Annotated in this window: 54 protein-coding genes (2 of these 54 running past the window's edge); all 54 read right to left on the bottom strand. The window is 38.9% G+C overall.

The annotated features are described in order from the left end of the window. Nucleotides 1–463: the 5' end (the start) of an ABC transporter permease gene (locus CVD27_RS08510; protein WP_101647465.1), read on the bottom strand. It extends 584 nt beyond the left edge of the window; only the first 463 of its 1,047 coding nucleotides appear in the window; the start codon lies at nucleotides 461–463; its stop codon lies off the left edge, out of view. Then, a complete protein-coding gene (locus tag CVD27_RS08505) occupies nucleotides 456–1,991 on the bottom strand; it encodes an ABC transporter ATP-binding protein (protein WP_101647464.1) in 1,536 nt (511 codons plus the stop codon). The genes CVD27_RS08510 and CVD27_RS08505 overlap by 8 nt, the downstream gene beginning before the upstream one ends. A 199-nt stretch (nucleotides 1,992–2,190) precedes the next feature. Continuing rightward, nucleotides 2,191–3,270: a BMP family lipoprotein gene (locus CVD27_RS08500; RefSeq protein ID WP_101647463.1), complete on the bottom strand. Its 1,080-nt coding sequence runs from the start codon at nucleotides 3,268–3,270 to the stop codon at nucleotides 2,191–2,193. A gap of 101 nt (nucleotides 3,271–3,371) precedes the next feature. Continuing rightward, entirely contained in the window at nucleotides 3,372–4,097 is a 726-nt protein-coding gene (locus tag CVD27_RS08495; protein WP_101647462.1) for a GntR family transcriptional regulator, read from the bottom strand. Between the two features lie 362 nt (nucleotides 4,098–4,459). Then, complete coding sequence (locus CVD27_RS08490; protein WP_101647461.1) at nucleotides 4,460–6,823, bottom strand: DNA translocase FtsK; 2,364 nt, start codon at nucleotides 6,821–6,823, stop codon at nucleotides 4,460–4,462. Nucleotides 6,824–6,960: 137 nt separating this feature from the next. Beyond that, nucleotides 6,961–7,197 (bottom strand): YlzJ-like family protein, encoded by a 237-nt coding sequence (locus tag CVD27_RS08485; protein WP_101647460.1) that lies wholly within the window; start codon nucleotides 7,195–7,197, stop codon nucleotides 6,961–6,963. Next, a complete protein-coding gene (locus CVD27_RS08480) occupies nucleotides 7,194–7,946 on the bottom strand; it encodes a ClpP family protease (RefSeq protein WP_101647459.1) in 753 nt (250 codons plus the stop codon). Before CVD27_RS08480 ends, CVD27_RS08485 begins: the two co-directional genes overlap by 4 nt. Nucleotides 7,947–8,053: 107 nt before the next feature. Next, nucleotides 8,054–9,721 (bottom strand): ribonuclease J, encoded by a 1,668-nt coding sequence (locus tag CVD27_RS08475; RefSeq protein WP_101647458.1) that lies wholly within the window; start codon nucleotides 9,719–9,721, stop codon nucleotides 8,054–8,056. 245 nt (nucleotides 9,722–9,966) lie between these two features. Beyond that, complete coding sequence (gene dapA / locus CVD27_RS08470) at nucleotides 9,967–10,839, bottom strand: 4-hydroxy-tetrahydrodipicolinate synthase (protein ID WP_101647457.1); 873 nt, start codon at nucleotides 10,837–10,839, stop codon at nucleotides 9,967–9,969. A gap of 87 nt (nucleotides 10,840–10,926) precedes the next feature. After that, nucleotides 10,927–12,162 carry an aspartate kinase gene (gene dapG, locus CVD27_RS08465; protein WP_101647456.1) on the bottom strand — a complete coding sequence of 412 codons (1,236 nt, stop codon included), beginning with the start codon at nucleotides 12,160–12,162 and terminating at the stop codon, nucleotides 10,927–10,929. 31 nt (nucleotides 12,163–12,193) lie between these two features. Continuing rightward, nucleotides 12,194–13,243: an aspartate-semialdehyde dehydrogenase gene (asd, locus tag CVD27_RS08460; protein WP_101647455.1), complete on the bottom strand. Its 1,050-nt coding sequence runs from the start codon at nucleotides 13,241–13,243 to the stop codon at nucleotides 12,194–12,196. Nucleotides 13,244–13,392: 149 nt separating this feature from the next. Beyond that, nucleotides 13,393–13,992: a dipicolinate synthase subunit B gene (gene dpaB, locus CVD27_RS08455; RefSeq protein ID WP_101647454.1), complete on the bottom strand. Its 600-nt coding sequence runs from the start codon at nucleotides 13,990–13,992 to the stop codon at nucleotides 13,393–13,395. Continuing rightward, complete coding sequence (dpaA, locus tag CVD27_RS08450) at nucleotides 13,989–14,891, bottom strand: dipicolinic acid synthetase subunit A (protein ID WP_101647453.1); 903 nt, start codon at nucleotides 14,889–14,891, stop codon at nucleotides 13,989–13,991. Before dpaA ends, dpaB begins: the two co-directional genes overlap by 4 nt. Nucleotides 14,892–15,046: 155 nt before the next feature. Next, nucleotides 15,047–15,295, bottom strand: coding sequence for a YlmC/YmxH family sporulation protein (locus tag CVD27_RS08445; protein ID WP_101647452.1), 249 nt, complete (start codon nucleotides 15,293–15,295; stop codon nucleotides 15,047–15,049). A 103-nt stretch (nucleotides 15,296–15,398) separates the two neighbouring features. Then, a complete protein-coding gene (locus tag CVD27_RS08440; RefSeq protein WP_101647451.1) occupies nucleotides 15,399–16,637 on the bottom strand; it encodes a M16 family metallopeptidase in 1,239 nt (412 codons plus the stop codon). A 227-nt stretch (nucleotides 16,638–16,864) separates the two neighbouring features. Further along, nucleotides 16,865–17,812, bottom strand: a complete 948-nt coding sequence (locus CVD27_RS08435; protein WP_101647450.1) for a polysaccharide deacetylase family protein — start codon at nucleotides 17,810–17,812, stop codon at nucleotides 16,865–16,867. A gap of 146 nt (nucleotides 17,813–17,958) precedes the next feature. Beyond that, nucleotides 17,959–20,076 carry a polyribonucleotide nucleotidyltransferase gene (pnp, locus tag CVD27_RS08430; RefSeq protein WP_101647449.1) on the bottom strand — a complete coding sequence of 706 codons (2,118 nt, stop codon included), beginning with the start codon at nucleotides 20,074–20,076 and terminating at the stop codon, nucleotides 17,959–17,961. Nucleotides 20,077–20,292: 216 nt separating this feature from the next. Then, entirely contained in the window at nucleotides 20,293–20,562 is a 270-nt protein-coding gene (rpsO, locus tag CVD27_RS08425; RefSeq protein ID WP_024026799.1) for a 30S ribosomal protein S15, read from the bottom strand. 170 nt (nucleotides 20,563–20,732) lie between these two features. Then, nucleotides 20,733–21,686 carry a bifunctional riboflavin kinase/FAD synthetase gene (gene ribF, locus CVD27_RS08420; protein ID WP_101647448.1) on the bottom strand — a complete coding sequence of 318 codons (954 nt, stop codon included), beginning with the start codon at nucleotides 21,684–21,686 and terminating at the stop codon, nucleotides 20,733–20,735. Nucleotides 21,687–21,719: 33 nt separating this feature from the next. Further along, nucleotides 21,720–22,637 carry a tRNA pseudouridine(55) synthase TruB gene (gene truB, locus CVD27_RS08415; protein WP_101647447.1) on the bottom strand — a complete coding sequence of 306 codons (918 nt, stop codon included), beginning with the start codon at nucleotides 22,635–22,637 and terminating at the stop codon, nucleotides 21,720–21,722. Nucleotides 22,638–22,888: 251 nt separating this feature from the next. Beyond that, nucleotides 22,889–23,263 (bottom strand): 30S ribosome-binding factor RbfA, encoded by a 375-nt coding sequence (rbfA, locus tag CVD27_RS08410; RefSeq protein ID WP_101647446.1) that lies wholly within the window; start codon nucleotides 23,261–23,263, stop codon nucleotides 22,889–22,891. Between the two features lie 17 nt (nucleotides 23,264–23,280). Next, nucleotides 23,281–23,559, bottom strand: a complete 279-nt coding sequence (locus tag CVD27_RS08405) for a DUF503 domain-containing protein (RefSeq protein ID WP_180960201.1) — start codon at nucleotides 23,557–23,559, stop codon at nucleotides 23,281–23,283. Next, nucleotides 23,559–25,862, bottom strand: coding sequence for a translation initiation factor IF-2 (gene infB / locus CVD27_RS08400; protein ID WP_101647444.1), 2,304 nt, complete (start codon nucleotides 25,860–25,862; stop codon nucleotides 23,559–23,561). The genes CVD27_RS08405 and infB overlap by 1 nt, the downstream gene beginning before the upstream one ends. Before the next feature lie 20 nt (nucleotides 25,863–25,882). Further along, the gene (locus CVD27_RS08395; RefSeq protein ID WP_101647443.1) at nucleotides 25,883–26,185 is read right to left on the bottom strand and encodes a YlxQ family RNA-binding protein; all 303 of its coding nucleotides are present in this window, start codon (nucleotides 26,183–26,185) and stop codon (nucleotides 25,883–25,885) included. Nucleotides 26,186–26,193: 8 nt separating this feature from the next. After that, nucleotides 26,194–26,466 (bottom strand): RNase P modulator RnpM, encoded by a 273-nt coding sequence (gene rnpM / locus CVD27_RS08390; RefSeq protein ID WP_101647442.1) that lies wholly within the window; start codon nucleotides 26,464–26,466, stop codon nucleotides 26,194–26,196. 15 nt (nucleotides 26,467–26,481) lie between these two features. Beyond that, nucleotides 26,482–27,606: a transcription termination factor NusA gene (nusA, locus tag CVD27_RS08385; RefSeq protein WP_101647441.1), complete on the bottom strand. Its 1,125-nt coding sequence runs from the start codon at nucleotides 27,604–27,606 to the stop codon at nucleotides 26,482–26,484. A 43-nt stretch (nucleotides 27,607–27,649) separates the two neighbouring features. Then, the gene (gene rimP / locus CVD27_RS08380) at nucleotides 27,650–28,120 is read right to left on the bottom strand and encodes a ribosome maturation factor RimP (RefSeq protein ID WP_101647440.1); all 471 of its coding nucleotides are present in this window, start codon (nucleotides 28,118–28,120) and stop codon (nucleotides 27,650–27,652) included. A gap of 239 nt (nucleotides 28,121–28,359) precedes the next feature. Continuing rightward, nucleotides 28,360–32,685, bottom strand: a complete 4,326-nt coding sequence (locus CVD27_RS08375) for a PolC-type DNA polymerase III (protein WP_101647439.1) — start codon at nucleotides 32,683–32,685, stop codon at nucleotides 28,360–28,362. A gap of 159 nt (nucleotides 32,686–32,844) precedes the next feature. Further along, nucleotides 32,845–34,104, bottom strand: a complete 1,260-nt coding sequence (rseP, locus tag CVD27_RS08370) for an RIP metalloprotease RseP (RefSeq protein ID WP_101647438.1) — start codon at nucleotides 34,102–34,104, stop codon at nucleotides 32,845–32,847. A 41-nt stretch (nucleotides 34,105–34,145) separates the two neighbouring features. Then, nucleotides 34,146–35,288: a 1-deoxy-D-xylulose-5-phosphate reductoisomerase gene (gene dxr / locus CVD27_RS08365; protein ID WP_101647437.1), complete on the bottom strand. Its 1,143-nt coding sequence runs from the start codon at nucleotides 35,286–35,288 to the stop codon at nucleotides 34,146–34,148. Nucleotides 35,289–35,381: 93 nt separating this feature from the next. After that, nucleotides 35,382–36,176: a phosphatidate cytidylyltransferase gene (locus tag CVD27_RS08360; RefSeq protein WP_101647436.1), complete on the bottom strand. Its 795-nt coding sequence runs from the start codon at nucleotides 36,174–36,176 to the stop codon at nucleotides 35,382–35,384. A gap of 40 nt (nucleotides 36,177–36,216) precedes the next feature. Further along, entirely contained in the window at nucleotides 36,217–36,999 is a 783-nt protein-coding gene (locus CVD27_RS08355; protein ID WP_101647435.1) for an isoprenyl transferase, read from the bottom strand. A gap of 276 nt (nucleotides 37,000–37,275) precedes the next feature. Further along, the gene (gene frr, locus CVD27_RS08350) at nucleotides 37,276–37,833 is read right to left on the bottom strand and encodes a ribosome recycling factor (protein WP_101647434.1); all 558 of its coding nucleotides are present in this window, start codon (nucleotides 37,831–37,833) and stop codon (nucleotides 37,276–37,278) included. Then, complete coding sequence (gene pyrH / locus CVD27_RS08345) at nucleotides 37,833–38,558, bottom strand: UMP kinase (RefSeq protein ID WP_101647433.1); 726 nt, start codon at nucleotides 38,556–38,558, stop codon at nucleotides 37,833–37,835. Before pyrH ends, frr begins: the two co-directional genes overlap by 1 nt. A 251-nt stretch (nucleotides 38,559–38,809) precedes the next feature. Further along, nucleotides 38,810–39,694, bottom strand: a complete 885-nt coding sequence (gene tsf, locus CVD27_RS08340; RefSeq protein ID WP_101647432.1) for a translation elongation factor Ts — start codon at nucleotides 39,692–39,694, stop codon at nucleotides 38,810–38,812. A 125-nt stretch (nucleotides 39,695–39,819) separates the two neighbouring features. Then, nucleotides 39,820–40,524: a 30S ribosomal protein S2 gene (rpsB, locus tag CVD27_RS08335; protein ID WP_098528709.1), complete on the bottom strand. Its 705-nt coding sequence runs from the start codon at nucleotides 40,522–40,524 to the stop codon at nucleotides 39,820–39,822. A 272-nt stretch (nucleotides 40,525–40,796) separates the two neighbouring features. Beyond that, nucleotides 40,797–41,576 (bottom strand): GTP-sensing pleiotropic transcriptional regulator CodY, encoded by a 780-nt coding sequence (gene codY / locus CVD27_RS08330; RefSeq protein ID WP_101647431.1) that lies wholly within the window; start codon nucleotides 41,574–41,576, stop codon nucleotides 40,797–40,799. Nucleotides 41,577–41,686: 110 nt separating this feature from the next. After that, nucleotides 41,687–43,090, bottom strand: a complete 1,404-nt coding sequence (gene hslU / locus CVD27_RS08325) for an HslU--HslV peptidase ATPase subunit (protein ID WP_101647430.1) — start codon at nucleotides 43,088–43,090, stop codon at nucleotides 41,687–41,689. An 18-nt stretch (nucleotides 43,091–43,108) separates the two neighbouring features. Next, nucleotides 43,109–43,651, bottom strand: coding sequence for an ATP-dependent protease subunit HslV (gene hslV / locus CVD27_RS08320; protein ID WP_101647429.1), 543 nt, complete (start codon nucleotides 43,649–43,651; stop codon nucleotides 43,109–43,111). Between the two features lie 261 nt (nucleotides 43,652–43,912). Then, nucleotides 43,913–45,220: an FADH(2)-oxidizing methylenetetrahydrofolate--tRNA-(uracil(54)-C(5))-methyltransferase TrmFO gene (gene trmFO / locus CVD27_RS08315; protein WP_101647428.1), complete on the bottom strand. Its 1,308-nt coding sequence runs from the start codon at nucleotides 45,218–45,220 to the stop codon at nucleotides 43,913–43,915. A gap of 198 nt (nucleotides 45,221–45,418) precedes the next feature. Then, nucleotides 45,419–47,500 carry a type I DNA topoisomerase gene (gene topA / locus CVD27_RS08310; RefSeq protein ID WP_101647427.1) on the bottom strand — a complete coding sequence of 694 codons (2,082 nt, stop codon included), beginning with the start codon at nucleotides 47,498–47,500 and terminating at the stop codon, nucleotides 45,419–45,421. Nucleotides 47,501–47,837: 337 nt separating this feature from the next. Further along, nucleotides 47,838–48,737: a DNA-processing protein DprA gene (gene dprA / locus CVD27_RS08305; protein WP_101647426.1), complete on the bottom strand. Its 900-nt coding sequence runs from the start codon at nucleotides 48,735–48,737 to the stop codon at nucleotides 47,838–47,840. 82 nt (nucleotides 48,738–48,819) lie between these two features. Beyond that, entirely contained in the window at nucleotides 48,820–49,722 is a 903-nt protein-coding gene (gene sucD, locus CVD27_RS08300; protein WP_101647425.1) for a succinate--CoA ligase subunit alpha, read from the bottom strand. Nucleotides 49,723–49,744: 22 nt separating this feature from the next. After that, nucleotides 49,745–50,905, bottom strand: coding sequence for an ADP-forming succinate--CoA ligase subunit beta (gene sucC, locus CVD27_RS08295; RefSeq protein WP_101647424.1), 1,161 nt, complete (start codon nucleotides 50,903–50,905; stop codon nucleotides 49,745–49,747). A gap of 212 nt (nucleotides 50,906–51,117) precedes the next feature. Then, nucleotides 51,118–51,897: a ribonuclease HII gene (locus tag CVD27_RS08290; protein ID WP_101647423.1), complete on the bottom strand. Its 780-nt coding sequence runs from the start codon at nucleotides 51,895–51,897 to the stop codon at nucleotides 51,118–51,120. Nucleotides 51,898–52,025: 128 nt separating this feature from the next. Beyond that, nucleotides 52,026–52,901 carry a ribosome biogenesis GTPase YlqF gene (gene ylqF / locus CVD27_RS08285; RefSeq protein ID WP_101647422.1) on the bottom strand — a complete coding sequence of 292 codons (876 nt, stop codon included), beginning with the start codon at nucleotides 52,899–52,901 and terminating at the stop codon, nucleotides 52,026–52,028. Nucleotides 52,902–52,928: 27 nt separating this feature from the next. After that, nucleotides 52,929–53,492 carry a signal peptidase I gene (lepB, locus tag CVD27_RS08280; RefSeq protein WP_101647421.1) on the bottom strand — a complete coding sequence of 188 codons (564 nt, stop codon included), beginning with the start codon at nucleotides 53,490–53,492 and terminating at the stop codon, nucleotides 52,929–52,931. Between the two features lie 277 nt (nucleotides 53,493–53,769). Then, nucleotides 53,770–54,114 (bottom strand): 50S ribosomal protein L19, encoded by a 345-nt coding sequence (gene rplS, locus CVD27_RS08275; RefSeq protein ID WP_101647420.1) that lies wholly within the window; start codon nucleotides 54,112–54,114, stop codon nucleotides 53,770–53,772. 147 nt (nucleotides 54,115–54,261) lie between these two features. After that, nucleotides 54,262–55,005, bottom strand: coding sequence for a tRNA (guanosine(37)-N1)-methyltransferase TrmD (trmD, locus tag CVD27_RS08270; protein ID WP_101647419.1), 744 nt, complete (start codon nucleotides 55,003–55,005; stop codon nucleotides 54,262–54,264). Continuing rightward, nucleotides 55,002–55,520, bottom strand: coding sequence for a ribosome maturation factor RimM (gene rimM / locus CVD27_RS08265; protein ID WP_101647418.1), 519 nt, complete (start codon nucleotides 55,518–55,520; stop codon nucleotides 55,002–55,004). The genes trmD and rimM overlap by 4 nt, the downstream gene beginning before the upstream one ends. Nucleotides 55,521–55,534: 14 nt before the next feature. Beyond that, nucleotides 55,535–55,921, bottom strand: a complete 387-nt coding sequence (locus CVD27_RS08260; protein ID WP_101647417.1) for a YlqD family protein — start codon at nucleotides 55,919–55,921, stop codon at nucleotides 55,535–55,537. An 83-nt stretch (nucleotides 55,922–56,004) separates the two neighbouring features. Beyond that, on the bottom strand, nucleotides 56,005–56,235 hold the full coding sequence (locus CVD27_RS08255; RefSeq protein WP_101647416.1) for a KH domain-containing protein: 231 nt from the start codon (nucleotides 56,233–56,235) through the stop codon (nucleotides 56,005–56,007). 11 nt (nucleotides 56,236–56,246) lie between these two features. Then, entirely contained in the window at nucleotides 56,247–56,519 is a 273-nt protein-coding gene (gene rpsP, locus CVD27_RS08250) for a 30S ribosomal protein S16 (RefSeq protein WP_101647415.1), read from the bottom strand. A gap of 109 nt (nucleotides 56,520–56,628) precedes the next feature. After that, on the bottom strand, nucleotides 56,629–57,671 hold the 3' portion of the coding sequence (gene ffh, locus CVD27_RS08245) for a signal recognition particle protein (RefSeq protein WP_101647414.1). 307 nt of this gene lie beyond the right edge of the window; the window shows 1,043 of its 1,350 coding nt (coding positions 308–1,350); its start codon lies beyond the right edge, outside the window — the gene reads right to left on this strand; its stop codon occupies nucleotides 56,629–56,631.

The following is a 57,671-nucleotide window of genomic DNA, read 5'->3' as shown; positions in this document are numbered from 1 at the left end:
TAATGTAATTCGTAACGTGCAAGGCGACGTAGTTCATCATAATGGTTACGATAACTTCATGTACTCGAAAGCGTGCTTTTAAGAAACCTGGGATAAATGCCCATAAAGCACCTGCTGCCATCGCCGCTAAAATGGCAAGCGGTAAATGAATAATTTTAGGAAGATCAAAGGCTACCCCAACCCAAACCGCTGCGAGCCAGCCGACTAAGAATTGTCCTTCAACACCAATATTAAATAAACCTACTCGAAAAGCAAAAGCCACGGCTAAACCGGCTAGAATATAAGGTGTAAACTGTCTGACTACTTCCCCAACATAATAAGATTCCCCAAAAGCCCCGTTCCATAGTGCCGTGAAGGCCGCCACGGCATCGTAACCACTGACTACCATAATAATGGTTCCGACAATAATCCCTAATAAAACGGCAATAATGGGTGTTAAAATATTATTAAAACGTTTAAGCATTCGAGTGTTCACCTGCTTCCTTTCTATTTGACCCAGCCATCAACAAGCCAAGCTCCTGTTCTGATGTTTCTTTTGGATTGACAATGGCAACGATTTTCCCCTCATAGATAACAGCAATACGGTCACTCACGTTTAATATTTCATCCAGTTCGAAGGAAACGAGCAAAACTGCTTTCCCATTGTCGCGCTGCTCAATAAGACGCTTATGAATAAATTCAATAGCGCCAACGTCCAGACCACGCGTAGGTTGTGCTGCAATCAGCAGATCCGGATTCCGATCAACTTCACGTCCAATAATTGCCTTTTGCTGGTTTCCTCCAGAAAGTGCACGAGCCAATGTATATTCGCTAGGTGTCCGAACATCATACTCGCTAATTAACGTTCGAGCTTTTTTATAGATTTCTTTGAAATTTAAAACCCCGCTTTTTGAGTACGGTTTTTTATTATAAGTTTGTAAAACCATGTTCTCGCCAATAGGGAAGTTTAAGACCAAGCCATGCTTATGACGGTCTTGTGGAATATGCCCCACACCGGATTCCGTAATTTTTCTCGGCGTTTGGTTGATTATATCTTTGCCGTTTAATTTAATGCTGCCGCTTTCTGCCTTCCGTAATCCTGTGATGGCCTCAATAAGTTCGGTTTGTCCATTTCCATCAATACCAGCGATACCAACAATCTCACCAGCATTCACTGAAAGATTAAGATCATTTACAATATTGATTCCACGGGGATCTTTTACAACTAAATTTTGAACCTCTAGTACACCCTGCCCAGGTTTTGCTTCAGCCTTTTCTGTTTTAAAGACTACTTCACGTCCCACCATTAAGCTCGCAAGTTCATTCGGATTCGTTTCACTTACATTCACCGTTCCAATCCCTTTACCCTTACGAATAACCGTACAACGATCGGCTACCTCCATAATCTCTTTTAATTTGTGGGTAATGAGAATTATAGATTTACCTTCTTTTATAAGCGTTTTCATAATTTGCATAAGCTCTTTAATTTCTTGGGGTGTCAGCACGGCAGATGGCTCGTCAAAAATGACAATTTCAGCTCCACGATATAATGTTTTTAAAATTTCTACCCTTTGCTGCATTCCCACGGAAATATCAGAAATTTTTGCTTGAGGGTCAACAGCTAACCCGTACCGTTCAGAAATTTCACGAACCTCTTTTTCTGCTTTTTTAAGATCGATTCGACCGCCAGTTGTAATCTCCCGGCCAAGAATAATATTTTCCGTAACTGTAAATGTATCGACAAGCATAAAATGCTGGTGAACCATTCCGATTCCTAAATCATTAGCAATATTAGGGTTTGTTATTTTAACAGGTTTCCCTTTGACCCTTATTTCGCCTTTTTCCGGCTGATATAGTCCAAAAAGGACATTCATTAAGGTGGATTTGCCTGCACCATTTTCACCAAGTAATGCATGAATTTCGCCCTTCTTTAATTGAAGGGTAATGTTGTCATTCGCAACGAAACCGCCAAATTCTTTACGAATGTTGAGCATTTCAATTACAAAATTCATCTTTCTCACTCCCTGCGATAAGATAAAAGGAAATTTTGACCAATAGTAGTAAGAGGTCAGACCTTTCAGATTTTTAAAAAAACAGGGATTATCTCCCCACTAAAATCTTAAATGAAAGGTAGAAAAGGTTTTCTACACTTCAGTTAGGATTTCATTAAGAAGGAATAAGCAGGAGTGATGCCCCGCTTATTCCTTTATATTATTTTGCACTAAAAGTTTTTAATTCAGCACGTGTGCCAGGAACTTTTATAGCACCAGATTTAATTTTGTCAGTCCAGTCTTTTACAGCCGTTTCAATGGCAGCTTTATTTGGAGCTTTGCTGTTAATAGGCGCTAAACCAACACCGTCTTCTGCAAGTCCGTATAATGCAACTTTTCCACCAGGGAAGTTCCCATCTTTTGCTTTTGTTGAAACGTCGATAACTGCATTGTCAACTCGTTTAAGAGCGGAAGTTAAGACAATATCAGGACCCATGTTTGCTTGGTCACTGTCAACTCCGATTGCCCAGATTTCACGAGAAGGATCTTTTTTCTTAAGGTCATTAGCCTCTTTAAATAAACCAACACCTGTACCGCCAGCAGCGTGAAAAACTACATCTGCCCCGGAAGAGTACATTTTCGAAGCAATGGACTGTCCAAGTTCTGCTTTGTCAAATGCACCAGCGTATTGAATGTCAACAGTCGCTTCTGGTTTTGCCGCCTTCACACCAGCTACAAATCCTGCTTCAAAACGTTCAATAACAGCTCCTTCGACACCACCAATAAATCCAATTTTATTGGATTTTGTTGTCATAGCAGCTGCAACACCCGCAAGGAATGAAGCTTCTTGTTCTTTGAATAGGATACTAGCAACATTTGGCTGATCTACTTCAGAATCAACAATAGCGAAGTGATGATCTTTTTGTTGCTTTGCAATTTCTTCAACAGCACCTTGCATTAAGAAGCCGATTCCGAAAACTAAATCAAAATCTTGACGTGCAAGAGTGTTTAAGTTGGTAGCATAGTCGGCATCAGATTTGGATTGAACGTAATCATATCCGCCTTTACCTTTTTCTAGGCCATTATCTTTACCAAATTTTTGAAGACCTTCCCAAGCAGATTGGTTAAATGATTTGTCATCAACACCGCCAACGTCAGTAACCATTGCTACAGAGAATGCTTTCTCTTTGTCTCCACCTTTAGATGTATCTTTGTTGTTATCGCTTTTTCCACATGCACCTAAAAGTGTCCCAGCAGCAAGAACTAGAGATAGCGTCATTCCAATGTTACGCTTTTTCAAGGTATTGTACCCCCTAAGAATGTTTGTTTTTATTTCTGTTTGATTAGGTAGAAATGTTTTGAAAGTTTACGTGTTTACGTTTACATGTATTAAAAAAAATATTAAAATCTTTTTCTTAATACATGAAAACTAAATTTATCCGCTTTGAAGTAGTTTACCGAAAACAAGACAGGCTCATCCATTTCATCAAAGTGCATCTGTTTCAAAACTAACAGAGCAGTTTCAGGTTCACATTCTAAAATTGGGGAAATTTTTTCATGATAGCCTATTGGCTCAATATGAGCCACAGCGTATGTAATTTTGCGATTTGCCTCTTCTTCTAGAATTTGAAAAATGGATTCTTCCTCATGGGAAAATGTCTCAGGCAAAATGCTTTCAGGAACCTTATCAATACAATAAACAACAGGTTCTCCGTTTGCGGTTCTAACTCTCTCCATCACGAAAATCTCCTCACTAGTAGAACATGAGAAACGTCGAACATCCTCTTCGGTAGGTCCTTGGGTTGATGAACTTAAAAAAATAGTTCCTGGTTTCATTCCAGCTTGTTTAATCATGTCAGTGACACTATTTAGATGTTCAATCCCAGAAGTAAACATAGGTCTTGCGTTAACAAAGGTACCAACACCATGGCGCCTGATAATAACGTTTTCCTCTTCAAGAATACGAAGTGCTTCCCTAAGAGTCGCTCTGCTTACCCCCAGTTGTTTAGCAAGATCGAATTCTGATGGCAGCTTTTCTTTTTCTTTATATACCCCATTTTCAATATCCTGCTTCAACCGATCGATTACTTGTAAATATAAGTGCCGGTTATCTGACTTTATTGACATGCTGCTTCCTCCAGCCTTTTTCCTAAGACATCAGACATCTGATATCATTCCTACTAATCGGATTTATATTAACATTTTTTCTTGGATAAATAAATAGGAATATAAAAATTAGTCGAAAAAAGGAGATAAATATGCTGACATTTAGGATGCCGCTTACAATATACCCAAAAATCGACTTAAGTTATGTCGAAAAACGCTGAAAAATGAAAAAAGTATGATTAATTATAATCATTTCCACCTACTACTATAGTATCAATTTTTCTTAAAAATAGTCTAAAAAAAAGAGCCAAGCGGCTCTTTTTTAGTGTTTTAAGATGTCTCTCTTTAAGTTTGGGTCTTTATGTCCCTGTGAGTTTAGAGGTTTATGAACTCTGCTCCTCTTTTGGTTTTGCCTGCAATACGGATCGAGGTTTACTTCCTTCATATGGACCCACCACACCTCGAGCCTCCATTTCATCGATAAGGCGGGCAGCCCTTGTATAGCCAATTCTAAACCTCCGTTGAAGCATCGACACAGAAGCCGTTTGCATTTCAATAATTAACTCTACTGCCTCGTCATACAAATCATCATCAACGGCGCCAGTAACCTCTGGAATATCATCTGGTATCATTTCTTCTTGGTATTGTGCCTTTTGTTGAGAAATGACAAATTCCACTGTATCCTCTACCTCTTGGTCTGAAAGAAATGCCCCTTGCACCCGAACAGGTTTTGAAGCACCAACAGGCAGGAATAACATATCCCCTCTTCCGAGCAGTTTTTCTGCACCGCCCATATCAAGGATGGTCCTAGAATCGGTTGCGCTTGAAACGGCAAAAGCAATTCGTGATGGAATATTCGCTTTAATAACTCCCGTAATGACATCTACGGATGGGCGTTGTGTGGCGATAATTAAGTGAATACCGGCTGCACGGGCCATTTGAGCTAATCGTGTAATGGAATCTTCCACGTCTGAAGATGCAACCATCATTAAATCAGCCAACTCATCAACAATGACGACAATAAACGGTAACAATGGCTGCTTATCATTTTCCTCGAGATTATGTTTTCTGACATAATCATTGTATCCTTCAATATTACGTGTACCAGTATGGGAAAACAATTCGTACCGTCTTTCCATCTCGCTCACTACTTTTTTCAATGCCTGCGATGCTTTTTTTGCATCTGTAACTACTGGTGCAAGTAAATGCGGAATGCCGTTATAGACATTTAATTCTACCATTTTAGGGTCAATCATCATTAATTTAACTTCATGCGGCTTTGCTCTCATCAAAAGGCTTGTGATAATTCCATTAATACAAACACTCTTTCCGCTTCCAGTAGCTCCTGCAACAAGCAAATGGGGCATTTTATTTAATTCGGCAAGTACCGCTTCCCCTGTTATATCCCTGCCAAGTCCTATTAATAGTTTTGCATCAGGCTTATCATTTTGGGTAGTTTCTAGTACCTCTCTTAAAGAAACCATTGCTACCTCCGAATTTGGCACCTCAATTCCTATCGCGGATTTCCCAGGAATAGGAGCTTCAATCCGAATCCCTTTAGCAGCAAGTGCCAAGGCTATGTCATCACTCAAGCTGACAATTTTACTAACTTTAACGCCCACATCTGGATGAACCTCGTATTTTGTCACAGCTGGTCCTAAATGAACTTGGGTAACACGGGCTTTTACACCAAAGGATTGGAATGTACGTTCAAGTTTAGCGGCATTGGCGTGAATTAATTCATATTCACCACTTTGATCTGTTTTCCTTGGTGCTTTTAATAACCGGAGCGGTGGTAATTCGTAAGACACATTTTCCACTGCGGCTTCAGTAAACGAAATTGGCGGAGTATTGTCATCATCCTCGTCTTCTGTTTTACTCTTTTGCTGTTTCCCTTTGGCTTCTTCTGGTTCAGGCTGAGGACTAACGGGCTCTTCTCCATAAGCCCGGTCCGCAAAACTAGAGATAATTGGCTCAGGAATAATGGTTTCTTCCTGTTCCTGAACCTGGTTGTTGATCACAGGGGCCGGTTCACTTCGACTTCGACGGTTTTCTTTTTCTTTTTGCTTCTCGGCAATACGCTCATTCCGGCGGTCTGTTTGTTTTTGTTTCCATTCAGACATATCTAACTTAAATGCTTCCCATTGTCCTTTTGAAAAATCAATCAAAGTAATGATGATTTTACCAATAAAATCACCAAAAGATTTACCAGTGAGTAAGATAATTCCTATAATAATAAAAATAAATGCAATAATTTTTGTACCTGTCTCTGCAAATAGATAGTGAAATACAGCAAATAAAATGGCTCCGAGGATTCCTCCGCCCAGGTCAGTGGTGCTGGTCTCCCCTCTAAGTTCCATCATAAATAACTCCCATGTATTACTAATAACACTTGGGTCTTTAAATTTTCCATCGTTTGTCAGTAAATGAAAAAGTGTGACATGACTTAATAAAAGGATGGCTGCTACAATAAAATAGGTGCCAACTAACTTTATATGAAAAATAAAAGGAATACTGCGTTTCCACATTAAATAAACACTCAATATAACTAGGCCTAAAAGGCCAAGCATATACCATTCTCCCATCCAAAAACGAAAGAATAGAACGGTGGCTTTTCCAACTGCTCCTAACTTAGCAATCGAAATGATGGCTAAAGCTAAAATAGCTAAAGCAGTTAATTCATATTGAACGGTTTTTTTTAAATGATTGTCTCTCTTTTTTGGTTGTCTTCTCTTTTTTTTGGCCATCTAATCACCTTGTACTATATTTTAGTCCCCTAAATTTAACCAAACTCTTAAAACTAAGTCTCCATTTATGTATAAAAATGAGCAGCCCAATGCTGGCTGCTCTTTTTCTCCTTTTATAATTATACCATATTCTACTATTACAATGCCGATAATCCGCTAAGGTTAGCGAAAGAAATTTTTGCTCCTGGACATAACTGGTCATTCATATAATGCTGTGGGTCGGTGCTTAAAATACGAACCACTTGAACATGTTCAGAGTCTGTTGGTTCTACTAGCATTTGAACCCCCTGATAAGTAATCATCTTTTGTTTACTCTCAGCTTCCATTTCGGTTGGAAAAATGAGTTCATTTGGCATCATCGTATAAAGAATCATTGAATCATTCCCTCGTTTTTACTCTTTTGAAGTTCAATCATTTCGTTTAATTTTTTCATTGCTGGCCCAAGGCCGCCAACTTCATCAATTAATCCAGATTTAACAGCATCCACACCAATCACATTTGTACCGATATCCCTTGTCAGGTTTCCTTTCGCAAACATTAGATCTTTAAAGTTTTCTTCTGTAATTTTCGAATGCTTTGTTACGAAATTTACTACCCGTTCCTGCATCTTATCCAAGTATTCAAAGGTCGCAGGAACTCCAATCACCAGTCCTGTCAGGCGGATAGGATGAATCGTCATGGTAGCTGTTTCGGCAATAAATGAATAATCACAGGATACAGCAATTGGCACGCCGATGGAGTGTCCTCCGCCAAGGACAATCGAAACGGTTGGTTTTGAGATAGAGGCTATCATTTCTGAAATAGCTAATCCTGCTTCGACATCTCCGCCAACCGTATTCAGAATTATGAGGACCCCTTCGATTTTTGGGTTTTGTTCAATTGCCACAAGCTGTGGCAGTAAATGCTCATATTTGGTTGTCTTATTTTGAGGAGGCAAAGCCATATGTCCTTCAATCTGGCCAATTATGGTTAAACAATGAATACTAGAATCAGTTGAAAGCTGAGGAACATTCGTTTGTCCCAGCTGTTGAATTTTTTCTATTAATGGAGAAGTTTTTTCCTCTTTTTGAGGCTCTTGTCCTTCTTGTTTACCGGTATCATTGTTGAGGTAATCGTTATTCATCCTACTACTCCCTTCAAGCACGTTATATTTTTAGTATTTACCTATGATAAAATTTCATGCTCAAATTATAAAAAGGCACCGGTTCATTAAACCAGTGCCTTTTTGTGTTAGACTTCCATGATAATCGGGAGGATCATTGGGCGTCTTTTTGTTTTTTCATATAAAAATCGATTTAATTCATCTCTTATTTCCTGTTTTAAACTTGCCCATTCAAACGTACTTTTTGCTGTATTTCTTTCCACAATGTCATGTACTAATTTTGTAGAATCATCCATTAACTTTTCTGACTCCCGTACATATACAAAGCCCCTTGAAATAATTTCAGGTCCAGCGGCAATCTTCTTTTCTTGCTTTGTCAATGTGACAACAACAATCAGAATGCCGTCTTGAGATAATAGCTTACGGTCACGTAAAACAATATTACCTACATCACCTACACCAATCCCATCAATCAAAACGTTACCCGATGGAACTTTACCTGCAATTCCAAAACTGTCTTCTTTCCATTCAACAACATCTCCGCGGTCAGGAATTAAAATCTGTTGATCCATTAGACCACATTCCAATGCTACTTTCCGATGTGCCTTCAACATTCGAAATTCACCGTGTACAGGGATAAAGAACTTCGGTTTCATTAGATTAATCATGAACTTCAATTCTTCTTGGCTCCCGTGACTTGATACATGAAGCGTACGTTTGCCTGAAATCACATGTGCCCCAGCTCTAAACAGCATATCAATCGTTTTAAATAAGAAGACCTCACTACCTTTTAATGGAGAGGCAGCAATTAAAACAGTATCACCCTTCTGGATATTTAACAGTTTATGTGATTGCTTGGCCATCTTCTGCAATGCCTCAATCGGTTCACCTTGACTCCCTGTCATTAATACAACAATTTCCCGATCCTGGTAGTTTTTAATTTCACTAACTGGGATAATTACATCTTCATCTACTTCCAAATATCCCAAATCAAGGGCTATATGGAAAATTCGCTCGAGGCTCTTCCCAACAACGGCAACTTTACGTCCATTCTCAGTTGCGGCATTAAAAATATGCTGAATCCGATTTATATCTGATGCAAAACAAGCGGCAATAATCCGCCCAGGCGCATTATAAAAGGCATTTGACATTTCCCGTTCAACGATTGCTTCTGAAGTCGAATAACCAGGGATTTCAGCTTCAGTACTATCAGATAAAAGACACAATACTCCTTGATCTCCAATAGAAGCCATCTTCCCAACTTCTGGTTTATATAACTTGGCTGCACCTTGGTCAAACTTAAAATCTCCAGTATAAACAATAATCCCCTCAGAGGTATGAATACAAACCCCAACTGAGTCCGGAATGCTATGATTCGTTCTGAAAAAACTAGCTTGTACGCTTTCTAATTCCACGATTGTGTCCGAGTTCACCTCTATAAAATTAGCTGAGCCATCAAACTCTTGCTCTTTTAATTTTGCATTAGCAAGAGCAAGGGTAAGTTTCGTACCATACACAGGGGCATCAACATGACGAAGCACATAAGAAAGAGCACCAATATGATCTTCATGACCATGTGTTAAAAAAATCGCCTTTACCCGTTCCTTATTATCCCGTAAGTATGTTAAATCAGGTATAACCATATCGATACCAAGCATTTCTTCCTCGGGGAACATTAAGCCAGCATCAATAATAAATATGTCCTTGTCCACCTCAACAAGATACATATTTTTTCCGATTTCTCCTATACCACCAAGTGCAATAAACTTAATGGAAGTATTCTTTTTCTTTATCAATTTCCGTTTCCTCCTATGCTGACAATGAATAGATACTGCATATAAAGCCAAGTGAAGCTACCGGTATTGAACACAAAACAAGATACGGTTCTCCACTTTTCTATCGCCGACCCAAGATCAGTTATGATTATTATACTTGATACCTGAAAACCTTTACAACCAATAATCATTATTTTAGGAAACATAGCAGCTTAAAAAGTAAAAAAGAGCCAACCGAACAGAACATTCGATTAGCTCTTGATCATTTATAGGCTTTTGAGTAGAGATGTAAGAGTAGACCTTTCTTGTTCTGTTAAACCAACAAGCGGAAGTCTAACGGGACCGACATCCAACCCTTTTATTTGTAATGCAGTTTTAACAGGTGCTGGACTAGGAGCAGCAAAAAGACCTTGCATGAGTGGAAGCAAATGTTGATGTAGTTTTGCCGCTTTTGCATTTTCCCCATCAAAAAATGCTTTTACCATTTCCTGCAATTCATTTCCTATCACATGAGATGCTACGGAAATAACCCCAGCACCACCAATTGATAGAACCGGGATCGTTAAACTGTCATCTCCACTGTAAAGGGCAAAATCTTCTGGCGTATTGGCAATAATGTGTGTCATTGCATTTAAATCGCCGCTTGCTTCTTTTACAGCCACAATATTAGGGATTTTTGAGAGTCGTACCACTGTTTGAGGCTGGATATTGACGGATGACCTCCCCGGAATATTATAAACCATCATGGGAAGTGTTGTTGCTTCCGCAATTGCCTTAAAGTGCTGGTACAACCCTTCTTGGTTCGGCTTATTATAATAAGGGCCTACTGCCATAATGGCATCAACACCGAGCTGCTCCGCCTTTTTTGTTAATTCAATCGAGGCATACGTATTATTACTACCCGTACCAGCAATTACTGGAACACGCTTTTTTACAGCCTTTACAACATGATCAAATAGAGCCAGCTTTTCTTCTTTGGAAAGCGTAGGTGATTCTCCGGTTGTTCCTGCAATTACAAGGGAATCAGTGCCATTTTCAATCAAATAATTAACCAATTGAGTGGTTTTTCCAAAGTCAATATGCCCTTTTTTATCTAAAGGGGTTACCATCGCTGTTGACACTCGCCCGAAATGAACCATTTTTGTACTCCTTTCAATACAAACGGAACCTATCCGTTGTATCGCATCATTCCATTTCAAAACTTTGTTTTTCTCGGATTCGCATTCTTAGAGATTATACTCCACTGTTTCTTCTTCTAATTGAAAGGCATCGTGCAAGGAATTTACGGATTTGACTAAGTCTTCCTGTTTAACCAGTACCCAAATAGTTGTATGGCTGTCTGCTGATTGTAAAATACGAATTCCATGATTTGATAACGCTGTGACAATTTTAAAGGTTATTCCTGGTACACCGGCGATTCCTGCACCAACAACTGAGACTTTCGCACAATGGCGCTCTACCACAGGTTCATGACCTAATTCTTCTAAAACCTTTAATGCACGATCGGTCATTTCATCTGTAACTGTGTAAACCACACCGTTTGGAGAAATATTGATAAAGTCAACGCTGATTTTTTCATTTGCCATTGCTTTAAACACTTCTGCCTGCAGGTTATATTGATCCTTTTTAGCAAAGACCTTTATTTGTGTTACATTTGATACATGTGCAATCCCTGTTACTGTCCGTTCTTTAATGTCGCTTCCCCGATTTTCTTTATTTATAGAAGTGACCAGTGTCCCAAGTGAATCAGAATAGGTGGAACGAATTCTAATCGGCACTTTTGCCTGCATGGCAATTTCAACCGCTCTAGGATGAATCACCTTTGCCCCTTGATAAGCTAAGTTACATACTTCTGTATAGGTTACAACAGAAAGAGGCCGGGCATTTTCTGCAATCCGCGGGTCGGCTGTCATAATGCCTTCTACGTCAGTAAAGATATCAATCCATTCAGCGTTCAAGGCCGCACCTAATGCTGAAGCAGATGTGTCGCTGCCTCCACGTCCAATGGTAGTAACATCCCCATTTTTGGCCGCACCTTGGAATCCTGCTACAACGACAACATCACTCGTCTCTAATTCCCTTAGAATTCTTTCGCATTTCATTTCATTAATTTTAGCGTTTGTATGGTCATTATTGGTACGGAAGCCTGCTTGTGCTCCTGTTAAGGCTGTGGCATTAATTCCGCTCTCTAATAGCATATTTGTAAAGACAATGCTCGAGATAACCTCTCCACAAGATAGAAGAAGATCATGTTCCCGCTTTGAAATTTTGCTAAGATTGCCGCCAATTAATGATAGTAGTGTATCTGTTGCATATGGGTCTCCTTTTCTACCCATTGCTGAAACGACGACAACTACTTTGTAGCCTTCACTTAATGCTTTTTCAATATGACGTTGAGCATGCTTTCTGCTTTCTTCATCTTTAACAGATGTTCCGCCAAATTTTTGAACAATAATTTTCATTTAACACCAAACCCTGCCTTTATGATGTAGCTTATTTAACTAGACCTAATTCTACTAACTTTTCAGCGATTTGTACTGAATTCCAGGCAGCTCCTTTAAGTAAGTTATCTGAAACAACCCACATATGGAAGCCGCGGTCTTCATCAATATCTTTTCTAATACGTCCTACAAAAACATCATTTTTTCCTACACAATTTGCAGGCATAGGATAAACTTGGTTAGCTGGATCATCTTGTAAGACCACTCCTGGAGCATCCTTTAATAATGCTTTGATTTCCTCTGCACTCACTCCATCAGTTTCCACTTCAAAGTAAACAGATTCTGAGTGACCAACAGCCACAGGTAGTCTTACACAAGTTGCTGAAACCTGTAAATCCGGAAGATGCATGATTTTCTTCGTTTCATTAATCATTTTCATTTCTTCAAATGTATACCCGTTATCTTGAAATTTATCAATTTGTGGAATTGCATTAAATGCAATTTGATAATGATTTTTGTCAGCTTTTACCGGTAAGATTTTTGGTTCAACTGTCTCTCCGGCTAAAATGGATTTTGTTTGCTCCATTAATTCCTCCACAGCAATAGCACCTGCACCAGAAACTGCTTGATAAGTAGAAACAATAACTTTCTTCAAGCCGAATTTTTTACGGATTGGCTCTAGTGCAACTACCATTTGAATGGTAGAGCAGTTCGGGTTAGCAATGATACCATTGTGCTCATGCAAATCTGCTTCATTAACTTCAGGTACAACTAATGGCTTATCGGCATCCATTCTAAATGCACTAGTGTTGTCCACGACGATAGCACCGCGTTTAACGGCCTCTGGAGCAAGCTCTTTAGATACATTTCCGCCTGCACTAAATAAAGCGATGTCGACTCCTTCAAAGCTTTCAGGTTTTGCTTCTTGAATAGTTATTTCTTGACCATTTACTTCAACTACTTTACCAGCCGAGCGTGCTGATGATAGTAGGGTAAGTTTGCTAATTGGAAAGTTTTCTTTCAATAATGTTTGGATCATTTGCTGTCCAACTGCTCCTGTTGCTCCTACTACTGCGACGTGAAATCCTTTTTGCTGACTCATCTTCTAGTTCCCCTTTCAATCCTGCACTGAATCATTAGTGGTTATTTCTATTATTCACATCAGAAGGGGCTGCCCCCTCTGATGAAAGATTAATTTATTTTAACATATTCTTATTAAGAAATAACCTTTTTTAATGAAAGTGGGGAAATTTAGTCAGAATCTCTATATCTCTCCACTAACACAGGCTGGATTTGTATACCTTCAAGGGCAGCTTCTATGGTTTGTGATAGCAATGTCATTCTGGCAACCATTGAATTAGGCTTTTTGACTGGATCGTCTTGACCATATGGAATAAAGAATATATTTTTTGTCGCCATTAACCGCATTAGATTGACCCCGTTTAATCCAAGAGCATCGTTCGTTGAAATCCCAAGGACAACTGGTTTTAAATTTCTAAGCGTGGCTTTAGCAGCCATTAATACAGGGCTATCATTCATAGCATTCGCAAACTTACTCATTGAAACACCTGTTAAAGGAGCAATGACCATGCAATCGAGAGGGATTTTTGGACCTAATGGTTCTGCTTTTACAATCGAATCAATAACCTTATTTCCTGTTAAGTCTTCTATTCTCTGAACCCAATCTTCCCCCTTGCCAAAACGAGTATTTGTATTTTGAACGGTCGAGGTTACCACGGGCATTACCTCTGCACCGGCTTGAACTAATTTTTCTATCTCCGGGAATACAGCATCATACGTACAGTGTGAGCCCGTTAGACCAAAGCCAATTCTTTTACCTTTTAAACTCATTTAACTTTCCCCTTTCGCTTTCTTAAATCCTCCTGAAGCAGCTGGGCTAAAACATTGGCAAGAATTTGACCTGCCGTTTTTGGTGCAACAATTCCTGGTAATCCGGGAGCCAGGAGTGCTTTTATCCCACGTTTCTCAGCATATCTGAAATCTGTCCCTCCAGGTTTTGATGCTAAATCAATAATGAGAGTATGGGCAGGCAGCTTAGAAATCACCATTGCCGTTACTATTAAATGTGGTGCTGTATTAATTAATATATCGGTATCTTTTACTTCATTGACAAGATTACTTAGGTGGAATGGGGTAAGACCCATTTCTGTAATCCTTGCTAAATGCTCGCTTTTTCTTGCTCCAACCTTAACCTTTGCGCCAAGTGCAGCAAAGGTTCTTGCTACACTCATACCAACCCTTCCTAACCCTAATACGGCTACGTTTGAACCATGAATCGTAAAATCTGTATGCTGGATGGCCATCATAATCGTTCCTTCGACAGTTGGGATTGAATTATAGATGGCGACATCATCCCTTTCAAATAATTGAATGAGGGTTCGTTTTGCCTCTTTTGTTATTCCATTTAAATAGGAGTTACTAATGCCTGAAAAGATGGAACAATGTTCAGGAGTTTTGCTTAGGATTTCACCCGTTAAAATAACCTTTTCGTTCGAAAAGATGGTTTCTACCTGTCCTTCTAGATTTGTACCCGGCACAGGTAAGATCAGAGCATCCATATTTGAAAAATCCACTTCGTCCAGCTTTTCTTTGACCGCACCGGTGAAGGCGTGATCAAGCTGTTCAAAGCCAATAAGCGATAATCTCGCATCTAATTCAGTTAACCTACGGATGATTTCCAGCTGTCTGGCATCACCGCCAATTACGGCTATCTGCATCCCTGTCAGCATGAAAACATTCACCTTCTTTTTTTTATAAATCCAACTAGGAATTCCTTTTACTGTTATCACTTCAACATCTTATGTAAGATTACATGATTCGGTGAGTTTTCCATGAAAGGAAATAAAAAAAGCCCAAGCAAATGTCTTTTTGCTTGGGCCTCCCCTTAATCCCTGTTCTCTTCTGGGACATCAATAATAATCATATCTGATCCTATTTTTTTTATATGCTGCCATGGCACCCTGATTTCCTCCCCTTGTTTTCTAAAACCAAACCATTTTAGTGAAGGAATGAGAAGTGCCTGGATTTGACCAGTGTGTTCATTAATTTCTAAATCTGTTTGTCCAAGTACCCCTAAACGCTCTGCCTTTTTAACATCGACAATTTCTTTGCCGCTTAACTCACTTAATCTCATTTCACTACACCTCCACAAGCAGCCCTTTGTATTAGTGTATAAAGGAAGGACAAATTTTAGAATAAGAAAAAGAGGTATCCAATGAATGGAATACCTCTTACGATCAAGCTAATTTATTAGGAAATTCACCAGTTGGGCTTATTAAAGTTACAGAGTATTTATCAGTAAATATGGATCTTGCCATTTCATCCACACTCTTTTTAGTAACTGAATCAATCTGCTCAATGATTTCATCAAGAGAGCGATGTCGTTTTAATAGCAGTTCGTTTTTACCATTCCGGCTCATTCGGCTATTGGTACTTTCTAAACTTAACATTAAACTGCCCTTCAGTTGTTCTTTACTATTCGTCAGTTCCTTTTCAGTGATTCCATTTTGTTTCAGTTTTTCCAGTGTCTCTTGAATAGTCTCAAATAAAAGATCAAGCTGTTTAGCACCCGTTCCTCCATACACGGTTAAAATTCCACTATCCAAATAAGAAGAATGATAGGAAAATACAGAGTAGGCTAAACCTCGTTGTTCACGTACTTCTTGGAACAACCTCGAGCTCATGCTTCCGCCTAAAATATTATTGAGGGTAACTAAACTATAAATATCCTCGTGGCCTACTTTCAATCCTTCAAAACCAATACACAAGTGGGCTTGCTCTGTGTCTTTTTTTCTAGAAATTTGATTTGAATGAAAAACCGGGATATTCTCTTCAGTAGCCCTTGAATCTCCCTGATAGGAGCCAAAATAATTTTCAACATCCTTGATAAAACTCTCAGATACATTTCCTGCAATGGAAATGACTACATTTTCAGGTGTATATCGTTGTTGGATATATTCCTTTAATGACTCCCCAGTGAATGTATTCAAGGTCTCCTCTGTTCCTAGAATCGGATATCCTAGTGGATGATCTTCGAAAACTGCCCTGCTCAACAAATCATGAACAATATCATCTGGCGTATCTTCATACATCTTAATTTCTTCCAAAACCACATTTCTTTCCTTATTTAACTCCTCTTCCACAAAGGTGGAGTTAAAAAACATATCCGCTAACACATCTAATGCAAACTTGGAATGTGTATCTAGGACTTTTGCATAATAACAAGTATATTCCTTTGATGTAAAGGCATTTACTTGACCGCCAATACTATCAAATGATTCAGCAATTTCCTTTGCTGATCTTGTTGTTGTCCCTTTAAAAAACATATGCTCAAGGAAATGGGATATTCCGTTTGTTTTAGGATCCTCATCTCTAGAACCTGTTCCAATCCATACACCTATTGCAACCGATCGTACGGTAGGGATATTTTCTAGAACAATTCTTACTCCATTTTGGCAAGTGTACTTATTAATCATCGATTTCCTCCTGTCTATACAGCGAAACTTCAAACAGCAGGAGTACCATCCCCTACTGAGTGAACTTATTGGACCTTTATAGGCAGCTGCCCCCCACCTATAGATTGTTTCCAAATGTTGCATTCATGCTTTTGTAAAAAGGACTAAACTAAAGACACTATAACTCCAATTATTTATTATACTTTCTAAATTGTATTTTCTCCAATTTCTGAGATATCTTGCCTGAATTATTTTATTATTCTTTCCTCATCCATTAATTCACTAACAGTACCTATTTGTAAATTCTTCTTTTCTATAAGGGTAATTAACCGATCTAAAGATTTTGCTGTAGATTCTGTTGGGTGCATTAGAACCATAGACCCTTTGTCAATTTTTGAGATGACACGATTAATCAAAACTTCAGGAGACGGCTTTCTCCAATCAACTGTGTCTACTGTCCACATAACGGTTTTCATGTTTAATTCATTCGCTATTTTTACCGTTTCATCCCTATAGCTTCCACTTGGGGGTGCGAACCATACGCATTTTTCGCCAGTAGCTGCTTCAATAATTTCATTTGTTTTGATGATTTGTTCTCTTGTCTTTGCAGCAGTCAGTTTACTCATATCTGGATGGGAATAAGAATGATTTCCTACCTCGTGTCCAGCGCTAACAATCATCTTTGCCAGTTCGGGATTTTTCTTTGTCCAGTTCCCTTCTAGAAAAAAGGTGGCCGAAACATTATGCCTTTTTAATGTTGCAAGCATGTCAGATAAATATTCATTTCCCCAAGCTACATTAATAATGAAAGAAACCATTGGTTTATCTGGGTGGCCCTTATAAATGGGAGAGGGAGGCAAATTGCTGAGATGAACCCTTGGCTTAGTTTGGACAAACACAAGTTTTTGTTCATCAAATTGGCCTTTTTTCTTCATCTTTTTATAAGATGCTTCTATATCAACTTTAAGACCATTATACCCAGGAATGGCCTTCCAGACGGGATCAATTTTTGCATCGGAAGGTGGGACTTCATATGTATGCGAGGTTTTAGATATTTTTTGATAAAGCGAATCTGTCTGTTTTACAACTGGTATTGCAGATTCTGTTAATGAAGCTATATAGTTTTCAACAATAGGATTGTTGACGGAAAACCACGCAGCCAAACAAATAAAGATTAAAATATTTACCTTTTTCATCTACCATTCCCCCTTCCATAAAGATTATGTCTAAGGGGGACAAGGTAGAACATCGAAAGGGTTTAACTGTATGAACTTTCTTATAACGTATTGCAAAAAAAGTCAGGGAATCCCTGACTTTTTTTCGTAAATACACACTTTTAGCCTTATTGTTTTTCTTCTGCCTTTTCACGCTGTTCTTTTAATACAACTTTACGAGAAAGGTTTACACGGCCTTGCTTATCAATTTCAGTAACCTTCACCAAAATTTCATCGCCAATTTTCACTACATCTTCTACTTTTCCTACACGCTCTTCAGCAAGTTCAGAAATATGAACAAGTCCGTCTTTGCCAGCGAAAATTTCAACAAATGCACCAAACTTTTCAATCCGTTTGACTTTACCAAGGTACATTTGTCCAACTTCCACTTCGCGAACAATGTCTTCAATAATCTTTTTCGCTTTTTGGTTCATTTCTTGATCTGCTGATGCAATGAAAATGGTACCATCCTGCTCAATATCAATCTTAACACCAGTTTCTTCAATAATCTTATTGATTTGTTTACCGCTTGGTCCAATAACATCACGGATTTTATCTGGGTTGATTGTCATTGTTAAGATTTTTGGTGCAAATTTTGAAAGTTCTGTTCTTGGTTCTGAAATGGTTGCGAGCATGGAATCTAAAATATGCATTCTTCCTACTTTAGCTTGCTGCAAGGCTTCTTCTAAGATCTCACGGGAAAGACCTTCAATCTTAATATCCATTTGAAGAGCCGTTACTCCTTTAGCTGTACCGGCAACCTTAAAGTCCATATCTCCAAGATGGTCTTCCATACCTTGAATATCAGATAAAACCGTATAATGCTCACCTGATTTAACAAGGCCCATGGCAATACCAGCAACAGGAGCTTTAATTGGTACACCGGCATCCATCATAGCTAATGTACTTGCACAGATACTAGCTTGGGAGGTAGAACCATTGGATTCTAGTACCTCAGATACGAGACGAACCGTATATGGGAAATCCTTTTCAGATGGAATAACAGGCTCAAGAGCACGTTCACCAAGTGCACCATGTCCAATTTCACGTCGGCCTGGGCCACGGATTGGACCAGTTTCCCCAACACTGAAGGATGGGAAGTTATAGTGGTGCATGAACCGTTTTTCTTCTTCAATTCCTAAACCATCAAGAATTTGAACATCTCCCATGGCACCAAGTGTACAAATACTCAAAGCCTGGGTCTGTCCACGGGTAAATAATCCAGAACCGTGCGTACGAGGTAAGATGCCTATTTGAGATGATAATGGACGAATTTCATCGATTTTACGGCCGTCTGGACGAACCTTTTCCACCGTAATTAATCGACGGACTTCTCCCTTAACGATCTTGTCCAAGATTTGCTTAACCTGCTTCAGATCTTCATCTGTTGCTTCTTGTTCCTCGTATCTTGCAATCACTTGGTTTTTAACTTCTTTAATAGCATCTTCACGGGCATGCTTTTCCTGGACTTGAATGGCCTTTACCATATCAGCTTCACAGATCTCTCTAACTTCTGCCTCAAGCTCTTTATCGATTTCATAAAGAATAATTTCTCTTTTTTCTTTTCCAATCTCGGCAACAATTTTCTCTTGGAATTCAATTAAACGTTTAATTTCGTCATGTCCGAACATGATAGCTTCAAGCATAACTTCTTCAGGAACTTCCAGCGCTCCCGCTTCTACCATGTTAATGGCATCTTTTGTTCCTGCAACTGTTAAGTGGATATCACTTTTTTCTGCCTGTTCCACAGTTGGGTTAATAACAAATTCATTATTTACACGCCCAACTACAACACCTGCGATAGGCCCCTCAAATGGAATATCGGAGGTGCTGAGCGCTAAGGATGAACCGAACATAGCCGCCATTTCAGTTGAACAATCTTGGTCCACACTCATGACAATACTGATGACTTGGACATCATTTCGGAACCCGTCTGCGAACAGCGGGCGAATTGGACGGTCAATTAAACGGCTTGCTAAAATAGCCTTCTCACTTGGACGTCCTTCCCGTTTAATAAATCCGCCAGGGATTTTACCAACAGCATATAGACGTTCTTCGTAGTTAACTGTTAATGGAAAGAAGTCGAGGTTCTTAGGTTCTTTTGATGCAGTGGCAGTACTTAATACAGCCGTATCTCCATAACGGACTAAGACTGCGCCGTTTGCTTGCTTGGCCAATTGTCCGATTTCAACGGTTAACTTCCGGCCGGCCCACTCCATAGAATATTCATGTTTTATTTGTTCCATATTTTTACCCCTCTCTAACTAAATCCTTAGAAGGATGATACGAAAGAAAGACTCTCGGTTAATCATCAAACTAATTACTCATATAAAAAAAGCCTTTAAAGCTTGTTGTTTAAACCAAATTATTTATAGTATGGACAAAAAAGCTTAGACTTAAAATTATGTATAAAAAATGTTTTTTTGCTAACAAAAAAGCGGGAAAAATCCCGCTTCTGTTAACTAACGACGTAGACCAAGCTTATTAATTAATACACGGTAGCGTTGAACATCTTTATTACGTAAGAAAGTTAAAAGATTACGACGTTTACCTACCATTTTCAAAAGACCGCGACGTGAGTGGTGATCTTTTTTGTGTGTACGTAAGTGCTCGTTCAAATTATTGATTGATTCTGTAAGGACAGCGATTTGAACTTCTGCAGATCCAGTGTCGCTCTCATGAGTTTTGTACTCATTGATAAGTTCGTTTTTACGTTCTTGAGTGATTGCCATCCGGTTCACCTCCTAAAATTTTCATATCCCCTGTTACCGAGCAAGCGTCGGAGACTCGACTTGCCAAGTAAAGGTTAGTTTTAATACGTATTTAAGAATACATGGTTTTACGTCAAAATGCAAGTTAAAACCTGAACATTTGTAAGAAATCCTTCTTTTTAGCAGCCAGATTAGGAAGATTGTCGATTTTTAACAAAGTAAGATATGGCATTTTGTTTATCTTTTTCAATTTGAGCAACCAATTCGTTAATTCCCGCAAACTTTTGTTCTTTCCGAAGATAAAGATGCCATTCAATCACTACCTCTTTGCCATAGATATCTTCGTTAAAATCAAACAAGTGCACCTCAACAGAGAGTGTTAGTGATTCTTTATTAAAGGTAGGTTTATAACCAACATTACACACTCCGTCATACCATCTATTATTCACCTTTAATCTTACTGCATAAACACCAGTTGGAGGGATAATATATTCATCGTATAAACCAACATTGGCAGTAGGAAAACCAATTGTTCGACCTCGTTTATCCCCATGTCCAACAACCCCTGAAGTCATATAAAATCTTCCAAGAAGACTTGGGAGTTCGATGGTCTGTCCCTCACTAAGAAGATGGCGGATTCTTGTTGAACTGACCTTTTCATTTCCTAGAACAAATTTTGGTACAACAGAATAAGTAAATTGATCACGTGAATGAAATGGCAGGGTCTCCATTGTTCCCTTTCCCATACGGCCATAGGTAAAGTCAAAGCCAGCAACAACGTGTTGAACATTTAGGCCGATGACATATTGATCAATAAACTCCTGTGGCAGGAGAGAGGCGAATTCTGGAGTGAATTCTACGATAAATAAGTAATTAATCCCTACTTCTTCAATAATTTTTACTTTTTCCGATAATGGAGTAATGTATTGGACATGCTTCGTAGTTTTCCCTAACACTACTGAAGGATGGGGATCAAATGTCATAACTGCACTCAACAAGCCTTTCTCGTCCGCTTGTTTCTTTGCCTCGAGTATAACCTGTTGATGTCCGAGATGGACCCCGTCAAAATATCCTAAAGCTATCGCTAAAGGGGGAAACTCTATATTTTCTATACTAATTGGATAACTTAGCCTTACTACTTCCAATGAGACTCACCTTTTCTATTCTGTACCTTTTTATTAAATCTCGTTACGTAATACCTTAACGGGTTTAAGGAAATCTGGTTTGCTAGGATGTTTAGCATAAATGGCCAGTGCTGTTCCATCATCCGTTTCAGCAATCATCGGTCCGTTAATTGTTTTTAAATGATCTGGTGTTACTAACAATGCACCATTTTTCACTTTCTCTGCTACTTTATCATTAATCCTTAATTTCGGCAAATGGGAGAGTGCTGTTTCTAACGGTCTTAATACATTAGAAATCGTCCCCTCTTCCATGTGTCTTTCTACCTCTTCAAATGTCAGACAATCGTCCAAAGAAAAACTGGCCGATTGGATCCTTTGTAGATAAGACATGTGGGCTGGGTACCCAAGTTTTTCCCCAATCATCACAGCCAACGTTCTGATATAGGTCCCTTTACTGCATTGAACCTGAAACCGAAATGAAATCGTCTCTCCTTCAAATTGTTTCCGCTCATCAAGTAAATCAATGGAGTAAATCGTTACATTCCTTGTTGGGCGTTCTACCTCAATGCCTTTTCGGGCATATTCATAAAGCCGAACTCCTCCCACCTTTACGGCTGAATACATTGGCGGTGTTTGTTCAATTTCTCCTGTTAGTGATTGTAACACGTTCATAATTTCTTCTCTTGTAATGACGCGATTAACTGTTTTTCTTTCAACTTCTTCACCAGAAGCGTCTTCGGTTGTCGTTGAATACCCAATGGTTACTTCACCTAAGTAAGCTTTACCTGCATCTGTTATGTATTCAGCCACCTTTGTCGCTTTACCAATACAGATTGGAAGGACGCCAGTAACGTCAGGATCCAATGTACCTGTATGCCCCACCTTTTTCGTTTTTAATATTTTGCGCAGTCTGAATACACAGTCATGTGAGGTTAGTCCAGCAGGCTTATATAATGGTAAAATCCCTTCCATTTCACTTCTCCTTCCTATATTTTGGTCTATCATTTTGGCTGTGTAAAATTTGCCCGATGATTTTCGCTCCAGGCACTTCGCTTTCCGCGGGCGGTCCGGGGAGCCTCCTCGGCGATGAAAGCGCCTGCGGGGTCTCCCCTGCTACGTACTCCCGCAGGAGTCTCGCGCCTTCCGCTCTAATCACCAAAGTAGTAACACAGCCATCATTTTAAAAGAAGAATTAAAAAAAGGGATAGACATATGTCTATCCACTATTCTTCTTCATGATTTTGTAACGGTTTATCATCATCCGAATGCAATTGATGAAGCAGGGTTTCGATTCGATTTCCGTAATCGATTGATTCATCCCATTCAAAGATGATTTCAGGTGTTTTACGAAGGCGGATACGGTGCCCTATTTCAGTTCGAATAAACCCTTTTGCTTTGGCAAGACCTTTCAGGGTATTCTCCTTTTGCTCGTCATCGCCTAGTACGGATATAAATACTTTTGCTTGTTGAAGATCGCCTGATACTTGGACATCCGTTACGGTTACAAATCCAATCCGTGGATCTTTAATTTTCCGTCCGATAATATCACTAAGTTCTTTTTTCATTTGTTCTCCAACACGATTTGCTCTGTGGCTCATTGCATTCACCTCTTAACTTAAAGCCATTCTATCTCGGTGATCGTTCTCTCTATCTCAGGAAATGAGTCGATTAGTTTTAATGCATTTTGTAATTCCTGCTCTGTAGCAACTTTTGTGGACGTAACAACTGCTATGGCGATTTTGGTTCTTTGCCATACATCTTGAAAATCCACTTCGGCAACTGATACATTAAATTTCTGTTTTAACCGAGTTAAAATTCGCTGCAGAACCGCCCGTTTCTCCTTTAAAGAATGGGCATCGTAGATGATACATTCACATTCGGCTACGCCGATCATCATTTACGCTCGACTTCTTCCATTACAAATGCCTCAATGATATCTCCCTCTTTTACATCATTGAAGTTCTTAATTGTGATTCCACACTCATAACCTTGTGCAACCTCTTTTGCATCGTCTTTAAATCTCTTCAAAGCATCAATATGCCCTTCAAAGATAACCACACCATTTCGGATTAGACGGATTCCACTGTCACGAGTAATCTTTCCATCAGTTACATAAGAACCAGCAATGGTACCAACCTTTGATACCTTAAAGGTTTGACGAATTTCAGCCTGACCAATAATTTTTTCTTGGAATTCAGGATCAAGCATCCCTTTCATCGCTGCTTCAATTTCTTCAATTACTTTATAGATAATCCGGTGCAGACGAACATCAACTTTTTCAGCTTCAGCTGCACGTTTTGCATTCACATCCGGACGAACGTTAAAGCCAATAACGATAGCATTTGAAGCAGCTGCAAGGGTGATATCTGATTCATTAATGGCACCAACACCACTATGAATAATTTTAATATTTACGCCTTCTACATCAATTTTCTGCAAGGAAGCAGCAACTGCTTCTGCGGAACCTTGAACATCAGCTTTTAAGATTATGTTTAGGTCCTTCATTTCGCCTTGCTTTAACTGCTCAAACAAATTATCAAGGCTGACAATTGATTTTTCACCGCGGTGAGCAGCAAGGGCTACTTGAGCACGTGCTTCTCCAATTTGACGAGCTGTTTTTTCATCTTCAAATACGACGAAACGATCGCCTGCCTGCGGTACATCATTCAAACCTGTGATTTCAACTGGAGTTGATGGACCAGCATCTTTCACACGACGCCCTTTATCATTGACCATAGCACGAACACGACCAAAGGTATTCCCTACAACGATTGGGTCACCTATTTTTAGTGTACCATTTTGGACTAATAATGTTGCAACAGAACCGCGCCCTTTATCCAATTGGGCTTCGATTACTGTTCCTACCGCATTTCGGTTAGGATTTGCTTTGTATTCTTCTACTTCACTTACAAGCAAAATCATTTCGAGCAGGTTATCGATACCTTCACCTGTTTTTGCGGATAGCGGGACAAATATAGTATCCCCACCCCATGCTTCTGATACTAATCCGTGTTCCGTTAATTCCTGCATAACACGGTCAGCATTAGCTGCTTCTTTATCCATTTTATTAACAGCAACAATAATTGGCACTTCTGCAGCTTTTGCATGGTTAATGGCTTCAACCGTTTGTGGCATTACACCGTCATCCGCTGCAACCACAAGTATCGTGATGTCAGTAATTTGAGCACCACGGGCACGCATAGTCGTAAAGGCAGCGTGTCCAGGAGTATCAAGGAAAGTAATCTTCTTGCCGTTTTCAACAACCTGATAGGCACCAATATGCTGGGTAATTCCTCCAGCTTCGCCTTCAGTTACCTTAGTATTTCGAATGGAATCAAGCAAGGTTGTTTTCCCATGGTCAACGTGTCCCATAATGGTAACAACCGAAGGTCTTTCCACTAAGTTTTCCTCAGTGTCTTCAGTAAAATACACTTCTAAATCGGTTGTATCGATTTTGATTTCTTCTTCTACTTCGACACCATACTCACCTGCAATTAATTCTATTGCATCTTTATCAAGGACCTGATTAATGGTAGCCATTACACCGAGTAAAAATAATTTTTTTATAATTTCGGATGGTTCACGGTATAGCTTTTTAGCTAATTCTGCAACTGTAAGGGATTCACTAAAAGTAATTTTAGTTGGAAGTTCTTTCTCCTTTTTCTTTTGAGGAGCAGCCTGTTGTTGCGTGTGGGTATGATTTTTCTTTTTATTATTTTGGTTATTTCTATTTTGATTGTTATTAAATGGCTTATTTTTTCCCTTCCCTGCATTGAAGGCTTTATTTTCTTTCGATTGGTATTCCTGGTCATGCTTTTTGCCTTCTTTATTCTTAGGAGGAGCAACCACTTTCACTTTACTTGGTACAGCTTTATTATCAGCTTCTTCCTCAAAAGCCTTAGCTGTTTTGGCGATTACTTGAGACTTCTGTCCGCCTTGAGCCGGTCTTTGATTTTGGTGGTTTTGCGCGCCCGCTGGACGGGAATTCGTACGATTTTGCTGCCCACTATTTTGTTTTGGCTGTGAAACAGTACCAGCCTTTTTGTTATAAGTGGCATCCAGTTTTTTTACATCTGCATCTTCTATTGTAGCCATATGATTGGAGACCTCTATATTCATTTCTTTTAGTTTATTGATTATTTCTTTACTTGAAATATTGTGTTTTTTTGCGTATTCATAAACACGGATTTTACTCATTTGTTTCACCCCCGCTAGATTTAATCGAGCAACGTTACCAATTTCTTTGCAAATCCATCATCCATAACTGCAACAACAACGCGGGCTTCTTTGCCAATTGCCTGACCAAGAAGATAACGATCTTCCACCATTTTTAAAGGCACATGATAAGAATTACATTTATCTGTAATTTTTTTAGTTGTATTTGTAGATGCATCTGCGGCTAATAAAATGAGTTTTGCCTTATTGTTTCGAATTTCCTTAAGGGCAAGTTCCTCACCTGATATGATTTTACGCGCTCGATTGGCTAAGCCAAGCAATGACATCCATTGATTGTGTTTCATTTGGATTGTCAGTTCTCCTTCTCTATTAACTCAAGTAGTTCTTCATAGATTGAATCATTGATCTGTACCTCTAAGTGGTTAGACAAGGTGTTTTTTTTCTTGGCTAAAAGTACAGCTTCTTTGTTCTTAGAAAGGTATGCACCTCTGCCGGATTTCTTTCCAGTCAAATCGATGGATACTTCCCCTTCTTTTGAACGAACGATGCGAACGAGTTCTTTTTTCGGTTTCATTTCACCGGTTGCTACACATTTACGCATAGGAACTTTTTTTCTAGTGTTCACTCGTCATTCACCCACCTAGTCTTCTAACTCTTCTTCAAAATCAAAATCATTATCGATCTGATCGTCGAATAGTCTAATGGTTTCCTCACGTGGATAAATTCCTATTTCACGTGCTTCTGTTTCAGATTTAATATCGATTTTCCAGCCCGTTAATTTTGCAGCAAGACGAGCGTTTTGTCCACGTTTACCGATGGCCAAAGATAGTTGATAATCGGGAACCACCACTGTAGTTGCCTTATCCGGCTCATTCACCATTACATCAAGCACCTTCGAAGGGCTTAGTGAATTGGCAACGAAAACGACTGGGTCATCAGACCATTTTACAATATCAATTTTTTCACCTTTTAACTCATTCACAACAGCCTGAACACGAGTACCTTTTGGACCAACACATGATCCAACCGGATCAACCTCAGGATTATCTGAATGAACGGAAATCTTTGAACGATCACCTGCTTCACGAGCGACTGATTTAATTTCAACTGTGCCATCATAAATTTCGGGAACTTCTATCTCGAATAACCGTTTTAATAATCCTGGGTGTGTACGAGATACAAAAATTTGCGGACCCTTCGTTGTTTTCTCAACCTTTGTAATAAATACCTTGATACGATCATGTGGTTTGTATCGTTCATTTGGCATTTGTTCATTTACAGGTAATAATGCTTCAATTTTCCCAAGGCTGACATAAATAAATTTAGAATCAAGTCTTTGGACGATCCCCGTCATGATGTCTTCTTCACGATCAATAAATTCAGAATAGATAATTCCTCGTTCTGCTTCTCTTACACGCTGTGTCACCACTTGCTTTGCGGTTTGTGCAGCAATTCTTCCGAAGTCTTTTGGTGTTACTTCCATCTCGACAACATCTTCAACTTGATAATTTGGATTAATCCTTTGGGCATCCTCTAGAGAAATCTCTAAACGTGGATCGAATACCTGATCGACTACCTCTTTACGTGCAAATACACGCATGGAACCAGTTCCTAAATTTAAATCGATGCGGACATTTTGAGCCTGATTGAAATTTCTGCGGTATGCGGAAATTAATGCTGCTTCAATGGCTTCTATTAAAATATCCCTGGAAATACCTTTCTCTCTTTCCAGTATTGTAAGAGCATCTAATAATTCGCTGCTCATTTGCTTGTATCCCCCTAATCCTTATATTAAATTTTCTTTTTACCTACGAAAAAGTAACTGCCAGGCGGGCACTTGCTACTTTTTCATATGGAATTTCAATCGATTTTTTTCGAGTCTTAATTTTTATCTCAACGACTACTTGTTGACCATCAAAACCCACTAACATACCTTCAAACTTGTTTTCTCCATCAATTGGTTCATAGGTTTTAATAAAAACATTTTTCCCGATGGCCTTTTCGAAATCTTTAGCCTTTTTTAATGGCCTTTCTGCACCTGGGGAAGATACCTCTAGAAAATAGTTATGCGGAATGGGATCGACTTCATCGAGTTTCTCACTCAGCCGTTCGCTCACTATACCGCAATCCTCGATATCAACACCAGTTTCCTTATCGATATAAACGCGAAGAAACCAGCTTTTCCCTTCCTTCACATATTCGATTTCAACTAATTCTAATCCAAGTTCTTGAAAAATTGGTGCAGCTAGCTCTTCAACAACTTCCGTTACTTTGCTCATGCTTTACCTCCTTTTCTTCTATTATTCCACCCAAATTCTATGTAGTTCACGGAAAGTTTTATCAAATTAGACTAGAAAACAATAGTAAACAAAACCAAGATGCAAAAGCAGCTTGGTTACATAACGAAAGAGTGGGTTTCCCCACTCTTGAACTCGAGAGTATTTCTTAGTATTTCCAATAAAACTATACCATAACCATAGTTTATATGCAAACCCAAAAGCGAAAGCGCCTTGTTGTACTAGAACAACGAAAGCTGGTTCTGTTCAGGCAGTGCTGCTAAACAGCCTTGTTTATCTAAATATTCAAGGATGGTCTTAGATACTTTACCACGCTGCTGTAGATCTTCTTTGGATAGGAACTCTCCTTCTTCTCTTGCCTTCACGATATTAAAAGCCGCGTTGGTTCCTAATCCAGGAATAGAATTAAATGGAGGAATTAAGGTATTTCCTTCAATAATAAATTCTGAGGCATCTGATTTATATAAATCATAGTTTTGGAAACTGTAACCTCGTTCCGTCATTTCAAGTGCTAATTCTAAAACGGTTAATAAGTTCTTCTCTTTATTTGACGCCTCAAGGCCTTTTGCATTAATTTCTTCAAGTTTAGCTCGAATTGCTTCAGACCCTCGTGACATAGCCTCAATATCGAAGTCCTCGGCACGAACCGTGAAATAGGCAGCATAATAAAGCAGTGGAAGATGTACCTTAAAATACGCTATCCTTACAGCCATCAATACATAGGCTGCAGCGTGAGCTTTAGGGAACATATACTTGATTTTTTTGCAAGAATCAATATACCATTCTGGCACTTCATTCTTTCGCATCTCAGCTTCCATTTCTTCACTTAGCCCTTTACCTTTACGTACAGATTCCATAATCTTAAAGGCAAAGGAAGGATCAAGTCCCTGATAAATCAAATAAACCATAATATCATCACGACAACCAATTACTTCACTTAAGTTACAGATTTGGTTATGAATTAACTCCTGCGCATTTCCCAGCCATACGTCTGTCCCATGCGATAATCCAGAAATCTGAACGAGTTCAGAGAATGTCGTTGGCTTCGTATCCTCAAGCATTTGCCGAACAAATCGGGTACCGAATTCAGGAATTCCTAATGTTCCGGTTTTACACATAATTTGCTGCTCTGTTACACCTAGAGATTCGGTACTGCTAAATATTTTCATTACTTCTGGATCGTCAGTCGGAATGGTCTTTGGATCAATTCCGCTAAGATCCTGAAGCATCCGGATGACGGTCGGGTCGTCGTGTCCAAGTATATCAAGCTTTAAGACATTATCGTGGATGGAATGGAAATCAAAATGGGTCGTTTTCCATTCGGAATTTCGATCATCCGCCGGGAATTGAATTGGAGTGAAGTCATAGACATCCATATAATCTGGTATAACGATAATTCCCCCTGGATGCTGACCAGTTGTCCTTTTTACCCCCGTACAACCGGAAGCTAAGCGTTCCACTTCGGCCCCGCGTATTTGAAGATTATTATCTTGCTGGTAGGCTTTTACATAGCCAAAAGCTGTTTTATCGGCAACCGTACCAATCGTTCCTGCACGATATACATATTCCTCACCGAAAAGAACTTTCGTGTAGTTGTGTGCACGCGGCTGATATTCCCCAGAGAAGTTCAAATCGATATCGGGAACCTTATCTCCCTTGAACCCTAAGAAGGTTTCGAATGGAATATCATGACCGTCTTTACGGTATTTTTCACCACAATTTGGGCAGTCTTTATCAGGCAGGTCAAATCCAGAACCGACGGAACCATCATTAAAGAACTCTGAATGTTTACAGGTCGGACATACATAGTGCGGCGGCAGCGGGTTTACTTCCGTAATCTCGGTCATCGTAGCAACTAAAGATGAACCGACGGATCCACGCGAACCAACGAGATAACCATCATCGAGTGATTTTTTAACTAGTTTATGTGAGATCAAATAAATAACGGCAAACCCGTGCCCGATGATACTTTTTAATTCTTTTTCCAGCCTAGCTTCCACTATTTCTGGAAGCTCATCACCATAGATACTGCGTGCCATTGTATAACTCATTTCACGCATTTCTTCATCTGCACCTTCAATTCGTGGTGTATACAGATCGTCTTTTATAGGCTTAATGACATCAATCATATCGGCAATTTTATTTGTATTAGTGACAACAATTTCTTTTGCCTTATCTGCACCTAGAAATGCAAAAGCGTCAAGCATATCATTAGTTGTCCTAAAGTGAACATCCGGCAGTTCGTGCCTGTTCAACGGGTTTGCCCCGCCTTGCGAATTAATTAATATTTTACGATAGATTTTATCATTTTCATTTAAGTAGTGGACATTTCCTGTTGCCACCACTGGAATCCCCAACTTATCACCAAGGGCAACTATTTTGCCAATGATATCCTCCATCGCTCTTTCGTCACGTACGAGTTCCATTTCAATCAGCGGTGCATTTACTTCTTTTGGCATGACTTCGAGATAATCATAAAAGTTAGCATAGGCTTCTACTTCTTCAGGGGATTTTTGCATCATCCCTTCAAACACTTCACCTTTATTACAGCCCGATCCTACTAGAATTCCTTCACGATATTTTTGAAGTACGGATCTTGGGAGTCTTGGTACTCTGTAAAAATACTCAATATGTGAAATGGAGATTAGTTTGAATAGATTTTTCAAGCCGGCTTCAGTTTGGGCTAAAAGTGTACAGTGATATGGACGGGCACGTTGATAGGCATTTCCTTTACCCATATTATCATTGAATTCATCATGATACTGAATTCCCTTCTCCGATGCATCTTTTAGCATTTTCAAAAGGAGATAGCCTGTTGCTTCCGCATCATAAATGGCCCTGTGATGCTGGGTTAATTCAATATCGAACTTTTTTGCCAAGGTATTTAAACGATGGTTTTTCAATTCAGGATATAAAAATCGTCCGAGTTCTAATGTATCAATGACTGGATTTTTTGCTTTTTCTAAGCCGATTTGTTTATATCCAACATTCAAGAAACCCATATCAAATGAGGCATTATGGGCAACAAGGACAGCATCTCCTATCCATTCATGAAAATCCTTGATTACTTCATCCACATCAGGAGCATTTTGAACCATATCATCAGTAATTCCAGTCAGATTGATGGTCGTTGCCGAAAGACGATGATGCGGATTCGCAAAAGACTCGAACCTGTCAATGATCTCCCCATCCCTAACTTTTACGGCTGCGAGCTCAATAATGGTATCATAAACGGCTGAGAGGCCTGTTGTCTCAACGTCAAACACCACAAATGTATCCTCTGCAATCAGACGATGGGCATCATTATAGGCAATTGGCACCCCGTCATCTACAAGGTTCACCTCAACACCGTAAAGAATCTTAATGTCATTCTTCTTCCCAGCCCCATAGGCTTCAGGGAATGACTGGGCTACGGCATGGTCTGTAACAGCAATCGCTTTATGGCCCCATTTTTTTGCTTGAGCAATAAGAGCACTAACAGGAGTCACAGCATCCATTTGACTCATTGGCGTATGAAGATGCAGTTCAACCCGTTTTTCATCCTCCGGCGCGGTATCCTTACGCCCAGCAGGTTTGATTTCATTAATATCATTACAAATCATAACAAGATCACGGACAAAGGTATCGTTCTGGACGCTTCCACGAACCTTAACCCACATACCTTTTTTGACTAGTTGGAAAAGGGCCGCATCCTCTTTATCACGAGAAAACATTTTTACGATAATGGAACTTGTGTAATCTGTTATTTTAAAAGTTAATAAGGATCGTCCACTACGAAGTTCTCTTATTTCAGCATCAAAAATATAGCCCTCCACAACGACTCGTCTTTCTTCATCAACGATATCAATCAAACTTCGAAGTTCACTATCATCCTTAATTGTTAGACCAATGGTAAGCGGTCCTGTAGGTGCGTCTCCTCCCGAGGACCCTTTATCGGCTTCCTTCTTTTGCATTTCTACTACGGCCATTTTGGCACGCTCTTGATCTTCTTTCTGCTTTGCAAGTAAAAATTGCTCATATTCATCATTTTTTTCTTCATTTTTTAATTCTGTATCAATCGCCAATAGTGGGAAACCAAAGGTTTGATAAATATTTCCTATAACAGGACCATATTTTCTCTTTAAAGCAAGTCCTTCTGCTTCATTTCTAACAGAAACGGTTAATTTATTTCCACTAACTACCGGAATTTGTTCATTTAGAAGTTTTACAAGCGGAGGTGAAATTCCGTCAATTTGCTGGATACAATAGTTCCAGTACTCTAGTAACATTTCCGGCGTGACGGCTTGATTATTTACTTGGATATTGTAGGAAATGGCTGCGATGTTGGAAAATGCTCTTTCAAGCTGTGTTGTAAACTTGAGATAAACATTGAATGGAAGTATTTTTTCAAATATGAATTGAAAGTGCCACTTCCTTTCTTTCTTTTCAACCAGAAGCCTTTCAATTTGTGCATTTTCGAAATGCACTACTACAGCATCTTCTATTAATTGCAGCTGCTGGAGCAAGAGTTTGAATCGCTCTTTATTGCCTAAGGCATGTTCGCTCATCGTCTCTCTCCCATCTATTAAAACTATTATTTATCTATATCAAAATTTAATTATACCATAGGATAATTGATCATTTCGGCTAATTTCGACAAACTTCCCGCAAAAAATAGAGACCGCGTTAGCGATCCCTAAATAAGAATAACAAATTTAACTGATCATTTATAGGAAAAATCTCTGGATATCATTCCAGGTAACCACCAACATAAGCAGCATAAGGAGGGCAAAGCCGATAAAATGGACCATCCCTTCCTTTTGTCTGTCAATTGGTTTCCCTCTTACTGCTTCAACTGCAAAAAACATTAACCTTCCACCGTCAAGAGCCGGAATCGGTAATAAATTCATAATCCCTAAGTTTATACTTAATATGCCAGCCCACTTCATTAAGTAATATATTCCGGATTTAGCCACTTCATCAGTGGACTTATAAATTCCAACAGGACCGGATAGTGCATCTATGGAAAATTGACCAGTTACCAACTTACCAAGCATGACAAAAATCTGCTTCGTCCAGAAGTAGGTTTCAGTAAATCCTGATTTCACCGCTTGAATCGGTGATTTTTCGACAGGACTATAAACTCCAATAATCCCCATTTTCTCACCGTCAACCGTCTTTTCTTGCGGGGTTACTTGAATATCTTTCTCCTTGCCATCTCGAAGGATTGAAAAATCAAGTTTCTGATTTGGATTCTTCCTGATAATTTCAACAACGTCTGTCCAACTGGATATTTCCGAACCATTTATACTTTCTACAATATCCCCTTTGTGAAGACCCGCAGATTTAGCGGCACCATCAGGAGTAATAACACCCAATTTTGGGTCATTTGATGGGACACCTTGTAATAAAGCAATGATAATAAAGACGACGAAGGCTAATACAAAATTCATCATTGGGCCCGCAAAGATTGCCATAAATCTTTGAGGTAATGTTTTGGAGCCGAACTGTCGGTCAATAGGGGCAATTTGGGATTCAATGCCATTTTCAACGATTACTGCTTTAGGATCAATTTTAAATGTCTGGAAGCTTTCGTTTTCATCTTCTGGATATCCCTTTATAATTAAATCCTTTTCAATATCAGCAAACTCAACTTCAACAATCCGGCATTGAGGAAATTTCTCTTTATTATTTAAGATAATTTTATTGACGATTTCTTCCTTATTAAACAAAAGTCCAATACGGTAACCAGGCTTAATTTCAACCAGCTCAGGGTCTTCTCCGGCCATTCGAACAAAACCGCCAATTGGTAATAGACGAATGGTATAGGTAGTTTCACCCTTTTTATGAGTAAACACCTTTGGTCCCATTCCGATCGCAAACTCACGGCATAGAATTCCTGCTCTTTTCGCGAAAACGAAATGACCTAATTCATGAAAGAAGACCAGCGCGCCAAAAATCACAATGAAGGCAATAACTGTGCTCAATGATAAAACCACCTTTTTTAGAGGATAGGGAAGGATCTTTCCTATAGTAGTGAGTGTACAAACTGTCGAGTCTCTTTGTCAACTTCTTCAATTGTAGCTAAACTTGGATTTGCAATCACCTGATGCGTACTTAATGCTTGTTCAATTAAGTCCTCAATCTGTAAGAATCGAATATTCCCTTTTAAAAACTCAGCCACTGCCGCTTCGTTTGCTGCATTTAACACTGTAGGCATGGTTCCACCTGCTTTACCAGCTATATAAGCAAAATCAAGACAGCGGAAACGCTTAAAATCCATTTCCTGAAAGTGCAGCTTACCGATTTGTGCTAAATTCAATCGATTGGCTGAGATAAGAGGCAGCCGGTCAGGGTATGTAAGTGCATATTGAATAGGCACCCTCATATCAGGTGTTCCCAATTGAGCGATAATGCTAGAGTCATGAAACTCTACCATTGAATGAATGATACTTTCTTTGTGAAGTAATACATCTATTTTTTCAAAAGGAACTCCAAACAGCCAGTAAGCTTCAATAACCTCCAGCCCTTTATTCATCATAGTAGCGGAATCAATAGTTATTTTCGCACCCATCGACCAGTTTGGATGGTTTAAGGCCTGCTCTATGGTAACATCCACTAGTTCCGCCCGGGTTTGGTCACGGAAACTTCCACCGGATGCCGTTAAAATTAAACGTTCAATATTTTTATCCATTTCTCCTTGCAATGCTTGAAAAATGGCAGAATGTTCGCTGTCAACAGGGAGAAGCGGTACATTATTTCTTTTAGCCGCTTCTAGCACTAAATGTCCCGCAGTTACTAATGTTTCTTTATTAGCAATCGCAATAATTTTTCCACATTCAATAGCTTGTAATGTGGGATGAAGACCCACACTGCCAAGAACAGCGTTAACGAGGATATCCGATTTTTCAAATACAGCTACCTCGATTAACCCTTCACTGCCAAACGTAAACTTAGTCTTTGGAAATTCTGCTTTTAAAGTTGAGCAATCACTAGAATCCTGTACGGAAACTAGTAATGGTTTAAATTCGCTGATGAATTTTCGAGCTAAATCTATATTTTTTCCAACCGAAAATGCTGCTAATTGAAATTCTTCAGGGTGCTCTCGAATAATATCAATGGTTTGGACCCCGATTGATCCAGTAGCACCTAATAAACTAATTGTTTTCAAGTGGTTCAACTCCTAATAAGAAAAGCGGAAGCGCCCTTTTACTGAACTACTACACTAGTGGCTGGGGCTGTAGCTAGACAATTCATGACAACCTTATGTCCAAAGATGGAATAAGTTTAATATTGGCCAAACAAATAATAGGCTGTCAAATCGGTCAAGTATTCCCCCATGACCAGGGAGAATTTTGCCTGAATCCTTTACATTAAAATGACGTTTAAAAGCGGATTGGACAAGGTCGCCAATTTGTCCAAAAACAGAAAGAACAACAGTAATACCCATTAATGTAACTAAACCGACTGGAATCGTTTTGGAAAATAAAGAAAATAATATTCCCACAATCACAGCACAAACGACACCGCCCAATGAGCCTTCAACTGTCTTATTGGGACTAATTTCCGGCCAAAGCTTATGTTTCCCCATCGCTTTACCAACAAAATAGGCACCTGAATCCGTTGCCCAAATAAGAAATAGCGAATAAAAAACATAAACAAGTCCTGCCTCACGAGTTTCAATAAAAAAGTAAAAACCAATTCCGACATAAATTGCTGATAATATTGAAAAAGAAACATCTTCAAAGGTAAAACGGTTTTTTGTTATCACCGTAAAGGCTAATAACAACATAATACAGATCATCGCGACCTCAGTCTTTGAATAAAAAAAACTCGAGAGAATATGATGATACTGCTTAGGAAAAATAATCACCCAAAGGAAAATTAGTGATAATAAGCCGTTTATTGAAAAGATATTCAAATTTTTCATTTTTAATAGTTCGTATAACCCAATTGTAGCAAGAATGTATGTCAACAGAACAAATGGAAGTCCTCCGTAAAATACAATTGGCAAAAATAATGCCGCTGCTACCACTCCTGTAATGATTCTTTGCTTCATCTAGTTCAACACCTTTTATGTTTTAAGAGAGGTAATAATACTACGATAAGATTCCGCCAAATCTGCGCTGACGTTTTTGATAGGCTTCAATCGCTTCAAGGAAATATTCCTCGTTAAAATCTGGCCATAAAACATCAGTAAACCAAAATTCAGAGTAAGCTAATTGCCATAGCATAAAGTTGCTTAAGCGAATCTCACCACTAGTCCGGATTAACAAGTCTGGGTCTGAGAAATCGGAACTCATTAAATAAGAGGAAAAGACTTCTTCATTTAGTTCCGTCTCCTTCAGTATACCATTTTTGTTATCTTTTATAATTTGTTTTACAGCATCGAGTATTTCTGCCCTGCTTCCGTAATTTAAGGCGAAATTAAGGACAAGTCCTGTATTATTTTTCGTTTCTTCAACCGCCCTTTCAATTGCATGGAGTGTATGAGAAGGCAATTGATCTTTATACCCCATCATTTTAACTTGAACATTATTCTCAATTAATTCAGGAAGAAAAGTACCTAAAAATTCTTCCGGAAGTTTCATAATATATTCCACTTCATTTTTTGGACGTTTCCAGTTTTCAGTAGAAAAGGCATATAAGGTTAAGGACTTGATTCCGAGTTTATTAGCCAGCATGGTTGTTTTACGGACAACCTTCATGCCCTCGTGATGACCTGCAATACGCGGCAAGGCTCTTTTTTTTGCCCAGCGCCCATTACCGTCCATAATAATAGCCACATGTTCAGGGATAGGCGATTCTTTTATTTCTTCTATTTTATCTCGGAGTGTGGAAGAGTTAGCCGGCTTCTTCCAAAGCCCAAATTTATTCAACATAACATTGCTCCTCAATTAATTAATTCATTTCCTCCGATAATAAATCATGTATTCACATATCCAACTATGTAAAAAGATTTTTAGGTCAGATGATATTATCATACCAAAAAAACTAAAAGATATCTCTTATAATACCTTATGTAAAATAACAGGAATTAAGAATAATGTTCAGAAATATTAAGAGGACAATTTGCTAATCCCTTGAATAGTGAAAAAACCCCCTATTATAGAGGGTCTTTTAAATCAAATTTTAACTAACAGCAGACACTGTTTTTCCTACACTTCTAAAATTTCTTTTTCTTTATCTTTCGTGATTTGATCAATTTTTTGAATAAACTCATCTGTTAGCTTTTGAATATCATCGGAATAGCCGCGAAGTGCATCCTCTGTAATTTCACCATTTTTCTCAAGTTTTTTCAAATCGTCATTCCCATCACGGCGAATGTTACGAATCCCTACTTTCGCTTCTTCTGATTCTTTTTTAACTAACTTAACAAGTTCTTTGCGTCGTTCTTCAGTCAATTGAGGGATGGCGATTCGAATAACAGATCCATCGTTAGAAGGATTTAATCCTAAATCAGATTTCAAAATCGCTTTTTCAATATCACCAAGAATGGATTTATCATATGGTTGAATCACGAGTAAACGAGCTTCTGGAGTAGAAATTCCCGCCATTTGATTAACAGGTGTTGGAGCTCCATAGTAATCAACCGTAATACGATCTAACAATGAAGCGCTGGCACGGCCAGCACGAATACTTGCTAGCTCACGAGTATATGCTTGAATTGCTTTGGTCATACGATCTTTTGTCGAGGCGATGACTTGTTTTGGCATTAGTTTTTCCCCCTAACGATAGTTCCAATTTTTTCTCCCATAACAGCTTTTTTGATATTGCCTTGTTCCATAATCGAGAACACAATTAACGGAATATCATTATCCATACATAATGAAGAGGCAGTTGAATCCATAACCGCTAAACCTTCCTTAATGACATCTAAGAATGTAAGATCTTCATACTTAGTTGCATTGGCATCGATTCTTGGGTCTGCAGAATAAACACCATCGACATTATTTTTAGCCATTAAGATTACTTCCGCATCAATCTCCGCTGCCCTTAATGCCGCAGTTGTATCTGTTGAGAAGTAAGGATTACCTGTACCTGCTGCAAAAATAACAACCCGACTTTTTTCTAGGTGTCTCATCGCACGACGTCTAATATATGGTTCAGCTACCTGACGCATTTCAATGGATGTTTGTACACGTGATTCAATTCCTAATTGCTCCAAACTATCCTGAAGTGCTAACGAATTCATCACTGTTGCAAGCATTCCCATATAATCAGCAGTGGCTCTGTCCATACCCATCTCACTGCCGATTTTACCCCGCCAAATATTACCACCGCCTACAACGACAGCGACTTCAACACCAAGTTCTGCTACTTCTTTCACTTGTTCAGCAATTGACTTAATTACAGAAGGTTTAATACCAAAACTGGATTCCCCAGCAAGTGCTTCCCCACTTAATTTTAATACTACTCTTTTGTACTTAGGACCGCTCATATAAACCTCCGTTTGTTAAAAGCGCAAGCGCCTTGACTAGGGGCGACAAGCACAAGACGAGCCGACCGAAAGGTTGTTCTTTAACCTTTTGGACGGATTGGCTTGTGACCTCGAGCCCCTAGGCGCTGGAGCTAGATATATTTATTATATATTTCTCTTCAAAAATAGGGAACACACTGTGTCCCCTATTTAAAAACTATTACAGTAACATTCCCTTATAGCTTTGGTTTTCATGCTAGAGAATATTTGACTTATTTTTTATTTACTTGGTTCATAACTTCTTCAGCGAAGTTGTCTTCTTTCTTTTCAATACCTTCGCCTACTTCGTAACGTACGAATTCACGTACAGTTGCACCTTTTGATTCAACGAATTGACGAACTTTTTGATCAGGGTTTTTAACGAAAGTTTGGTCAAGAAGACATACATCTTCAAAGTATTTGCCAAGACGGCCTTCTACCATTTTTGCTACGATGTTTTCTGGCTTACCTTCGTTAAGTGCTTGTTGTGTTAACACTTGACGCTCATGCTCAACTTCTTCTGCAGATACTTGGTCACGAGATACATATTTTGGTCTTAATGCAGCGATATGCATGGAAACATCTTTCGCAGAAGCTTCATCAGTCGTACCTTCAAGTACTGTTAGAACACTGATGCGGCCACCCATGTGGAGGTAAGCACCAAAAGCATCATTATCAGTCTTAGTTACAATTGCAAAACGGCGAAGTGAAAGCTTTTCTCCGATTTTTGCGATAGAAGCATTGATATGATCAGCAACAGTTGCTCCGTTTTCCATTGTTTGAGCAGATGCTTCTTCAACAGTAGCTGGTTTATTTTTCAATAAGTGAGCTGCAAGTTCTTGAACAAGAGCTTGGAATGCTTCATTTTTAGCAACGAAATCAGTTTCAGAGTTAACTTCAAGGATAACCGCTTCGTTACCTTCTGTTACCACTGAAGTTAAACCTTCAGCAGCAATACGGTCTGCTTTATTAGCAGCTTTAGCAATACCTTTCTCACGTAGGAAATCGATTGCTTTGTCCATATCACCATCTGTTGCTGTAAGTGCTTTTTTACAGTCCATCATGCCTGCGCCTGTTTTTTCACGAAGTTCTTTTACCATTTGAGCAGTAACTGCCATTTTAAAATTCCTCCTTTAAACTATGTACTATTCTATATCTTAGCCATTCAAACTTAAGATAAACATTTCTTAAAAAAAGGTGATAAAGGGTCTCCCTCTTATCACCTTCTGAATAAGTCACTATCTTACGCTTCTTGTGCTACTTCTTCGCCTTGTTTAGCTTCAAGGATCGCATCCGCCATTTTACCAGTTAATAGTTTAACAGCACGGATTGCATCGTCGTTAGCCGGAATTACAACATCGATTTCATCTGGATCACAGTTAGTATCAACAATACCTACGATAGGAATGTTTAACTTTTTAGCTTCTGCTACTGCGATACGCTCTTTACGAGGATCGATGATGAATAGTGCATCAGGAAGTTGCTTCATGTCTTTGATTCCGCCTAGGAATTTCTCAAGACGTTCTTGTTCTTTCTTAAGTTGAACAACTTCTTTCTTAGGTAATACTTCAAAAGTACCGTCTTCTGACATTCTTTCGATATCTTTTAAGCGGCCAATACGCTTTTGGATTGTTTCAAAGTTTGTTAATGTACCACCTAACCAGCGTTGGTTAACATAGTACATACCAGAACGAGCTGCTTCTTCTTTAACAGAATCTTGAGCTTGTTTCTTAGTACCAACAAAAAGAATAGTTCCGCCGTTACCAGCAAGATCTTTAACCCAGTTATAAGCTTCTTCCACTTTTTTAACTGTTTTTTGAAGGTCGATGATGTAGATACCGTTACGCTCAGTGAAGATATATTTCTTCATCTTAGGGTTCCAACGGCGAGTTTGGTGTCCGAAGTGTACACCTGCTTCAAGCAATTGTTTCATTGAAATAACTGACATGTGTTTTTTCCTCCTAGTGGTTTGTTTTCCTCCGCTCGTCTCATTTTTAAATAGAAACTGATTTATTCAGCACCATCTATTTAAATCAACAAGCGTGTGTATTAACACCATGAAATAATATAGCATAAGTAAATATAACAATCAAGAACTACTTTTTAATTTTTTTAAACAGGTTGTTGTTTTCCGCTCCAATCAACAGGTAAAAAACAATGACTATTCTTTACTCATTCTAAAAAAATCCCCAATTTTATAAAATTGGGGATGGTCTCATATTAGTTAGATCTTAATTTATCAAGTTCGACAAGAAACTTGTCATTGAGGACCTTGATATACGTACCCTTCATACCAAGTGATCGTGATTCGATAACCCCTGCACTCTCAAGCTTTCTTAGTGCGTTTACAATTACAGAACGTGTAATTCCAACACGGTCAGCAATCTTTGAAGCAACTAATAAACCTTCATGGCCGTTAAGCTCCTCAAAAATGTGTTCGATCGCTTCTAATTCACTATAAGACAATGAACTAATCGCCATTTGAACAACAGCTTTGCTTCTTGCTTCCTCTTCGATTTCTTCCGATTTTTCACGTAGAATCTCCATACCTACAACGGTCGCACCATACTCGGCTAGAATTAAATCATCATCATGAAATTTTTCTTGCAGTCTTGCTAGAATTAAAGTACCTAGGCGTTCCCCGCCACCAATAATTGGAACAATTGTTGTTAAACCTTCCTTAAAAAGGTCTCTATTTTCTACTGGGAATGCAGTATATTGGCTTTCAATATCCAAATTTGAAGAAGTCTCTTGGATATTAAATAACCCTTTAGAGTATTCCTCAGGAAATTGTCGATCCTCAAACATTTTCTTTAAACGTTCATTTTCAATTTGTTGATAAATTGAAAATCCTAAAAGCTTCCCGCGGCGGCTAACGATGTAAACATTCGCTTCAATCGTCTCACTTAACGTTTCCGACATTTCTTTGAAATTAACAGGCTTACCTGCTGCCTTCTGTAGTAAAACATTAATTCGTCTAGTTTTTGTAAGTAAATCCATCTGTTTCTTCCTCCTAGTAACTACAACCATTATTAAATTTTTTTGTAAAACAGTTCCTGTATAAGTATTTAAGAATGGCATCTCCTGAAAAATTCAAAAAATCTACATTCCTAAAGAATGAATTGGCTTAGATCTTTATTCTTTGAAATTGCACCAAGCTTTTCATCTACATATTGTGGAGTGATCGTAATTTTCTCCATTGTGATATCAGGAGCTTCAAAGGATAAATCCTCTAACAGCTTTTCAAGTATCGTATGGAGTCGTCTAGCCCCAATATTATCGGTATTTTGATTGACCTCAAATGCTACTTCAGCGATTCTACGAATAGCATCGTCAGAAAATTCAATTTGTATACCTTCAGTTTCCAATAATGCTTGATATTGTTTAATTAAGGCATGATCAGGCTCGATTAAAATTCTATAGAAGTCTTCCACCGTTAACTTTGTAAGTTCAACACGAATCGGAAAACGCCCTTGAAGTTCTGGAATTAAATCTGAAGGTTTGGCAATATGAAATGCCCCCGCTGCAATGAATAAAATATGGTCTGTCTTAATCGAACCATACTTAGTAACAACAGTTGATCCCTCAACCACCGGTAAGATATCACGTTGAACGCCTTCCCTTGAGACATCTGCCGATGAGCCACCGGAATTTTTACTGGCAATTTTATCAATCTCGTCAATAAAAATAATTCCTGTTTGTTCTGCTCGGTAAATTGCCTCTGATGAAACTTCATCCATGTCAATCAGTTTTGCAGCTTCTTCATTTGTTAACACCTTTCTTGCTTCATGAACCGTTAGTTTTCGTTTCTTACGCTTTTTCGGCATAAAACTGCTAAGAGCATCTTGCATATTCATGCCCATTTGTTCAATCCCTGAACCTTGAAGCATATCGAACATAGAAGGGGTTTGCTCTTCTACTTCTACGGTAACTACTTCATCCTCTAATTGTCCAAGAGCGAGTTTCTCTTTGACAATCTTCCTCTTTTCCTGAGCAGAATAATCATCCTGTTGTGTATCTGGTTCAGAAGTAGCATTTCCTCCCCCAAATAACATTTCAAGTGGATTTTTGTAGTTTGTAGCTTTTTTAGCGGATGGAACAAGTAAATCCACAAGCCTGCTATTAGCATTTTCTTCGGCTCTTTCCTTCACACTTTGCATCCGTTCTTCTTTCACTAAACGAACAGAAGTTTCAGCCAGGTCGCGAACCATGGATTCAACATCTCGGCCAACATATCCCACTTCTGTGAATTTAGTTGCTTCTACCTTTATAAACGGAGCACCGACAAGCTTTGCCATTCTTCTGGCAATTTCCGTTTTACCTACCCCTGTTGGACCGATCATTAAAATATTTTTTGGAATAATTTCTTCACGAAGCTTTTCATTTAAAAGACCTCTTCTGAAACGATTTCTCAAAGCAACCGCAACCGCTTTCTTTGCATCCTTTTGTCCAATAATATATTGATCAAGTTTTTCAACTATTTGGCGTGGAGTTAAATTCGTAGTTTTTACCATTTTTTTGTCTCCTTCCCGTTACAGCTCTTCAACGATAATGTTGTGGTTGGTATATACACATATTTCTGCAGCTATTTCTAAAGAAGCTTTTGCAATTTCTTTTGCAGATAAATGTTCACCTGCATATTTCTTTAAAGAACGGCCAGCTGCCAATGCATAATTTCCCCCTGAGCCGATAGCGAGAATTCCGTCATCAGGTTCAATCACTTCACCAGTTCCGGATACAAGTAACAAACTTTCGCGATTCATGACAATTAACATCGCTTCCAACTTGCGAAGCATCTTATCGTTTCTCCACTCTTTAGCAAGCTCGACAGCAGCCCTTTGAAGATTTCCATTATATTCCTCTAACTTTCCTTCAAACAGTTCAAAAAGTGTAAATGCATCTGCCACTGAACCAGCGAAACCTGCCAATACTTTACCATTAAATATCTTTCTTACTTTTCTAGCAGTGTGTTTCATCACAACGGCATTTCCAAATGTCACCTGACCATCACCGGACATGGAGCATTCACCGTTATGGTGGATTGCAAATATTGTAGTCGCATGAAATTGATTCATGAGTTCTTCCTCCTCTTGGAGTAATTTTCCGTTTAAAAAGTCAAGTGATATGTAATAGCTGGGTATTTGAACCCTCTTATTAATGAAAAAATGAAATCACTGAAATCAAGTTATTAATGGTTCAATTGTCATTTTGCGGAATTGCTTACTATTTGTAAACACCCAACAAATATGTTTAATAAAACATTCACAATTAACATACGATTAAAACTGCAAGGGCTACTAAATCGTAACATACTTCCAAAGCCCTTGCAACAAATTTTACAAAACTTTCACAAAGTTCTGAATTGTTTCTAACGCACGATTCGCATGCTGTAAATTACGTTCTTGCTTGCCTTTTATTTTCACAGGCAGTTCTGGAAATAGTCCAAAATTCGCATTCATCGGCTGGAAATTATCAGGATTAGCTGATGTGATATAACGTGCCATACTTCCAATCGCCGTTTCGGCCGGCAATTCAACAGTCTCCATACCAGATGCTAATCGAGCGGCATTTATCCCGGCAATTAAACCACTTGCAGCCGATTCAACATATCCTTCTACTCCTGTCATTTGACCAGCAAAAAATAGGTTTTCCCGGTTTCGGAATTGGTAGGTAGCTTTAAGTACTTTTGGTGAATTGATAAACGTGTTTCTATGCATCACACCATACCTTACAATTTCTGCATTTTCAAGACCAGGTATCAGGCTGAAAACTTCCTTTTGTGCCCCCCACTTTAAATGTGTCTGAAAACCAACAATGTTGAAAAGCGTACCAGCGGCATCATCTTGACGAAGCTGTACCACCGCATATGGTCTCTTCCCAGTTTTTGGGTCTTCTAAACCTACTGGTTTTAGCGGACCAAATAGCATCGTCTTCTTTCCTCTAGCTGCCATTACTTCAATTGGCATGCAGCCTTCAAAAAAGACTTCCTTTTCAAATTCCTTTGTTGGAGCCGTTTCAGCAGAAACAAGAGCTTCATAAAAAGTATTAAATTCTTCTTCTGTCATCGGACAATTTAAATATGCGGCTTCGCCTTTATCATATCGGGATTTCAAATAAACCTTGTCCAAATTAATGCTTTCTTTTTCTAAAATAGGTGCTGCTGCATCATAAAAGTAAAGATAATCTTCACCGGTTAAACTCTTTAACTGTTCTGAAAGAGCCTCGCTCGTAAGTGGTCCTGTTGCAATTACTGTGATGCCTTCAGGGATTTCGGTTACTTCTTCATTAATGACTGTTACATTTTCATGATTTTTGACCATCTCTGTTACCTTTGCAGCAAATTCGTGACGGTCCACTGCCAAGGCACCGCCAGCTGGTACAGAACATGCATCGGCAGCAGCAATAATTACAGAATCTAGTTTTCGCATTTCCTCCTTTAATACCCCGACTGCATTTGTAAGGGCATTGGCACGCAAGGAATTACTACAAACTAATTCAGCAAATTTATCCGTATGATGTGCTGGAGTTTGCTTGACGGGGCGCATTTCATAAAGATTTACCTTCACACCACGTTTTGCTATTTGCCATGCGGCCTCACTTCCGGCCAAACCAGCACCTACTACATTTATTGTCAGATCTTTCAATTAAGTACCTCCTCAATAACATTCAATATTTATGCTAGTATTCATTTTGAATTAATAAGTACTATAAATATACCTTTCCCTTAGGAGAAGTCCATCTTGCATTGTACTATACGAATGAAGAACAAAAAAGTTTTTTGTTTATTAGAAAAGTTGGGATTTCCTTTATTTCCAAATTAAAAGAGTGGGATTCCCCCACTCTTAGCTTTGCGGCTCTTCTTTATAATCACATTGCACACACTGAACTTGAACACCTTTTTTTAGTTTCTTTTCAATCAGCATGCTTTCACATTTAGGGCAAGATCTTGGAAGCGGCTTATCCCATGAGATAAATTCACAATCAGGATAATTCGTACAGCCATAAAAAATTCTTCGTTTCTTACTCTTCCGTTCAATAATCTGTCCTTCTTTACAGGTTGGACATGTTACACCAATCTCTTTAACAATTGCCTTCGTATTTCGGCAATCAGGAAAATTACTGCAGGCCATAAATTTGCCGTATCGTCCCATCTTGAATACCATGGGACTGCCACAGTTTTCGCAATCCTCACCTGCCGGCTCATCTTTTATCTCGACGGACTGCATTTCTTTTTCTGCCTTTTGAAGATGTTTCTCGAAATCCTTATAAAAATCATCTATAACTTGAACCCAGCTAACTTTTCCTTCTTCTACATAATCTAGGCCCTGCTCCATTTTAGCTGTGAATTCTGCATCCAAAATCTCAGGGAAAAACTCAAGCATTAATTCATCAATAATCTCACCGAGTTCTGTAGGTACAAATCGTTTATTATCCAATGTAACATAACCGCGCTTTTGGATTGTATCCAAGGTTGGAGCATAAGTTGAAGGGCGGCCTATACCCAATTCTTCTAATGTTTTTACAAGTCTAGCTTCCGTATATCGCGGCGGCGGCTGAGTGAAGTGCTGTTTTGGATCAATATCCTTTTTAAACACTTCATCCCCTTCTTGAAGGTCTGGAAGCATTTTATTTGGACTATCCACTTGGTCATCGGTACCCTCAACATACACCTTCATAAAGCCTGGAAACTTAATCTTAGAGCCCGTTGCACGAAAAATAACATTACCATTTTGCAAATCAACGCCCATCGTATCCATGACTGCCTGGGCCATTTGGCTCGCAAGGAACCGCTCCCAAATTAGTTTGTATAATCGAAGCTGATCTCGGGATAGAAATTCTTTTAAACTGTTAGGATCTCGTAACGTACTTGTTGGCCGGATGGCTTCATGAGCATCTTGAGCATTGGTTTGTTTCTTTTCTTTTCTTTGGTCATTCTTCAAATACTCTTCTCCGAACTCTGCCTTTATATAGCTGGCCGCTTCAGCCTGAGCTACTTCTGAAATTCGAGTGGAGTCAGTTCTCATGTATGTAATGAGACCTACTGTTCCTTCTTTCCCAAGCTCAATCCCTTCATACAATTGCTGTGCAAGCATCATGGTTTTCTTGGCGCGGAAATTTAACTTTCTTGCCGCTTCTTGTTGGAGGGATGAAGTAATAAAAGGCGGTGCCGGATTTCTGCGGCGTTCCTTTTTGGACACAGAGACGACCTTGAATTTATTTTCCTCCATCTGTTTCAATACTGCTTGAACATCAGCTTCCGACTTTAATTCATATTTTTCTTGTCCCACTAGGGAATGGAAAGCCGCACTAAACTGATTTTTCCCCTTTAGGAACTCACCTTCAATGGTCCAATATTCTTCAGGAGTAAAATCCTTAATTTCATTTTCACGATCTATAATTAACCGGACTGCCACTGATTGGACCCGGCCAGCACTTAATCCCTTTTTAACCTTTTTCCAGAATAACGGGCTGATGTTGTAACCGACAAGCCGGTCTAAAATCCTTCGTGCCTGCTGGGCATCGACAAGATCCATATTAATCGGGCGCGGATGTTTAAAAGATTCTTTTATCGCATCTTTTGTAATTTCGTTAAATACCACGCGGCAATCGGAATGGATATCAACATCTAAACTGTGAGCTAAATGCCATGCAATTGCTTCCCCTTCACGATCCGGGTCAGCTGCGAGATAAACTTTTTTTGCTTTTTTTGCTGCCGTTTTTAAGTCCTTTAATACCGGACCTTTTCCACGAATGGTAATATATTTTGGTTCAAAACTTTTTTCAACATCTACTCCCATTTGACTGCGTGGCAAGTCGCGGACATGTCCCATTGAAGCTTTTACTTTATATTTATTTCCTAAATAGCGCTCTATTGTTTTCGCTTTTGCTGGCGATTCAACAATTACTAGATATTCTGCTGCCATTCTATATCCTCCTTAAGAGGGAAAGTGTGAAAGCGCCTTGAATGCGGCAAAAGCCTGATTCTAAGATGCTTACCATTTGAGAAGATTTCCTATTTTCCAGTTTTTACACATTTCACTGGAGAAAATACTTTACAAAACTGCCTATCCCGAAATTTTTAAAGTATATGTTAATTAACATAGTATTTAAATTTTTGTATTCTATTCATTATTTTATTATTACGTTGATAGTATTTTAACATCTGTTGGAAAATGTATAACATTATAGAAATTTTTGCAACCTTTTTTAGGTAATTTCTCCATTTAATCAAAAATACCTGCAAAAAAAAGATTTTATTCTTTAGTTTTTATTGATCTTTTGAGAATGATATTTTAGATCTTCCAAAATATCCTTTGCAGTCAAAACAAGTTTTGCCCCTTGTTGGATTAATTCATTCGTCCCGTCGGAGCAGGGATTAAAAATGCTTCCAGGTAACGAAAATACATCACGCCCTTCATTGACTGCATAATTGGCAGTGATGAGAGAGCCGCTTTTCCGCTTTGCTTCTATAATAAACGTTCCAGCAGCTAATCCGCTAATAATTCGATTCCGGGCTGGAAAATGCCACCTAAGCGGCTTAGTATCTGGGGGATATTCAGAGAGGACTAACTGTGTTTTCATCATATCAACAGCGAGAGGAATATTTTCTTTTGGATAGATATGATAAAAGCCACCTGCAATAACCCCAATAGTCTTTCCGCCAATTTTTATTGTCTGTTCATGTGCTAGGGCATCAACCCCCTTGGCTAGGCCGCTTACGATGAGGATATCATTTTCAATCAACTCAGGAAAGAGAAGCTTAATTGCATTTTTACCATATTGGGTTGCTTGGCGGGACCCGACGACGGCAAGCTTTGGTTCTTTTTCTAATAGTGCTAAATCACCCTTTGCATATAACGCCCAAGGGGGCTGATAGATTTCTTTTAATGATGGGGGATACTCTTTATCAAAAATCGTGATTACAGCTATGTCGTTGGTTTGATATTGTCGAATTTGTTCATGAATGGAATCAGGAAGGAAAGAAGTACTAGAAGATTTAGAAGAATCTAGATTTAAGTTTGGGAGAAACAGATTTGAAGGAGTGGTGGACTCGGATAATGACTGGAGCATCGGATCTTTTTTCAGGATGGTATATACATTATTCCAGGACATATTGGGATAGTGCAGTAACTGAACAAATTTTTCTTTAAACCTATCCATAAATTAAATACCTCCATTAATTTGCTATGATAAATAGTCCCTCAATGTTTTGAGGGACTATTTGAAACCTTCAAAATGGTAATTAGTGCGTTTTACACTTCTCGTATAAGCCTTGTTCTTTTAATACTTCGATTAGTGTTTCGCCCATTACAGAAGGAGTGTCAGCTACTTTAATGCCGCATTCATTCATGACACGAATCTTTTCATCTGCTGTACCTTTTCCGCCAGAGATGATGGCACCTGCATGTCCCATTCTCTTTCCTGGAGGTGCTGTACGGCCGCCAATGAAGCCAACGACAGGTTTTGTCATGTTAGCTTTAACCCATTCAGCCGCTTCTTCTTCAGCTGTACCACCAATCTCACCAATCATGATAACAGCATATGTTTCAGGGTCTTCATTAAATGCTTTTAAAACATCGATGAAATTTGTACCATTAACGGGGTCTCCACCAATTCCAACCGCAGTTGTTTGACCGATACCAGCTTGGGTTAATTGATGTACGGCCTCATATGTTAAGGTTCCAGAACGGGAAACAACACCGACATGGCCTTTTGTATGGATATATCCAGGCATAATTCCAATTTTACATTCGTCAGCTGTGATAACACCAGGGCAGTTTGGACCTACTAGGCGTGTCTTTTTGCCTTCCATGTATCGTTTAACTTTTACCATATCTAATACTGGGATATGCTCAGTAATACAGATAACAAGATCTAATTCCGCGTCAACCGCTTCAATAATGGAATCAGCTGCAAATGGAGCTGGAACATAGATAACAGAAGCATTAGCACCTGTGGCCTCAACAGCATCTCTTACTGTGTTAAATACAGGTACGCCTTCTACTTCTTGACCACCCTTACCTGGTGATGTACCGCCGACAATTTTTGTACCATATTCAAGCATTTGTTTTGTATGGAAACGGGCTGTTCCGCCAGTAATACCTTGAACAATAACTTTTGTATCTTTATTAATAAAAACGCTCACGTGAATTCCCCTTTCTTTGATCCTATTTGACTAATGAAACGATTTTTTGTGCACCGTCAGCCATGGATTCAGCAGCAATAATTTCAACGCTAGACTCAGCAAGGATTTTCTTACCTAATTCTACGTTTGTTCCTTCTAGACGAACAACAAGCGGAACCGATAGTCCAACCTGCTTAGCTGCTTCAACAACACCCTCAGCAATAACATCACACTTCATGATTCCACCAAAGATATTAACAAAAATACCTTTTACATTTGGATCTGAAAGGATAATTTTGAATGCTTCTGTAACCTTCTCAGCTGTTGCACCGCCGCCAACATCCAGGAAGTTAGCAGGATCTCCGCCATAATGCTTAACAATATCCATTGTAGCCATTGCAAGGCCCGCACCATTTACCATACAGCCGATATTTCCATCTAATGCGATATAGCTTAGGTCATATTTTGATGCTTCTATTTCTTTTGCATCCTCTTCTTCAAGGTCGCGATACGCTAAGACATCTTTTTGGCGATATAAAGCATTTGAATCAAAGTTTAATTTTGCATCTAAAGCCATAACCTTGCCGTCACCTGTTACCACTAATGGGTTAATTTCAGCGATTGAGCAATCTTTTTCAATATAGGCATTATATAAGCCCATCATAAATTTAACAGCTTGATTAACTAACTCGTTTGGAATATTAATATTAAAAGCAATGCGACGTGCTTGGAACGGCTGTAAGCCGATAGCTGGGTCGATTTCTTCTTTAAAAATTTTCTCAGGCGTTTTAGCCGCTACTTCTTCGATTTCTGTACCGCCTTCTTCAGATGCCATTAAAACGACACGTGAAGTGGCACGGTCTAATACTAAACCAACATAGTATTCTTTCTTAATGTCACAGCCTTCTTCAATTAGGAGGCGTTTTACTTCTTTACCCTCAGGACCAGTTTGATGCGTAACTAGGGTTTTACCTAAGATTTCGCTTGCATATGTACGAACCTCATCTAGGTTTTTCGCAACTTTTACTCCACCGGCTTTTCCCCGTCCGCCTGCATGGATTTGCGCTTTAACTACACATACCTGTGTTCCTAGTTCTTTAGCAGCTTCGACCGCTTCTTCCACTGTGAATGCCACTTTTCCGTTTGGAACAGTTACCCCGTATTTTCTGAGGATCTCTTTCCCTTGATACTCATGGATATTCATTTCCCATCCTCCTATCGAACTCTTCAAAAAATTGACTCCGTTTTCATTTTATATAATGACACAAACCTTGTCTACCATAAAGTATAAAAATTATACTCATCTTTAAAATATTCAGAAAAATAATAGCTAAGAAACCGTTTTCATAAGGATTTGGCAACTTTCCATTTTTTTCTTACAATAATAAAAAAACAGGCAAAAACCTGTTTTTTTCATTACTTTATTATGTTGATATAGTCCTTAACAGGGGCAAAACTTTTTCGATGATAAGGAGTGATTCCATATTGTTTAATGGCTTGGAGATGCTCCTTTGTTCCGTATCCCATATTTTGCTGAAAACCATAAACAGGATAACTCTCTGATAGCTCTTTCATTAACTCATCTCTTGCCACCTTTGCAACAATGGAGGCTGCTGCTATTGAGATACTTTTGGCGTCGCCTTTAATAATTGACTCGGTTGGATAGGGTGTTTCGAGCTTCATCGCATCGATCAGTAAAAAATCAGGCTTAGGTTCAAGAGAGACAACCGCAGCTTTCATGGCCTTTTTCGTGGCTTCATAAATATTCATTTCATCAATTTCTTCGGCAGGAATCATCGCTACACTATAAGCCATTGCCTCTTTTTTTATAAAACTTGCAAATTCCTCACGTTTTTTTTCAGTTAGTTTCTTCGAATCATCAATTCCAGCTAAGAAAAAATCCTCAGGTAAAATAACTGCGGCGGCCACAACCGGCCCTGCAAGAGGCCCTCTGCCTACCTCATCTACCCCCGCTATGAAACTAAAACCTTGTGCACGAATCTTCCTTTCATATTGATTCATTTCAGCAAACTTTGCACGGAGAAGTTTTTCTTGCTCTCTTTGTTTTTTCCATTTTGTCAAGGATGCTTGAACACCTTTTCGTTCATCTTTTTCAAGGTCAACAATAAAAGAATCTGTTTCCTCTAAAATTTCCACCAGTTTTTCCTCTATTTGGGCAATTGAAAGTCTCTTCATGTGTAATCACCTTGTTTATTAATTGAAAGACTATATTAAACTTGAATGTTGATCTCGCTCCAATCTACCTGGTTCAACTTTTAATAAAGCCAATTGAAAAAATCAAGCCCTCCATAGGGAGAGCTTTTTTATGAGTTATTTTGCATAGGGATTGGAATATCTTTTGGTCTTTCCAATGAAAGTGGTCCGAATTTTTCTGAACGGATTTCTCTAATGACTAATTCTGCCACTTTATCATAATCAACCATCCCTCCGCCCATTAAACAGCCTCTAAGCGTACCAATATGGTCAAATAATGCAACAATATCCTCAGGTATCTCATTTAGCTTGTACCGTTCCTGTAAGCGTTCTGGATAGGCCTTTTCTAAAAAGCGGAGCGAGTAAACCGTTAGGTCTTGGAGATTTAATAAAGTATCCTTTATTGCACCTGTTATCGCCAGCTTCATTCCAACTTCTTGGTCTTCAAATTTTGGCCATAAAATCCCCGGCGTATCAAGCAGTTCCATCTCTTTTCCTACTTTTATCCACTGTTGTGCTTTCGTTACACCAGGAGTATTTCCTGTTCTTGCAATGTTTTTCTTTGCGAGACGGTTAATAAGCGTGGATTTCCCTGCATTGGGTATTCCCACAATCATTGCTCGGATGGCTCTTGGTTTCACACCTTTTGCTTTTAACCGATCAAATTTTTCTTTTAGTATTTCATTTGAAGCCTGGACAATATTTTTCATGCCCTCGCCTGCTTGAGAATTGATTGCTAATGCTTTAATTCCCTTTTCAGCAAAGTAAGCAATCCATTCTCTTGTCACTTCTTTATCAGCCATATCAGCCTTATTTAATAAAACTAATCTTGGTTTATGCTGGATAATTTCGTCTATCATTGGATTTCTAGAGGAATATGGAATTCTCGCGTCCACCAATTCAAAAATAATATCAACCAGCTTTAACTTTTCTGTGACCTCTCTGCGAGCCTTGGCCATATGGCCGGGAAACCACTGGATCGTCAAAGTGCCACCTCCTTTTAAAAGCTTAAACTATTGACCATTAACCGTAACTATATGAGCATCCTTTAAAGGCCAGTAAACTACGTTTGTTTTTCCAATCACCTTACTCATTGGTACGGTTCCAATATGTCTTGAATCTTTACTAAAACGGCGGTTATCTCCCATCACAAACAATTCACCTTTTGGAACGGTTTTACGGCCAATTTTTTCTTCAAGGGTGAATGAACCCGTTAACGGACCATCTTCTACTTGTTTCTTATACTCATCCAAATAAGGCTCTTTATACGCTTTTCCATTGATATATAAAACATCATCCTTATACTCTAGCGTATCGCCTGGGAGACCTATTACACGTTTGATGTAATCCTTTCCTTCCGGGGCATGAAAAACGATAATATCAAATCGCTTAGGCTCCCCGATTTTGTAACTGAATTTATTAACAATCATCCTGTCTTGGTCTTTTAATGTCGGCATCATGGATAACCCATCTACAACTATTGGAGCAAAAAGAAAATATCGAATGACTGCAGCTAAAGCAACTGCAATTAATAATGCTTTCGTCCATTCCCATAGTTCATTTTTCTTCTTTGTCATACTATTCCCCACCAATCACTATTAAAAAATGTCTTATAAAGCCTATTTTACAAAAGTTAAACTTAATTAACACGATGGGATGATCATTTTAACCAAACTTTAATAATTTGATTAAAAATCAGCTAAATAAATGAAACAATTCGATACATATCATTTACCATGACTAGATTTGTTATGTATAAAAAAGAAAAGCGGAAGTGCCTCTTTTGCATGTTGACTGAACACTAGAGTGAGACAAAAAAAGAGCCTGCTTGAGCAAGCCCTTTTTCGTCTCTTATTATCGAATCTCTTTAATTCTAGCTTTTTTACCACGAAGGTTACGCAAGTAGTAAAGCTTAGCACGGCGAACTTTACCGCGGCGAATTACTTCAAGCTTCGCAATTTTTGGTGTGTGTACTGGGAAAGTACGCTCTACGCCTACTCCGTAAGAAACTTTACGTACTGTAAAAGTTTCGCTAATTCCACCACCACGACGCTTAATCACAACACCTTCGAATAACTGAATACGCTCACGAGTACCCTCGACAACCTTTACGTGTACACGTACAGTGTCACCAGGACGGAACGCAGGAAGATCAGTGCGAAGTTGTTCTTGTGTGATTTCTCTAATTAATTGTTGCATCGTTTTCAACTCCTTCCAACAGATGCTCATACAAATCATCTTTCCTTGTTACATGCAGCGGAACATCGTTATAAGACTTCAATCTGAAAACTCTCAGCTCGCAAGTCACAAGAAGTATCATAACATAATTATTTGGAGCCTGCAATATTACTCGTAATCTTTTTTTACTTCTTTAAGCCATTTTTCTTGTTCTTTAGTGAGTTCGATTTTATCTAATAAATCCGGTCTTCTTAAAAGCGTCCTTCTTAGCGCCTCTTTATTGCGCCATTCTTCAATGAGTTTATGGTTACCAGACAAGAGGACATCTGGAACCTTCAACCCGCGAAAATCAGCCGGTCTTGTGTAATGTGGATGTTCTAGCAGCCCTGTGCTAAAAGAGTCTTTCTGATGCGATTCTTCATTCCCTAGGACTTCTGGCAATAATCGGACAACACTATCCACTACCACCATTGCACCAAGCTCGCCCCCAGTTAAGACATAATCACCAATTGAAATTTCGTCCGTGACGACATGTTCCCTGATCCGTTCATCATACCCCTCATAATGACCGCAAATAAAGATCAAGTGCTCTTCTTTAGCTAATTCCTCTGCTTTTCGCTGTTCAAAACGCTCACCTTGCGGGCAAAGGAGAATAACCCTTGGATTTTTGCTTTTTGCTTGTTCTCTAAGTGAGGCAACAGCATCAAAAATAGGCTGTGGTTTTAGAACCATTCCTGCCCCTCCGCCGTAGGGATAATCATCTACCGTAGAATGTTTGTTATCTGCAAAATCACGAAAATTCACTACGTTGTACTGTACTGAAGATTTCTCAGCCGCTTTTTGTAAAATAGAATGACCGAAAACTCCGGAAAACATTTCCGGAAATAATGTCAGGATATCGATTTGCATCATGACAAAAGACCTTCCATTGGATCAATGATAATCACTTTTTCTTTTACATCTACTTTTTTTACTACATCATGAATATAAGGGATTAGGTTTTCTTTGCCGCCTTTCCCTTTCACAACCCATACATCATTGGCGCCGGGTGAGAGAATCTCTGTTACCTTTCCGATTTCTTCCCCCTTTGTAGTGGCAACAAGACAACCGATTATTTCATGATAATAGAATTCATCTTCTTCTAATTCATCAAGTTGTGATTCAGGTACTTTTAAGATACCTTCTTTAAATTTTTCAACTTCATTAATATTATTGTAGCCTTCAAATGTCAGTAACTCAAAATTCTTATGCGTCCGGTGGCTTTTTACCGTTAATTCAACAGGAGTCTTGGAATTTGGCATAAATAAATAAAGGACATTCCCGGCCTTGTAACGTTTTTCCGGAAAGTCAGTTTTGGAAACTACTCGTACCTCGCCTTTAATCCCTTGTGTATTAACAATTTTTCCTACATTAAACCATTTTTCCATTTTTGCTTCACCTTCTATCTAATTTCCTTAATAATACCGTCTTCAACAATAATCGTAGATTGTCCATTCCTCTCGTCCCAATTATCACCAACATTTACTTCTATGAGGGCTTGGACTTCTTTTTCTTGCACTTCACTGCCTAGTGGTAGGATATGTAATTGTTCCATTTGAAACTCAAAAAGCGAAATTTTTTCTTTACGGATTTGAATTTCTTTATCAAATTTTTTCTTTAATGCTTCCGAAGAAAAGTTTTTTGTTCTTTCCAACCGTTTAAGTTCGAATAATAGCTGATCACTTTCCTTTTTCAGCTGCATGATCCTACCTTGAAACTTTTCGAAAAGCTGTTCCTTGCTTTTTTCAGTTAATACTTGTTTCACCACAACAGTTTGAATCAGCTGCAAAAAGATCCGCCTCCCTGTGTTCTAATAGGAACTATGCAAAAAAGGGAGGAATGAATCCCTCCCTTTTATCTAGATGCAAAAAGCTATTCACCAATTTCTAGAAAAATTTTCTTTTGTTGTGATGATCCTGCCGCATATACAACAGTTCTAATGGCCTTTGCAACGCGCCCCTGTTTCCCGATTACTTTCCCCATATCCGATTTATTGACGGATAATTGATAGGTAATACGAGATTCATCTTCTAAGACATCCACATGAACATCTTCAGGAAAATCAACAAGAGGCTTAACAATCGTTTCGATTAATTGTTTCATACGTTAAACAATTACTTGTTTAATTTTGCATTATGGAATTTTTCCATGATGCCTTGGTTTGAGAAAAGGTTACGAACTGTATCAGATGGTTTCGCACCGTCTTTTAACCATTTAAGAGCTAATTCTTCGTTGATGTCAACTAGTGCTGGCTCAGCAACTGGATTGTAAGTTCCAACTGTTTCGATGAAACGGCCATCACGTGGTGAACGAGAATCTGCTACTACAATACGATAGAAAGGAGTTTTCTTAGCTCCCATACGCTTTAAACGAATTTTTACTGCCATTTTAAATAAGCACCTCCGAATAGTTTCACACAAGATAGTATAATATCAATTCTTTTATAGTTTGTAAAGTGTTTTTTCTTTACAACCATTATTACCAATTTTTTTCAGCCTAAAACTTAAAAGGAAACTTAAATCCGCCCTTTTTCTTGCCTTTCATCTGCATTCCGGACATTTGTTTCATCATCTTCTTCATGTCTTCGAACTGCTTTAATAAGCGGTTAATTTCAGTAACTGGACGTCCGCTTCCTTTGGAAATTCTTTTCTTGCGGCTGGCATTAAGAATTTCCGGGTTATTTTTCTCTGCTTTGGTCATGGATTGAATGATCGCTTCCACGTGTGCAATTTGCTTTTCATCAATTTGAATATTATTCAAACCTTTGATTTTATTTGCCCCTGGCATCATCTTTAGCAATTCATCCAATGGACCTAAATTTCGAACTTGGCCAAGTTGATCCAAAAAGTCCTCTAAAGTAAAGGAAGCTGTCCGCATTTTCTGCTCTAACTCTTTAGCTTTTTGTTCATCCACATTCGCCTGTGCTTTTTCAATAAGCGTCAGAACATCGCCCATGCCCAAGATTCTCGAAGCCATTCGTTCTGGATGGAACGGCTCTAATGCATCCATTTTTTCACCAAGACCGACAAATTTAATTGGTGTCTGGGTAACGGCACGAATAGACAAGGCGGCTCCACCACGGGTATCACCATCAAGCTTAGTTAGGACCACACCTGTTAAGCCAAGCTGCTCATTAAAGCTCTGAGCTACATTGACAGCGTCCTGCCCCGTCATCGCATCGACCACAAGGAAGATTTCGTCTGGTTTGGTTAGTTCTTTAATGTCCTTTAGCTCGTCCATTAAAGCTTCGTCCACATGCAGACGTCCGGCGGTATCAATTAAGACATAATCATGATGTTCTTCTTTTGCTTTTGCAATAGCCTGCTTGGCGATTTCAACTGGGCTTACTTGGTCCCCTAGTGAGAATACAGGCATATCTAGTTGTTTACCCAGAGTTTCAAGCTGCTTGATCGCTGCAGGACGATAGATATCAGCTGCAACCAGCAAAGGTTTGCGATTATACTTTTTACGAAGTAATAGCGACAGCTTTCCTGTGGTTGTTGTTTTTCCGGCCCCTTGCAGTCCGACCATCATAATAA

It is taken from the genome of Neobacillus cucumis (assembly GCF_002860255.1).
In the GTDB taxonomy this organism is placed as follows: Bacteria; Bacillota; Bacilli; order Bacillales; family Cytobacillaceae; genus Neobacillus; species Neobacillus cucumis_A.
This window is presented reverse-complemented; position numbering and strand designations above follow the sequence as displayed.

Coding starts and splice junctions, on each gene's coding strand:
- infB (WP_101647444.1), bottom strand. CDS start 25,862: ATGAGTAAAATCCGTGTTTATGAATACGCAAAAAAACACAATATTTCA.
- hslU (WP_101647430.1), bottom strand. CDS start 43,090: ATGGTAAAAACTACGAATTTAACTCCACGCCAAATAGTTGAAAAACTT.
- pnp (WP_101647449.1), bottom strand. CDS start 20,076: ATGGAACAAATAAAACATGAATATTCTATGGAGTGGGCCGGCCGGAAG.
- rpsO (WP_024026799.1), bottom strand. CDS start 20,562: ATGGCAATCACTCAAGAACGTAAAAACGAACTTATCAATGAGTACAAA.
- rimM (WP_101647418.1), bottom strand. CDS start 55,520: ATGGAAAAATGGTTTAATGTAGGAAAAATTGTTAATACACAAGGGATT.
- pyrH (WP_101647433.1), bottom strand. CDS start 38,558: ATGAGCGGTCCTAAGTACAAAAGAGTAGTATTAAAATTAAGTGGGGAA.
- rplS (WP_101647420.1), bottom strand. CDS start 54,114: ATGCAACAATTAATTAGAGAAATCACACAAGAACAACTTCGCACTGAT.
- rbfA (WP_101647446.1), bottom strand. CDS start 23,263: ATGAGCCACAGAGCAAATCGTGTTGGAGAACAAATGAAAAAAGAACTT.
- CVD27_RS08405 (WP_180960201.1), bottom strand. CDS start 23,559: ATGATCGGCGTAGCCGAATGTGAATGTATCATCTACGATGCCCATTCT.
- dpaA (WP_101647453.1), bottom strand. CDS start 14,891: ATGCTGACAGGGATGCAGATAGCCGTAATTGGCGGTGATGCCAGACAG.
- dapA (WP_101647457.1), bottom strand. CDS start 10,839: ATGGTTCATTTCGGGCGAGTGTCAACAGCGATGGTAACCCCTTTAGAT.
- tsf (WP_101647432.1), bottom strand. CDS start 39,694: ATGGCAGTTACTGCTCAAATGGTAAAAGAACTTCGTGAAAAAACAGGC.
- CVD27_RS08375 (WP_101647439.1), bottom strand. CDS start 32,685: ATGAGCGAACATGCCTTAGGCAATAAAGAGCGATTCAAACTCTTGCTC.
- CVD27_RS08440 (WP_101647451.1), bottom strand. CDS start 16,637: ATGATTAATAAGTACACTTGCCAAAATGGAGTAAGAATTGTTCTAGAA.
- CVD27_RS08505 (WP_101647464.1), bottom strand. CDS start 1,991: ATGAATTTTGTAATTGAAATGCTCAACATTCGTAAAGAATTTGGCGGT.
- dprA (WP_101647426.1), bottom strand. CDS start 48,737: ATGGATAGGTTTAAAGAAAAATTTGTTCAGTTACTGCACTATCCCAAT.
- CVD27_RS08445 (WP_101647452.1), bottom strand. CDS start 15,295: ATGAGATTAAGTGAGTTAAGCGGCAAAGAAATTGTCGATGTTAAAAAG.
- topA (WP_101647427.1), bottom strand. CDS start 47,500: ATGGCAGCAGAATATCTAGTAATTGTTGAATCGCCAGCAAAAGCGAAA.
- CVD27_RS08290 (WP_101647423.1), bottom strand. CDS start 51,897: ATGAAGAGACTTTCAATTGCCCAAATAGAGGAAAAACTGGTGGAAATT.
- truB (WP_101647447.1), bottom strand. CDS start 22,637: ATGGAAGGGATTTTACCATTATATAAGCCTGCTGGACTAACCTCACAT.
- codY (WP_101647431.1), bottom strand. CDS start 41,576: ATGGATTTACTTACAAAAACTAGACGAATTAATGTTTTACTACAGAAG.
- rpsP (WP_101647415.1), bottom strand. CDS start 56,519: ATGGCAGTAAAAATTCGTTTAAAGCGTATGGGAGCTAAGAAAACTCCT.
- CVD27_RS08395 (WP_101647443.1), bottom strand. CDS start 26,185: ATGAAACACAATCAATGGATGTCATTGCTTGGCTTAGCCAATCGAGCG.
- lepB (WP_101647421.1), bottom strand. CDS start 53,492: ATGACAAAGAAGAAAAATGAACTATGGGAATGGACGAAAGCATTATTA.
- dapG (WP_101647456.1), bottom strand. CDS start 12,162: ATGAAAATTATTGTTCAAAAATTTGGCGGAACATCTGTTAAAGATGAA.
- rimP (WP_101647440.1), bottom strand. CDS start 28,120: ATGAGCAAAGTAACGGAAGTTGTTGAAGAGCTAGCTGCACCAATTTTT.
- asd (WP_101647455.1), bottom strand. CDS start 13,243: ATGAGTCAGCAAAAAGGATTTCACGTCGCAGTAGTAGGAGCAACAGGA.
- CVD27_RS08485 (WP_101647460.1), bottom strand. CDS start 7,197: ATGATTCTTTATACGATGATGCCAAATGAACTCATTTTTCCAACCGAA.
- nusA (WP_101647441.1), bottom strand. CDS start 27,606: ATGAGCAGCGAATTATTAGATGCTCTTACAATACTGGAAAGAGAGAAA.
- CVD27_RS08480 (WP_101647459.1), bottom strand. CDS start 7,946: ATGAATAACGATTACCTCAACAATGATACCGGTAAACAAGAAGGACAA.
- CVD27_RS08495 (WP_101647462.1), bottom strand. CDS start 4,097: ATGTCAATAAAGTCAGATAACCGGCACTTATATTTACAAGTAATCGAT.
- CVD27_RS08490 (WP_101647461.1), bottom strand. CDS start 6,823: ATGGCCAAAAAAAAGAGAAGACAACCAAAAAAGAGAGACAATCATTTA.
- frr (WP_101647434.1), bottom strand. CDS start 37,833: ATGCCAAAACAAGTCATCGCCTCGACAAAAGATCGTATGACCAAAGCA.
- trmD (WP_101647419.1), bottom strand. CDS start 55,005: ATGATGCAAATCGATATCCTGACATTATTTCCGGAAATGTTTTCCGGA.
- rpsB (WP_098528709.1), bottom strand. CDS start 40,524: ATGTCAGTTATTTCAATGAAACAATTGCTTGAAGCAGGTGTACACTTC.
- CVD27_RS08355 (WP_101647435.1), bottom strand. CDS start 36,999: ATGTTGAATAAATTTGGGCTTTGGAAGAAGCCGGCTAACTCTTCCACA.
- hslV (WP_101647429.1), bottom strand. CDS start 43,651: ATGAATCAATTTCATGCGACTACAATATTTGCAATCCACCATAACGGT.
- dpaB (WP_101647454.1), bottom strand. CDS start 13,992: ATGAGTTTAAAAGGTAAAAGAATTGGCTTTGGTCTAACGGGCTCACAC.
- sucC (WP_101647424.1), bottom strand. CDS start 50,905: ATGAATATCCATGAGTATCAAGGGAAAGAGATCCTCAGAAAATACGGG.
- CVD27_RS08435 (WP_101647450.1), bottom strand. CDS start 17,812: ATGAAAAAGGTAAATATTTTAATCTTTATTTGTTTGGCTGCGTGGTTT.
- CVD27_RS08360 (WP_101647436.1), bottom strand. CDS start 36,176: ATGAAGCAAAGAATCATTACAGGAGTGGTAGCAGCGGCATTATTTTTG.
- CVD27_RS08255 (WP_101647416.1), bottom strand. CDS start 56,235: ATGAAACAATTAATCGAAACGATTGTTAAGCCTCTTGTTGATTTTCCT.